General features: G+C 67.8%; 26 protein-coding genes (2 of these 26 cut by a window edge). 15 read left to right on the forward strand and 11 right to left on the reverse strand.

Going from position 1 to position 57671, the window contains the following annotated elements; all coding sequences use genetic code 11:
- Positions 1–313 carry the end of a 3-hydroxybutyrate dehydrogenase gene (locus tag OHQ90_RS00060; RefSeq protein ID WP_328406466.1) on the forward strand. It extends 434 nt beyond the left edge of the window, so the window shows 313 of its 747 coding nt (coding positions 435–747); its start codon lies off the left edge, out of view; the stop codon is at positions 311–313.
- Between the two features lie 4 nt (positions 314–317).
- Here OHQ90_RS00060 and OHQ90_RS00065 read toward each other — a convergent pair whose 3' ends face one another.
- Complete coding sequence (locus OHQ90_RS00065) at positions 318–911, reverse strand: SACE_7040 family transcriptional regulator (protein ID WP_328406468.1); 594 nt, start codon at positions 909–911, stop codon at positions 318–320.
- A 93-nt stretch (positions 912–1004) separates the two neighbouring features.
- Here OHQ90_RS00065 and OHQ90_RS00070 point away from each other — a divergent pair, with 93 nt between their 5' ends.
- From OHQ90_RS00070 to OHQ90_RS00105, 8 genes are all read left to right on the forward strand, one after another.
- Positions 1005–2603: a carboxyl transferase domain-containing protein gene (locus OHQ90_RS00070; RefSeq protein ID WP_328406470.1), complete on the forward strand. Its 1599-nt coding sequence runs from the start codon at positions 1005–1007 to the stop codon at positions 2601–2603.
- 5 nt (positions 2604–2608) lie between these two features.
- Positions 2609–4687 (forward strand): ATP-binding protein, encoded by a 2079-nt coding sequence (locus OHQ90_RS00075; RefSeq protein ID WP_328406472.1) that lies wholly within the window; start codon positions 2609–2611, stop codon positions 4685–4687.
- On the forward strand, positions 4684–5844 hold the full coding sequence (locus OHQ90_RS00080) for an acyl-CoA dehydrogenase family protein (RefSeq protein WP_328406474.1): 1161 nt from the start codon (positions 4684–4686) through the stop codon (positions 5842–5844). The genes OHQ90_RS00075 and OHQ90_RS00080 overlap by 4 nt, the downstream gene beginning before the upstream one ends.
- Entirely contained in the window at positions 5841–6335 is a 495-nt protein-coding gene (locus tag OHQ90_RS00085; protein WP_328406476.1) for a MaoC family dehydratase, read from the forward strand. Before OHQ90_RS00080 ends, OHQ90_RS00085 begins: the two co-directional genes overlap by 4 nt.
- Positions 6332–7147: an HpcH/HpaI aldolase/citrate lyase family protein gene (locus OHQ90_RS00090; RefSeq protein ID WP_328406478.1), complete on the forward strand. Its 816-nt coding sequence runs from the start codon at positions 6332–6334 to the stop codon at positions 7145–7147. The genes OHQ90_RS00085 and OHQ90_RS00090 overlap by 4 nt, the downstream gene beginning before the upstream one ends.
- A gap of 31 nt (positions 7148–7178) precedes the next feature.
- Positions 7179–9125 (forward strand): acetoacetate--CoA ligase, encoded by a 1947-nt coding sequence (locus OHQ90_RS00095; RefSeq protein ID WP_328406480.1) that lies wholly within the window; start codon positions 7179–7181, stop codon positions 9123–9125.
- A 413-nt stretch (positions 9126–9538) separates the two neighbouring features.
- Complete coding sequence (locus OHQ90_RS00100; protein ID WP_328406482.1) at positions 9539–10597, forward strand: fatty acid desaturase family protein; 1059 nt, start codon at positions 9539–9541, stop codon at positions 10595–10597.
- Positions 10594–10794: a hypothetical protein gene (locus OHQ90_RS00105; RefSeq protein ID WP_328406484.1), complete on the forward strand. Its 201-nt coding sequence runs from the start codon at positions 10594–10596 to the stop codon at positions 10792–10794. Before OHQ90_RS00100 ends, OHQ90_RS00105 begins: the two co-directional genes overlap by 4 nt.
- Here the strand turns inward: OHQ90_RS00105 and OHQ90_RS00110 are convergent.
- On the reverse strand, positions 10791–12050 hold the full coding sequence (locus OHQ90_RS00110) for a cytochrome P450 (RefSeq protein WP_328406486.1): 1260 nt from the start codon (positions 12048–12050) through the stop codon (positions 10791–10793). The genes OHQ90_RS00105 and OHQ90_RS00110 overlap by 4 nt on opposite strands.
- 213 nt (positions 12051–12263) lie before the next feature.
- Here OHQ90_RS00110 and OHQ90_RS00115 point away from each other — a divergent pair, with 213 nt between their 5' ends.
- Both OHQ90_RS00115 and OHQ90_RS00120 read left to right on the forward strand, forming a co-directional pair.
- A complete protein-coding gene (locus OHQ90_RS00115) occupies positions 12264–12479 on the forward strand; it encodes a hypothetical protein (protein WP_328406488.1) in 216 nt (71 codons plus the stop codon).
- Positions 12480–12668: 189 nt separating this feature from the next.
- Complete coding sequence (locus OHQ90_RS00120; RefSeq protein ID WP_328406490.1) at positions 12669–12923, forward strand: type II toxin-antitoxin system Phd/YefM family antitoxin; 255 nt, start codon at positions 12669–12671, stop codon at positions 12921–12923.
- A gap of 14 nt (positions 12924–12937) precedes the next feature.
- On the opposite strand, the gene OHQ90_RS00125 is transcribed toward OHQ90_RS00120, so the two are convergent.
- Entirely contained in the window at positions 12938–13672 is a 735-nt protein-coding gene (locus OHQ90_RS00125; RefSeq protein ID WP_328406492.1) for a DJ-1/PfpI family protein, read from the reverse strand.
- Positions 13673–13791: 119 nt separating this feature from the next.
- Between OHQ90_RS00125 and OHQ90_RS00130 the strand changes: the two genes are divergently transcribed.
- Both OHQ90_RS00130 and OHQ90_RS00135 read left to right on the forward strand, forming a co-directional pair.
- Positions 13792–15039 carry a TetR/AcrR family transcriptional regulator gene (locus OHQ90_RS00130; protein WP_328406494.1) on the forward strand — a complete coding sequence of 416 codons (1248 nt, stop codon included), beginning with the start codon at positions 13792–13794 and terminating at the stop codon, positions 15037–15039.
- 220 nt (positions 15040–15259) lie between these two features.
- Positions 15260–16513 (forward strand): TetR/AcrR family transcriptional regulator, encoded by a 1254-nt coding sequence (locus OHQ90_RS00135; RefSeq protein ID WP_328406495.1) that lies wholly within the window; start codon positions 15260–15262, stop codon positions 16511–16513.
- Here the strand turns inward: OHQ90_RS00135 and OHQ90_RS00140 are convergent, their stop codons facing one another.
- The 4 genes from OHQ90_RS00140 to OHQ90_RS00155 all read right to left on the reverse strand — a co-directional run bounded on the left by OHQ90_RS00140 (position 16514) and on the right by OHQ90_RS00155 (position 18895).
- Positions 16514–16636: a hypothetical protein gene (locus OHQ90_RS00140; protein ID WP_328406497.1), complete on the reverse strand. Its 123-nt coding sequence runs from the start codon at positions 16634–16636 to the stop codon at positions 16514–16516.
- Between the two features lie 60 nt (positions 16637–16696).
- Positions 16697–16999: a hypothetical protein gene (locus OHQ90_RS00145; protein WP_328406499.1), complete on the reverse strand. Its 303-nt coding sequence runs from the start codon at positions 16997–16999 to the stop codon at positions 16697–16699.
- Positions 16947–17573 carry a hypothetical protein gene (locus OHQ90_RS00150; protein WP_328406501.1) on the reverse strand — a complete coding sequence of 209 codons (627 nt, stop codon included), beginning with the start codon at positions 17571–17573 and terminating at the stop codon, positions 16947–16949. Before OHQ90_RS00150 ends, OHQ90_RS00145 begins: the two co-directional genes overlap by 53 nt.
- 194 nt (positions 17574–17767) lie before the next feature.
- A complete protein-coding gene (locus tag OHQ90_RS00155) occupies positions 17768–18895 on the reverse strand; it encodes a serine hydrolase domain-containing protein (protein WP_328406503.1) in 1128 nt (375 codons plus the stop codon).
- Positions 18896–19009: 114 nt separating this feature from the next.
- On the opposite strand from OHQ90_RS00155, the gene OHQ90_RS00160 reads away from it, so the two are divergent.
- Both OHQ90_RS00160 and OHQ90_RS00165 read left to right on the forward strand, forming a co-directional pair.
- A complete protein-coding gene (locus tag OHQ90_RS00160; RefSeq protein WP_328406505.1) occupies positions 19010–19831 on the forward strand; it encodes a carboxymuconolactone decarboxylase family protein in 822 nt (273 codons plus the stop codon).
- Between the two features lie 548 nt (positions 19832–20379).
- On the forward strand, positions 20380–21726 hold the full coding sequence (locus tag OHQ90_RS00165; RefSeq protein ID WP_328406507.1) for a helix-turn-helix domain-containing protein: 1347 nt from the start codon (positions 20380–20382) through the stop codon (positions 21724–21726).
- Between the two features lie 63 nt (positions 21727–21789).
- Here the strand turns inward: OHQ90_RS00165 and OHQ90_RS00170 are convergent, their stop codons facing one another.
- From OHQ90_RS00170 to OHQ90_RS00185, 4 genes are all read right to left on the reverse strand, one after another.
- Positions 21790–22035 carry a hypothetical protein gene (locus tag OHQ90_RS00170; RefSeq protein ID WP_328406509.1) on the reverse strand — a complete coding sequence of 82 codons (246 nt, stop codon included), beginning with the start codon at positions 22033–22035 and terminating at the stop codon, positions 21790–21792.
- Between the two features lie 108 nt (positions 22036–22143).
- Positions 22144–22365, reverse strand: coding sequence for an MbtH family protein (locus tag OHQ90_RS00175; RefSeq protein ID WP_328406511.1), 222 nt, complete (start codon positions 22363–22365; stop codon positions 22144–22146).
- Positions 22366–22399: 34 nt separating this feature from the next.
- On the reverse strand, positions 22400–47656 hold the full coding sequence (locus OHQ90_RS00180) for a non-ribosomal peptide synthase/polyketide synthase (protein ID WP_328406513.1): 25257 nt from the start codon (positions 47654–47656) through the stop codon (positions 22400–22402).
- Positions 47656–57671, reverse strand: the 3' portion of a protein-coding gene (locus tag OHQ90_RS00185; RefSeq protein WP_328406515.1) for a non-ribosomal peptide synthase/polyketide synthase. The gene runs 7852 nt beyond the window's last position; 10016 of the gene's 17868 nt are visible here — the last part of the coding sequence; the start codon falls outside the window, past its right edge; it ends in the stop codon at positions 47656–47658. The genes OHQ90_RS00180 and OHQ90_RS00185 overlap by 1 nt, the downstream gene beginning before the upstream one ends.

Raw genomic sequence — 57671 nt, forward strand, 5'->3', positions numbered from 1 at the left:
GGCCAAGCATGGGCTGGAGGGGCTGTCCAAGGTGACCGCTCTCGAGGGCGGCAGGCACGGGGTGACCAGCAACTGCGTCAATCCGGGTTACGTCAGAACACCCTTGGTGGACAAGCAGATCGCCGATCAGGCCAAGGCGCACGGAATCGCCGAACAGCAGGTGCTCGAGCAGGTGCTGCTGACCGAAAGCGCGATCAAACGTCTCGTCGAACCGGAGGAGGTCGCCGCACTGGTCGGCTGGCTCGCCTCGGCCGACGCGGGCATGGTGACCGGCGCTTCCTACACCATGGACGGCGGGTGGAGCGCGCGGTGAATCCTCACCCCAGGGCCGAGAGCGCCATCTGGCGCAGGACCGGGCGGGCGCGGGTCGCGGTGGCGGAGGTCGCGCTGTGCGGGGTGGAGTTGATCAGGCCGAAGGCCGCGTGAGCTTGTACGCGTGCGGTCTCCTCGGGCAGCTCCGGATGCAGCTCACGCAGGACCGCGACCCAGATCTCGACATACTGCCGCTGGGCGCGGCGGAGTTCGCGGCGGGCGGCGGCGGGCACGTTGTCGAGGTCGCGGTCCTGGATCCGAATGAGCTCGGGCTCGCCGAGGGCGAAATCCAGATGGAAGTCGACGAGGCCGGCCAGCGCCTCATCCGCCGATCCCGTCCGCGCCACCACCGCCTTCCCGCCGTCGAGCAGCCGCTGACTGACACCGACGAGCAGTTCGACCAGCAGCGCCTCTTTATTGGGGAAGTGGCGGTAGACCGCGGGACCACTGATGCCGACGGCCGCGCCGAGGTCGTCGAGGCGCATGCCGAGGAACCCGCGCTCGGCGATGAGCCGGGCGCCCGCCTCCTTCAGCTGCGTGCGGCGCTGCGCTTTCAGTTGTTCCCTGCGGGTGAGCGCGACAGGTTCGAGGCTGGTCACACGCGCTCCTTTCGGCCGACCTGGACATCTCGGTTAATAAAGATTAACCTGAATTCCAGTTATCGGCGACTAACTGGATGGCAGGACAGCGTGATGACGGCAGTAGAAACGGCGGTCGACAACCGCACGGCGCATCAGGCGCTGACCGACGACCTGCGCGCACGGCTGGCGAGCGCCGCGCTCGGCGGACCGGCGAAGGCCAGGGAACGTCATGTGGCCCGCGGCAAGCTGCTCCCCCGGCAACGGGTGGATCAGCTGCTCGATCCGGGCAGCCCGTTCCTGGAACTCTCTCCGCTGGCCGCCACCGGGATGTACGGCGACGACTCTCCCGGCGCCGGAATCATCACCGGCATCGGGCGGGTGTCCGGGCGCGAGTGCGTCATCGTGGCCAACGACGCCACCGTCAAGGGCGGCACCTACTACCCGATGACGGTGAAGAAGCATCTGCGCGCGCAGGAGATCGCGCTGCAGAACCAGCTGCCCTGCCTGTATCTGGTCGACTCCGGCGGCGCCTATCTGCCGCACCAGGACGAGGTGTTCCCCGATCGGGAGCATTTCGGCCGCATTTTCTTCAATCAGGCGACCATGAGCGCGAAGGCGATCCCGCAGATCGCCGCGGTGCTCGGGTCGTGCACCGCGGGCGGCGCGTATGTGCCCGCGATGAGTGACGAGGCGGTGATCGTGCGCAATCAGGGCACGATCTTCCTCGCCGGGCCGCCGCTGGTGAAGGCGGCGACCGGCGAGGTGGTGACCGCCGAGGAGCTCGGCGGCGGTGAATTGCACTCGCGCACTTCGGGAGTCACCGATCACCTGGCCGAGGACGACCAGGACGCGCTGCGCATCGTGCGCCGCATCGTGGCCACGCTCGGCCCACGTCCGGCCAGTCCGTGGCAAGTGCTGCCCACCGTCGCGCCCGCGGCGCCGGAATCCGAGCTCTACGACGTGGTGCCGGTCGATCTGCGCACGCCCTACGATGTCCGCGAGGTGATCAACCGGCTCGTCGACGGCGGATCGAACGGCGACAGCGGCTTTCATGAATTCAAGGCCGAATACGGCACAACGCTGGTGACGGGGTTCGCCCACATCCACGGGCATCCGGTGGGCATTGTCGCCAACAACGGCGTGCTGTTCAGCGAGTCCGCCATGAAGGGCGCGCACTTCATCGAGCTGTGCGACAAGCGCAAGATCCCGCTGCTGTTCCTGCAGAACATCACCGGTTTCATGGTCGGCCGTGACTACGAGGCGGGTGGTATCGCCAAGCACGGAGCCAAGATGGTCACCGCGGTGGCGTGCGCGCGGGTGCCGAAACTCACGGTGGTGATCGGCGGTTCCTATGGTGCGGGCAACTACTCGATGTGCGGGCGCGCGTATTCGCCCCGCTTCCTGTGGATGTGGCCGAACGCCAGGATCTCGGTGATGGGCGGCGAGCAGGCGGCCTCGGTGCTCTCGACCGTCCGCGGCGATCAACTCGACAGCAGTGGACAGCCGTGGTCGGCGGCGGACGAAGAGGCGTTCAAAGCGCCGATTCGCGATCAGTACGAGCACCAGGGCAATCCGTACTATTCGACAGCGCGGCTCTGGGACGACGGCGTCATCGACCCTGCTGATACGAGAACTGTGCTCGGACTTGCCCTTTCGGTGTGCGCGCAGGCGCCGCTCGAACCCGTTTCCTACGGCGTCTTCCGGATGTGATCGCGATGCTGAACAACTCTCATCCCATCGAATTCGACACCGTGCTCGTGGCCAATCGCGGCGAGATCGCGGTGCGGGTCATTCGTACCCTGCGCGCCTTGGGAATTCGCTCCGTCGCGGTGTACAGCGACGCCGACGCCGACGCCAGGCATGTCCACGAGGCCGATGTCGCGGTGCGACTCGGTCCGGCCCCGGCCAGGGCGAGTTATCTCGCCATCGACAAGGTGGTGGCGGCCGCCGTGCGCACCGGAGCGCAGGCCGTCCACCCCGGCTACGGGTTCCTCTCGGAGAATGCCGCCTTCGCCGCGGCACTGGCCGAGGCGGGCATCGTCTTCCTCGGACCGCCCGCCCGGGCCATCGAGATCATGGGCGACAAGATCGCGGCCAAGAACACCGTCGCGGCCTTCGACGTGCCGGTGGTGCCCGGTATCGCCCGGCCCGGCCTCACCGACGAGGAACTGATCGCCGCGGCCACGGATATCGGATATCCGGTGCTGGTCAAGCCGTCGGCCGGCGGCGGCGGCAAGGGCATGCGCCTGGTCGAAGCGCCGCAACAGCTTCCAGGCGCGCTGGCGAGCGCGCGCCGCGAGGCCGGTGCGGCATTCGGCGACGACACCCTGTTCCTGGAACGGTTCGTTACGCGACCACGGCACATCGAGGTGCAAATCCTCGCCGACCAGTTCGGCCACGTGATCCATCTCGGCGAACGGGAATGCAGCCTGCAGCGCCGCCATCAGAAAGTGGTCGAGGAGGCCCCCTCACCGCTGCTGGACGCGCAAACTCGCGCCCGGATCGGCGCCGCCGCCTGCAATACGGCGCGCAGCGTGAACTATGTCGGCGCGGGCACTGTCGAGTTCATCGTCTCCGCCGACCGGCCGGACGAATTCTTCTTCATGGAGATGAATACCCGGCTGCAGGTGGAGCATCCGGTCACCGAGCTGGTGACCGGCGTCGACCTGGTGGAATGCCAGGTGCGCATCGCGGCCGGGCAGAAGCTCATGGTCGAGCAGGACGAGATTCGGCTCGTCGGGCATGCGATCGAGGCCAGGGTGTACGCCGAGGACCCGGGCCGTGGATTCCTGCCGACCGGCGGCACCGTGCTCGACCTTTCGGAGCCGGAAGGCCATGGTGTGCGGGTGGATTCGGGGCTGCGGATCGGCACCGTGGTCGGCAGCGACTACGACCCGATGCTGTCGAAGGTCATCGCGCACGGCCACGACAGGGGCGCGGCGCTCGCGAAACTGGATCGGGCACTTGCCGATACGGTGCTGCTCGGTGTGACGAGCAATATCGAGTTCCTGCGCTTTCTGCTGGCCGACCCAGATGTGGTCGCGGGCAAGCTCGACACCGGATTGCTCGACCGTCGGGTCACCGACTTCCACCCCACGCCGGTCACCGATGACGACCTCATCGCGGCCGCGACCTATCACTGGCTGCGGCGCTGGCCCACCACTGCGGGCGACCCGTGGGCGGTGCCCTCCGGGTGGCGGATCGGGGCGGCCGCACCGACACCGATCCGGCTGGCCGGCGGCGATCGCGTCGAGCATGTGTACCTGAGCGGGACCCCGGATGCGGCGGTCGTGCGGGTCGGTGAGGAAGGCGAATCGGCCTCGCTGTCCGCTGCTTTCGTCGCACAGAGCTCGGCAACGGCCGGTGCTCTCACCCTCACACTGGCCGGTCTGCGACGCGAATACCACGTCGCCGAACACGACGAACAGCTCTGGGTGGCCGGACCCGGCGGCGTCACCGCGCTGCGAGAGTTGGCGGAGGTCAAGGTCCGCGGCGGCGATGAACATGTCGGCGACGCCGAGATCGTCAGCCCCATGCCGGGTTCGGTGATCGCGGCGCCGGTCCGCTCCGGCGCCGTGGTGGCCGCCGGAGCACCGGTGGTGGTCGTGGAGGCGATGAAGATGGAGCATTCGCTCACCGCGCCGATCGCGGGCACCGTTGAACTACTTGTCGAGCCGGGCACCCAGGTGCGGCTCGGCCAGCCCCTGGCACGCATTACGGCAGCGCCGATCGAGGCCGAGTCCGCCGCACCCGTCCAGACGAATACCGCTGAGCGCGAAGGAGACCCAGCATGACCGACTTCCTGTCCACGGGCACACTGCCCGACGACTACCGTGACCTCGCCATGACCGTGCGTGATTTCGCGCAGTCGGTGGTGGCGCCGGTGTCCGCCGAACACGATGCGAACCACACCTTCCCGTACAAGGTGGTCGCGGGCATGGCGGAGATGGGCCTGTTCGGCCTGCCGTTCCCCGAGGAGTTCGGCGGCATGGGCGGCGACTACTTCGCGTTGTGCCTGGCGCTGGAGGAACTCGGCAAGGTCGATCAGAGCGTGGCCATCACCCTCGAGGCCGGAGTGTCGCTCGGTGCGATACCCATCTACCGCTTCGGCAATGACGAGCAGAAGCGGGAATGGCTGCCGCAGCTGACCAGTGGCCGCGCCCTTGCCGCGTTCGGGCTGACCGAACCCGGCGCGGGCAGCGATGCGGGTGGCACCCGCACCACCGCCACGCTCGACAGCGGTGAGTGGATCATCAACGGCAGCAAGCAGTTCATCACCAACTCCGGCACCGACATCACCGAGCTGGTGACGGTCACCGCGGTGACCGGCCAGTCGGGCGGCAAGAAGGAGATCTCCACCATCCTGGTGCCGACCACCACCCCCGGTTTCGTCGCCGAGCCCGCCTACAACAAGGTGGGCTGGAATGCCTCCGACACCCACCCGCTGAGCTTCACCGACGTGCGGGTGCCTGCGGAGAACCTGCTCGGCGAACGCGGCCGCGGCTATGCGAACTTCCTGCGCATCCTGGACGAGGGCCGCATCGCCATCGCCGCGCTTTCGGTCGGCGCCGCGCAGGGCTGCGTCGACGAAAGCGTGCGCTACGCGAAGGACCGCGAGGCCTTCGGCAGGCCCATCGGCCGCAATCAGGCCATCGCCTTCAAGATCGCCCGCATGGAGGCGCGCGCGCACGCCGCACGCACCGCCTACTACGACGCGGCCGCGCTGATGCTCGCGGGCAAGCCGTTCAAGAAGGAGGCCGCGATCGCGAAGCTGGTGGCCAGCGAGGCGGCGATGGACAACGCCCGCGACGCCACCCAGATCTTCGGCGGCTACGGGTTCATGAACGAATACGCTGTGGCAAGGCACTATCGCGACAGCAAGATCCTCGAGATCGGCGAGGGCACAACGGAGGTGCAGTTGATGCTGATCGGGCGGGAGTTGGGGCTGTGAACGCTCCGGCGCAGCCGCGCAGGATTGTGCAGCGTGGCCTGTGGTTCGAGGAGTTGGAGACCGACGTGGTGTACGAGCACCGGCCGGGCCGCACCATCACCGAGGCCGACAATGTCCTGTTCACCACGCTCACGATGAACACCCAGGCGCTGCACCTGGATGCGGCGTTCAGCGAGCAGCTGCCGCCGTTCCACCAGCGCCTGGTGAATTCGATGTTCACCCTCTCCACCCTGGTCGGCCTTTCGGTCGCGCAACTGACGCAGGGCACCATCGTCGCCAACCTCGGCTTCTCCGAGATCGCCTTCCCGAAGCCGCTGTTCCACGGCGACACCATGTACGCCGAGACGGTGGTCACCGATAAGCGGGAGTCCAAGAGCCGCCCCGGCGAGGGCATCGCCACCTTCGCGCACACCGCACGCAATCAACATGGCGATATCGTCGCGACGGCGGTGCGCAAGACGCTGGTCCGCAAAGATCCGAGCCGGGCATGAGCTGGGAGATGGCGGGCCCCGCATGGCTGTTCTGCCCGGCCGATCGCCCCGAACGCTACGAAAAGGCCGCAGCCGCGGCCGATGTGGTGATCATCGACCTCGAGGACGGCGTGGCCGCCGGTGACAAGGCGGCGGCGCGCAAGGCATTGATCGATACCCCGCTCGATCCCGAGACCACCGTCGTGCGAATCAATGCCGTCGACACCGAGGACCACGACTCGGACCTCGCGGCTCTGCACCACACCGAGTATCGACGGATCATGCTGCCCAAATGCGAATCCGCCGAACAGCTCACTGCGCTCTCGGAGTACGAAGTGATCGCGTTGATCGAATCGCCGCTCGGTGCGCTCGCGGTCGGCAGGGCGGCGATGGCGCGCAATGCGATCGGCGTGATGTGGGGGGCCGAAGATCTCGTCGCCGGGCTCGGCGGGAACTCGAGCAGGCATGCCGACGGCAGTTATCGCGATGTAGCACGGCATGTTCGGTCTACCTCGCTGCTCGCGGCCAAGGCGTATGGAAAGTTCGCCCTCGACTCGGTGTTCCTGAATTTCCGCGATCTCGACGGACTGCGGGCGGAATCGCTGGATGCGGTCGCGATCGGTTTCGACGCGAAGGTGGCCATTCATCCGAGCCAGGTTCCGGTCATCAGAGCGGCATACGCGCCGTCCGAGGACGAAATCGACTGGGCCAGAAGGGTACTCGACGAGGTGCCGAAACACCGGGGGGTATTCGCCTTCGAGGGCCGGATGGTCGATGCGCCGGTGCTGCGCCATGCCGAGCAGATCGTGCGGCGTGCGGCCCCCCACAGCTGATTCAACAAGAGCCGAGCCAGGAGGTAGTGCGGTGCAACCACAATGGGTGCCGACCGAGCGCGATATCGCCGATGCCAGAATCACCGACTTCGCGAATTTCGTGGCGGCTCGCACGGGTGTGTCCGCGCCGGACTACCGGGCACTGTGGCAATGGTCGGTCGACGACCTGCCCGGTTTCTGGCACGCGGTGTGGGACTACTTCGAGCTCGGCGCGATCGGCGGCGAGGTGCTCGCGAGCACTGAAATGCCTGGTGCACAGTGGTTTCCCGGGACTCGACTGAACTATGTCGACCAGGTTATTCGTCAGTTCCGCACCGACCGCCCCGCCATCGTGCAGATCACCGAGGACAGCCCGCCGCGTGCGGTGTCCTGGACCGAATTGATCGACGGCACCGCGGCCTTCGCACGCACTTTGCGCTCGCTCGGCGTGCAGCCGGGCGATCGAGTGGCGGGATATCTGCCGAATATCCCGGAGGCGGTGATCGCGTTCCTGGCGACCGCGAGCATCGGTGCGGTGTGGAGCGCCTGCGGGCAGGACTATTCCCCCAAGGCCGCGCTCGACCGGCTCGGCCAGCTGGAACCGACGGTGCTCGTCACGGCCGACGGCTACCGCTTCGGCGGCAAGGCCCACGACAAGCGCGACGACATCGCGGCACTGCAAGCCGGACTCGGCACGCTGAAGGCCACCGTCGCCGTCTCCCAGCTGGGCCTGGAAGTCCCGAAGACGCTGTCGTGGCGCGAGGCCACCGCCAATGCCGAGACCGAAGCCGCCGTCATCGAGACCGCGGCCGTCGACTTCGACCACCCGCTGTGGATCGTGTTCTCCTCCGGCACCACGGGCTTGCCGAAGGGCATCGTGCACGGCCACGGTGGCGTCGTGCTCGAGCACCTCAAAGCCGTTGCCCTGCAGGCAGATATCGGGCCAGACGACACCTTCTTCTGGTACACCAGCCCCAGCTGGATGATGTGGAACTTCCAGATCGCCGGTCTGCTCGTCGGCGCGACCATCGTCTGCTACGACGGCAGCCCCACCTATCCCACCCCGGATGCCCTGTGGCACCACGCCGCTCAGGTCGGCGCGACTGTGCTCGGCACCAGCCCCGGCTACGTGCTCGCCTGCATCAAGGCGGGTGCGGTGCCGCGCACCGATCACGACCTTTCCGCGCTGCGCCAGGTCGGCATCACCGGTTCGTCGCTGCCGCCGGCCTCTGCGGTGTGGCTCGGCGACAACGTCGGCGAGCACGTGCAGGTCGCCTCGATCAGCGGCGGCACCGACGTGGTCTCCGCCTTCATCGGCGGCGCGCGCACAGTGCCCACCTGGCCCGGCGAACTGTCCGCGCCCTACCTGGGCGTCGCACTCGAGGCTTTCGACCCCGATGGCCATCCGGTCCGTGACGAGGTCGGTGAGCTGGTCATCACCGCGCCCATGCCCTCCATGCCGGTGCGCTTCTGGCACGATCCCGACGGAACCCGTTACCACGACGCCTATTTCGACATGTTCCCCGGCGTCTGGCGGCACGGTGACTGGATCACCATCACCGACCGCGGCAGCGTGGTCGTGCACGGCCGCTCCGACTCCACCCTCAACCGGCACGGCATCCGGATGGGCAGCGCCGACATCTACCAATCCGTCGAGCGCCTGCCCGAGATCTCGGAGGCGCTTGTCATCGGGGCCGAACAGCCCGACGGCGGCTACTGGATGCCGCTGTTCGTCGTCCTCGCCCCCGGTGCCGAGCTCACCGACGAGCTGAAGACACGCATCAACACCGCCATCCGCACCGAGGTCTCCCCGCGCCATGTACCGGACGAAATCCTTGTGGCCCCTGGCATTCCGCATACCAGAACCGGTAAGAAACTCGAGGTCCCGATCAAGAAGCTCTTCCAGGGCGCGGACCCGGCCCGCGTCGTCGAGCGCAGCGCCGTCGACAACCCGGACCTGCTCGATTGGTATGGCTCTATCCGCCCACGGCTCGCATAGTGACGAATCCATAAATATGGCCACCACGGAGTCGTTCATGGACGTCGATATTCGAAGATTGCGTGACAGCCTCCACCGCCATCGGCGCGGATGCGTCTGATTGCGCTGCGCCACAGAGCTTTCCATGCCGGATTGCCTCTGGGCGATCCATACGCGATGCTCAAAGCAATGGACGACCTCCAGGTCCGCCGTCCGTCGGCAAAAGAGGTCGCCCGCGCAGTGCGTACACTCGGGTGGGACCGGTTGCGGCCGATCGCCCCGCCGCCACCAGGGGCGCCGTCACGGCGGAAGAGGCTCACCGGTCGGACTCGGCCCGCACGGAGATGCCGCACTTCCCTGCACCCATGGTGGGAATCCTGAAAGTGAACCACATGATGGCAGGCGGACCACGAACGGAAAGATCTCCTGGACTGGTGGCATCGCGATCCGCCGCCACGACAAGTGTCGTATCGGCGCGTGGCAGCGAGTACGCGGTTTTGTTGCGTCGGGTGCGCCAGGCTGGACTACTGGAGCGGCAGCTGGGGTATTACCTCCGCAAAATTGCGGTCATCGCGGCGGCATTGGTGGCCGGGTGGACGGCGTTCTTCCTTGTCGGCGATTCGTGGTGGCAACTGAGCATCGCCGCCTTCCTGGCGGTTCTGTTCGCCCAGATCGCGTTCCTGGGCCATGATGCTGGGCACCGCCAGATCTTCGGAACCCGGCGGGCCAACTACCTGTTCGGTGTGATCGCCGGCAATCTCGGTATCGGGCTGAGTATCGGCTGGTGGACCAGCAATCACAACCGGCACCACGCCCACCCCAACACCGAAGGAGCGGATCCCGATGTTTCGGGGATCTTGGCTCACTCCGAGGATCGAGCACAGACCAGCACTGGCATTCGGCGGCTGATATTCCGCCACCAAGCCTGGCTATTCTTTCCGATGTTGTTCCTCGAGGCCGCCAGTCTGCACTACTCGAGCGTCCGAGCGGTGCTGCGGTGGGCGATCCCCAACCGGGTCTGGGAGGGCGTGCTACTCGCGGCGCACGCCGCCGGATACCTGGCAGCGACGTTCCTGGTCCTCTCCCCGGCCAAAGCGGTCGCCTTCATCGTTGTCCAGCAGGGGCTGTTCGGGTTCTATATGGGCTGCACCTTCGCGCCCAACCACAAGGGCATGGAAGTCCTGGAAGAAGGCGACGCCACCGACTTCCTACGCCGCCAAGTGCTCACATCCCGCAACGTTCGCGGCAGCCGACTTGTCGACGCGGCACTAGGCGGCCTGAACTACCAGATCGAGCACCATCTGTTCCCATCGATGCCGCGGCCCAATCTGTGCCGAGCCCAGCCACTGGTCGTGGAGTTCTGTACCGAGATCGGTCTGCCGTATTGCCAGACCAGCCTCCTCGACTCCTACGCCCAGGCGCTGGTCCACCTCCACGCCGTCGGCAAATTCACCCGGCCATTACCACTGGTTGCGCCGGGTGAATCAGGTTGAGGTACAACCGCAGGCCAAGTTCCCCCTGCCAGCTGAACGCCGGCCGCATATCCCCGATCAGCTGTTTTGCAACGACGGCGAAGGATTTCGAGGTCCCGATCCAGAAGCTCTTCCAGGGCGCGGACCCGGCCCACGTCGTCGAGCGCAGCGCCGTGGACGACCCCGACCTGCTCGATTGGTACGCCGCGCTGCGCTAGAGCGTGGTCGATGCCGACGACGGGGGAAACGTGACCGGCAGCGCGGCCAGGGCGCGGTGGAACGGGCCTGGCCGCCACACCAACTCGTCAGCGGGGATGGCCAGTTTCAGCTCCGGCAATGCGTCGAGCAGCTGGTCGATAGCGTCCTCGGCGATCTGGTAGCCCACCGACTGGGCCGGACAGGCGTGCGGTCCGATGCTCCAGGCCAGATGCGAGCGGTTGCCCACCCGGTCGCCGGTATTCACCGCGGGGTCGTTATTACAGGCGGCAATGCCGATGATGACCGGCTGATGGGCGGGCAGCCAGACCCCGTCGATCAGAATCGGCTGCCGTGGATAGGTGAAGCACATATTCGCCAACGGCGGGTCGTTGAACAAGACCTCGTCCAGGGCATCACGAGTCGACAATCTGCCATCCAGGACATCACCCGCGAACCGTTCGTCGACCAGGATCAGCAGCATCGTTTTGACGATCAGATTCTGTAGCGGTTCACTCCCCGCGCCGTAGAGGGCGGCAAGCTGATGCAGCGCCTCCATGTCATCGAGTGCGGCCGGATGCTGCAACACCCGCGAAGCGACATCGTCACCCGGCTGTTCGCGTTTGAGCACGACCAGCTCCATCAATGCCTCGGCGAGCATCGCGTTGCCCTCCGTGGAGTCGACGCTCTCGATGACAGCCGAGATGCCCGCCGCGATCCGGCGGCCGATTTCCGGCGGACAGCCGAGCAAAGCATTGACGGAGTCGAAAACGAGCGGAAAGGCGTATTGGCTGATCAGATCGGCCGTACCGGTTTCACAGAAGCTGTCGATCAGCGGCACGGCGATCTGCTCGACGGTGGCATGCATGGCGTGCCGATCGACCGCGTCGAGGCTGGCCGTATTGACCTGCCGGTAGCGGTGGTGTTCGAGGCCGGCACTGTGCTGCGCGTTCGGACGCCACCCCATCACCGGCAGTACCGGGCAGTCGCTGGGGAGGTCGCGCTCCCAGGTGCGCGGATCGGCCGGGAAGCGTTCCGGATCGTGCAGGATCCGCACCGCGGTGCGGTATCCGATCACCAAAGTGGCAGGCACGCCCGGGGCGACGTCCACCGGCACCATCGAGCCGTAGCGGTCACGCAATGCTCGATAGGCGTTATGCGGATCGGTGGCGAACTCCGGGGCATACAGCGGGACACGTTCACTATCGGGTGTCACCGGTGAGTCGAGATGCGGAACCGGACAGGTCGCGGCCTGGGCGTTCGATTGCGATGCACTCACCGGTTTGGCTCCTCGTCACGCTCGAGACCCGGACTGGCCGCAGCGTATCAGTCGACCGCCCCTACGCGGCGATCATTGCAGAGCCGTGAGATATTGCGCGCCAACCTTTTTGCCACCTTTGGGAAGGCGGACGCAGGGGGGTTCCCGTGGCTCGACGAGGACTACACCTTTGTGGGATTCGTCTACACCGATCCCGACATCTGACGAATCCATGTGCGGCTGAGTGGATCCGGTGCCACCTATGGCACCGAACTGCCGCTCACCTACCCCGACGGCCGCCCCTTCATCGGATACGCCAACCTGGCACAAGAACTCGCACCACTCATCCGCGACGGCGACCTCACCACCCAACGGGTCATCGATGACGCCGACGACTACTGCGCCGCTGTGGTAGACCTGCGCGCTTGGCTCGGACCTGCGGTTCTCTGAACGCGGGGATACGCGGACCGACAAGGCGGTGGCTTAGTAGAACACGACTCCGACAGTCCTTGAAGATGACAGCGAACCAAACAGTCACGCCGCCACCCGCATTTATCGCGACACCTCAGCTACGTGTCCACAACCTGGCATTTGTGGCGACAAATATCTCGCATAAATATGGCCACCAAGGAGTTGTTCATGGACGTCGATATTCGGGAACTGTGTGACAGCCTCAGCCGCCATCTAGCCGAGGTTCGCTCTGGACATACGGTGACCATCACCGACCATGGACGACCTATCGCCCGTATCGTTCCGGTCGAGCGGCTGACGAGGCTGGAGCAGTTGCGCGAGGAAGGTCGTATACAACCTGCGCGTACGAGGAAGCAGCCGGCACCGGAACCGGTCCACGCGAAAGGCATCGTCAGCGGGCTCATCGATGAGCACCGCCGGTGATCTACGATGAGGCGTCAGCTACGGATGCGTCGAATAGTGCTGCGCCACAGAGCTTTTTGAGCTCCGGTGATGGTCAGGACAAAGGATTCGCTGCGCCGCAGGGCCGGGGCCATCCTGGCCTGGTCGGCCAACGCCTTGCGGCACACCACTGCCGAGGCCTTGCTCGGGTGGCCCGCGTCGAAAGGCGGCTGTGGGTCGTATTCGATGTCGAGCTGGATGATTTCGGCGCGTTCCCGGCCGTGGGTTTCACCGACCAACCACAGGGCGAGGTCGAGTCCTGCCGCGACGCCCGCGGCGGTGACAATGCGGTCCGCGCACACGACTCGCTGGTCGCGCTGGGGTTTGGCGCCCATCAGGCCGAGTGCGCCCTGTGCGGCCCAGTGGGTGGTGGCGGGTTTTCCGTCGAGCAGGCCCGCGGCGGCGAGAACCAGCGCACCGGTGCACACCGATGTGGTCCACGTGGTGGTTTCGTGTGCCGACTCCAACCAGCCGAGGACACGCTTATCGCCGGCGATGGCGGTGGCGGCGGGACCGCCGGGAATGACGATGATCTGCGGTGCGGGAGTTTCCTCGAAGGTATGCGTCACACCGAGGGCGAGGACTCCGCTGTCGGTGATCACCGGTCCCGGCTCATGTCCGACGAACCTGATCTCGGTGCCGGGCACGAACCGCAGCACTTCGTACGGCCCGATCGCATCCAGCGCGGTCATCCCCGGATAGAGGACGATCGCGATTTGTTGAGCACTCATTGCTCAGCCTCCCACATCAAGCAGAAATCAAACGTTAAACCATTTGCCTTCACTGGGCCTGATGCCGGACCGCGACCTGGGCAAATCATGGGGGCCGCCAGGTCGTTACCATTGTCGGCATGAGTGTCGACAATCGCCGTACGGCGCGCAAGGCGGTCAGCGGCGACCCGGCACCACGGGAGATCCGGCGTCGACCGAAGAATCGGCGCGCCCAGATCGCCGCGGCGTCGGCGTCGGCGTTCGGCGCGCTGGGGTATCACGGCGTGAGCATGGAGGACATCGCCTCCGGGCTCGGCATCAGCTCGGCGGCGCTGTACCGGCACTATCCGAGCAAGTACGCGCTGTTCCGGGAGGAACTGCTGCGGGTGGGCGCCGCAATGACCCAGTCGGTCGAGCTGCCGGAGACGGCCGCGGACTCCGCGCCGGAGCAGCGGTTGCGCGAGGTGCTCGATTCGCTGATCGCCGTGACGATCGAGAATCGCGCCACGGTCACCCTGGTCCGCTGGGAAGGGCGCTACCTCGAGCCGGAGGACCTCGAGGTGCTCACCGAACAGCAGCTGACCGTCGTCGGCGCGCTGGGCGATCAGCTCGCGGCGGTGCGGCCCGCGCTCAGCGACAACGATGTCAGGGTGCTGCGCGCCGCCATGTTGAGCGCGATCACCAGCATTGCCGACCATCACGCGACATTGCCCGCGAAACCTCTTGCCCGCCTATTGAATTCGGCCAGTCTGGCGATCAGCTCGGCGGAGCTGCCGCCGGAGCAGGCGGTGGCGGACCCGGTGCCCGCGGTGGAGATCCCGGATTCGTTCAAACACGAACTGCTGCTGCGCAAGGCGGTCGAGCTCTTCCACGATCGCGGCTACCCGAATGTCAGCGTCGAGGAAATCGCCACTGCCGCAGGACTTTCGGCGGCTTCCGCGGTGTATCGCTTCTATCGGGGCAAGAGCGATCTGCTGGCCGCCGCGTTTCGGCGGGCCGCCGACCGGGTTTCGGGTGCGATCGGGCCCGCAGTGGCCGCCGCACCCGACGCCGAGGCAGCCATCACCGCGCTGATCGAGCAGTATGTGGCAGGCTCGTTCGCCGAGCGTGCGCTGACGTTCGTGTACTACACGGAATTCCAGCATGTTCCCGCGGAGGAACGAGCGGTGCTGCGAAATATTCAGCGGCTCAGCGTGGAGGAGTGGGCTCGACTGGTGCGCGAGGTGCGCGGCGAGCTATCGCCTGCGGAGGCCCGCTTCCTTGTTCATGGCGCGTTCGCGTTGGTGGTCGATCTCGGCCGCTCCTTCGGCACCGAGCCGATCGCATCGCCCGCCCGGATGGCCCTGCTCATGCAGCTCGTCCTCTTCGGACGTCCCGCGCGGACGTAGTCGGGTCGGCCCGCGCCGCCGACGGTCCCGCACCCTCCCCAAACGTGGGCAGAATGCGATACCGACCGGTCAATGAAGTTGCCAATGATTCTGATACCGAGCGCAACAGATACTCCATGTAAAAGCTGACATCTATCAGAATTTGTGATCTCAGATTCAATTCGATCACGAGCCAGGGAAGCCGCGGATTCCCAGCATCCGATTGGGCTACCATCGCGGCATGGACGCCCAGGATCGCCGCATTGCGCGGAAAGCGACCGCAGGCGCGGGCGGCTCCGCACGCGCGGTGCGGCGGCGTCCGCGCGACCGGCGAGCCCAGATCGCGGCGGCGTCCGCGGAGGCCTTCGGATCCTTCGGATACCACGGCGTGAGCATGGAGGACATCGCCTCTCGGCTCGACATCACCTCCACCGCGCTCTACCGGCACTACCCGAGCAAGTACGCGCTGTTCCGGGAGGAGGCGCTGCGCCTGGGCGGACTCAGCGAAGAAGCCGTGACGTTGCCCGCGGAGCTGTGCGAGCGGCCCGCCGAGGAACGCCTCGGCCATATCCTCGACGCCCTGATCGCGGCATCCATCGCGAATCGCCGCAGCGCCGCGCTGTTGCGCTGGCAGAACCGCTACCTCGAGGACGTCGATCGCCAGATCCTGATCGACCAACTCACGGCCACCGATACGGTGGTTCGCGCACTGCTCGCCGAGACACGTCCGGAACTGGACAGCGCGGACCGAGCGGTGCTCGCGGCCGCCGCCATGAGCGTGATCGGCAGCATTTCCGATCACCATGTCTCGGTGCCGGTGCGTCCGCTGACCACGCTGTTGCGTGCCGCTTGCCGTTCGGTCACCACCTGCGAGCTGCCACCGCTGAACAGCACGGACACCGAAGCTGTTGGGGCGAGCGAGATTCCGCTGACGTTCAAGCACGAGCTACTGCTGAAACGCGCGGTCGAGCTGTTCCATGAGCGTGGTTATCCGAATGTCAGTGTGGAGGACATCGCCACAGCGGCCGGGCTGCCCGCATCGTCGGCGGTGTACCGCTTCTACCGCAGTAAAGGCGATATTCTCGCCGCTGCGTTCCGCCGTGCGGCAGACCGGGTTTCGGCCGCGATCGGGCCCGCGATCGCCGCATCCGACAGCCCCGAACAGGCGCTGACAACGCTGATCGAGCTGTATGTGACGGGCTCGTTCGCCGAGCGCGATTTGACCTTTGTCTACTACGCCGAGATCAGCAATGTGCCGGCGGCGGCTCGCACGGTGCTGCGAAACATCCAGCGGCTCAACGTCGAGGAGTGGGCGAAGCTGCTCGCCGCTGTTCGTCCCGAGCTCACCGCGGCCGAGGCGCGACTGCTCGTGCACGCCGCGCTCGCTTTGGTCGTCGATCTCGGTCAATGGCTCGGCCCCGACAATCCCGTCTGCTCGCGGCGGCGGGTGATCCACCTGATGCAGATCATTCTGTTCGGCCGTCCCACAGACTGATTACGGCATCTTGGGTGGAGCGAGCGGCGAGTTGACCTTGTTGACCAGCCACTTGGCGTCGACCTTCGCCAAACGCATCACCATCGACAGCTGGCCCGGCGCGGGCTTGCCCTGGGTGCCCATGCTGGTGCATCGACGGTAGTCGAATGGTGGCTCGAACTCCTGACTCGAGCCACCATCCGACTACGCTCGACACATCGCCTGCCGGATGGGTTCGGTGAAGTGGCCTGGGTGGTGGTAGACGTCGGGGGCGGCGGCGTAGTAGATGGTCCAGCCATCTGTGGTGAGCCAGTTGTGGCGGGGGTTGTCCCGCAGTGCGGCGGTGGGGCCGGAATGCCAGGTGGCGCTGTTGTATTCCAGACCGATCCGCCAGTGTCGCCAGCCCAGATCTATTCGGCGGAGGCCATCACGTGTCCGAACCTCTACCTGGGGCTCAGGGTGCGGCAGGCCTGCGTCGATGCATTGCAGTCTGGTGCGCGACTCCATGGGATTCGGCTCGGCGGTCGGCCAGTTCGATCAATTCAACAGCTTGTCTGCGGCCGCGCCTTCCAGCATGCTTTGCCACCTCGACGGCCAGCTCCGCACGCGAAAGGCCCAGGCGAAGTGCAAGATCCAGGGTTGCCAGTGCATCCATTCGGTTCGCGGTGCGCGCCACATCTACCGCGGTTCGGGCGGCGTTCGTGGCCACCGAGCCCTGGATCAACTCCAGTTCCGCGGGGTCGATCCGATCGCGGTGCACGATCAGCCGCCGCGATCGCGACACTTGACCACCCAGCACGTGCGTGAGCTGATCGTCGAGTACCGAAAACCCGTGCAACTCGGCTGCGGTGTCGTAAGAGGCCGCGAGGAACGGCGGCCCCATCGAAAGCCGTGCCGCCTCGACGCGCAGCGCGGGCGTCGACGGAGTAGTCGCCTCGCGATACACACCCTGGAAGACCCGCACCCATTCCTGTCGGTCCAGCCGGGCGCGCAATTCGGCGCGGGTGTACTCCAGCCGCACCTGCTCTGCGGTAAACACGCCGAACTGCTTGTCCCGGAACTGCTCCAATTCAGACCGCATCTGCCCAGCATCGACGCCTCCGCCCGCCACCCATCCCACCCCACCAGCGCACTCACCAGCCCTGTGGACAAGCATCTCCCTGCGGATAGTTCGGCGAGGGTAGTCGAATGGCGGCTCGAACAGAGGCCCTCAGCAACCATTCGACTACGTTCGATCTGCTATCGCGCGGGGTAGCGGGTGGGGGGACCTGGAGGTCACGGGCACAGGGCATGGCTCAACATGTCGGGGATGTCGGGTTTCGACTCCGGCTCCTGGGTGAAGGCGTAGGTGATCGCGCGCCCTTCCGGCGTCGCGCCGGAGACCGTGAGGAACCCGTAGATCCCGCCTATGTGGCCGACATACTCCGCGCCACAAGGCAAGTGCATCGACCCGATGCCGAGTCCGTAGTTCATGCCTGCCAGCTTGGGCCCCATGGATACGCCCGCACGCATCTCGGCCAGCTGGACCGCGGGTACCACCCGGCCCGCAAGCAGCTCCGAGTAGAAATGATTCAGATCCACGCCGGTGGACACCATCGCGCCCGCGGCCCACGGCACCGAGGGCTCGATCCGGGTCACATCGGTCATCACCCCGTCGACGGAGGCGTAACCCTTCGGGTGCGGCCCGCGGATGTCCAGCTCGCCGGTGCCGGGGAGATAGGTGTTTTCGAGCGCGAGCGGCCGCAGGATGCGCCGGTTCAGCTCCTCGATGTACGGCGCGCCCGCGGCCCGCTCGACCAGCATGCCCGCCACGATGTAGTTGGTGTTGCTGTACTCCCACTGCGCGCCGGGCGCGAACACCGCCGGCCGCGCCAGCGCGCTGGCGACCTCCTGTTCGGGCGTCATCGTGCGGCCGTCGAGCGCCGCTCGGTACTCGTCGATCTGCGGGTCGTCGGTCAATTCGGGTAATCCGCTCTGATGACGCAGAATGTGGCGCACGGTGATGGCGCGGCCATCGATGCCGTCGCCCACCAGCAAGCCGGGCAGGTAGGTGTCGACCGGTTCGTCGAGCCGAATCTTGCCCTCCGCCACCAACTGCAGTACCACCGACGCGATGAACGACTTGCTGATGGAGCCGATTCGTGTCTGCTGCGGTGGATCGGCGAGGATCGGTGCGCGCGTGTCTCGATCGGCGACACCGCTGGTCAAGATGACCGTCGCGCCGTTCTCGGTGACCGTGGCGATCGCCCCGGCCACCCCGGACTCCACCATCCGATCGATATCGGCCTGCACGGCCTGCTTTCGACTGTCGGATACCCCCGGCGCGGCCGGTTTCGGGTCCGATGAGCATCCGACGAGCAGAGCAACCGCGAACGTAACCACAACGATCGGAAGAAAGCGCACACCTCGACGCTAGGCTTTGCGGCGCAACGCCACATCCGGGCCGACCCCGAGATTCGACGTCGGCCTCGAGGAAGAGCTTGCGTTGGAGTGCACTCCAGCTTTTACAGTTCTGACATGACCAACACAAAGTCCACAACAGCAGCTTCTACCAGCGAAAATGACCGTTTCGAACGTGGCTCGGCAGTATTGCGGGCGGTCAGTGGCAGCCCGAATCCCGCGGCGCTCGACAGCCTTGCCGACATTGCACCGGACCTCGGCAGGCTGACCGTCGAGTTCGGCTACGGCGATATCCTGTCCCGCCCCGGCCTGACACTGCCGCAACGTCAGCTCGCCACCGTGTCCGCGCTCGCGGCCATGGGCAATGCGGCACCACAGTTGCGCTTCCACATCGACGGCGCGCTGAATGTGGGCTGCACGCGCGAGGAGATCGTGGAGACCCTCATTCACGTCAGCGTGTATGCGGGCTTCCCGGCCGCGCTCAACGGACTGATCGCGGCCCGTGCGATTTTCGAAGCCCGCACCGACATTCCAGCGCAGACCCGAACCGCCCCCGCCCCGACCGGTGACCGGTTCGAGCGTGGCAGCGCCCGGCTTTCGGAGATCGACGGCCACGCCGGCGAGCAGGTCATCGCCTCGCTCCAGGACATCGCCCCCGACCTCGCCCGCTACCTCCTCGAATTCGTTTTCGGCGACATCTACTCCCGCCCTGGCCTCGACCTGAAGACACGCGAGCTGACCACCGTCGCCATGCTGACCGCTCTCGGCACCGCCGCACCCCAACTGGCGGTGCACATCCACGCCCTGCTCAATGTCGGTGGCACCACCACCGAGGCGGTCGAAGTCATCACCCAGATGGCGTCCTACGCAGGCTTCCCCGCCGCTCTCAACGCAATCGGCGTGGCACGTCAAGTTTTCGCCGACCGCGCGGCGAGCTGATCGGCATCATCACCCTCGACCGATGTCGGTGCCGCCACCGCTGACCCTCACACGTCGCGCGCTCGACGAGGGCGGCACCGCCTTCGATGCCGTGCGGACGCCTACATATCGGCGGCTCGACGGAAGCAATATGCCGATGAGGCCAGGTACTGGCGGCAGCGCGCGCCGTGGCCTGCGTGGACGGCGAGGATGAAGCGGGCTCTGTCGTAAGTGAGTCCAATCGGTTCCTGTGCACAGTCGCGGCTCTGCACGAGCCACAATTCCCTGATATCCGAGCGCAATGCGTCCATCGTTCACCTCCAAGAAAAGTAAATGCACCCGACACCGAGGGGCGCCGCCGGAACCGCGCTCGACTCGGCTGGATCGGACCGAGTCGGGACCGTGCGTCGAGCTTCCGGAAAGCAGGCGCCCCGAAAGGGTTTGGGCATAACCCCCGGTGCCGGGTACCGACTAAGCGTGCACGTTGCGATTCGGCGTATAACAGTCCCGAAACCGGTAAATCCGAGTAATTTCCGATTGAATCAACCTGGTGCGAGGGAGTAGGACCTATGGTTGAAGTCGACTGGACGGGTGACGACGTACGCGCCCTCCGTGCGGCGATGAAGCGAAGTCGCTACGAGTTCGCGCGCTTGGTGGGCGTCACCCCGCGCACCGTGGTCTTGTGGGAAAACGGCCGGACAACCCGGATGCACGACGCAAGCAGGCGCCTACTCGACGGGGTCCTGTCGCAGGCCGATTCAGTGGTCGTCGCGCGGTTCGAGCGCGCGATCCTCGCGGACCGTTCGGCGGCAGGCGAGATCGAAGATACGAGCGCCGTGCTCGTTCGGAATACCAAGCTCGGTAGGGAAACTGGGCTCGACAAGGAAGTCGAGGACAACGACGTGAGACGGCGTGAACTATTAGCCTGCGTGGGCGCGGGCTTGGCGGGCCGAGCGGCGGATCTGGTGGCGAACGAGCCCGAGAAGATGCTTGCCACACTTGATGCCGGATCGATCAGCGAGCGCAGACTCGGCCTGCTGGAGGAGTCGGCGCAGACGCTCGGCACGCGCGTGGTACAGGTGCCACCCTACGAGTTGCTACACGCCACGCTCGACCAATTCCGCACTGTGCGAGGATGTCTCGCCGAACGACAGGCCACCCATCATCAGATCCGGCTGGTCCGTACGGCGGGCAGACTGGCCAACGTCGTCGGTGAAATCCTTTTCAACGAAGGGCATTTCGGCCAGGCCAAGCTGTGGTATACGACCGCGATTCATGCCGCGCAGGACATCGGCGACCGCTACTCGGAAGACATCGCATTGGCCGGCCTCACATATCTGCCCACCTATAGCGATAAACCGAAGGAAGTTTTACACCTACTCGCCCCACGTCTCGCAGAAAATCCGGGACACGGCCCCGCCGTCGCCTGGTTATGGGGAATGGCGGCGCGCGCACACGCCAGCCTCGGTGACGCCGACCAATTCGCCTATTGCATAAACAAATCTTCCGCCGCACTCGATGACTTCGCCCCCGCAGACCTGCCGGTCGGAATTTTTTCCTTCCGCCCGGAAAAACTCGCTTTCTATCAGGCCATCGGATATTCCCGACTCGGCCGCGCCGAGGAGACCGCGAGCGCCGCGGCACGGGCGATTTCGCTGTACGACCCGCAGGAGACAATGGAGCCCGCCCTCGTCCAATTCGAGCACGCAACGGCACTGCTCAGCTCCGGCGAGGTCGACGAGGCATGTGCAATTGCCACCCGGGCGATCACGAACGGCCACACCTACGTCGGCCTGACGGTCACCAAGCGTGCCAAACAGTTCGACTCGGCCCTGACCGGGCAGCGCGGCCGCGCGGTGTCCGACTGGCGCGAACAGGCCCGGCTGATCTGTGATTCCGCGCGGACGCGGGCATAACGGGTCCACGCGTCACACGACGCTGCAAAATCCAGCGTCATAGGACGCTGAGTTCACAGACCGTCACACAACGCTGCTGCGGGCCGCACGGTGCCGCTTACCCCGCATGACGCCTGCCAACCAGACGCCGACCGGCTTGGTGGCGCTGGTGTTCGGCATGAGGTCGGCGAAAGGCGCATGCGCCCGGCCGACTTCGGCGGCATCGGCGATGTAGGCGGACACCGAACTGGCATGGCCCGCCGCCACGGCATGTTCGGCGGTGACGACCAGTTCCTCGGGGAGTGTCAAGGTGATTCGGCGGGTTGTCATGTCTTCCATCATCCTCGCCTGGGCAAACTCTGTATGCATGACGTGCCGATCGGCGTGAAGTGTCGGCGGGGCGCACCGGCCGGCAGGGGGATGTGGGCGGGCGCCCCGCTATTCAGTTGGTTTCGGGTGCATCGCCGTGATCAGCGAGTTGGGACGCATGTCGAGCCAGTGGGATTCGACGTATTCCAGGCAGGCGGCGCGGGACGCGGCGCCGTAGGCGATGGTCCAGCCGCCGGGGACGGCCGCGAAGATCGGCCACATCGAATGTTCGCCCTCCTCGTTGATCAGGACGTAGAACTGGGCGTCATCGTCGTCGAACGGGTTGTTCATCGGGGACCTTCCTGGTGGGAACGGAGAATAGGGATCACGCACGGTCCACATCGGCCAAGACCGTGGTCAGCACATGGCCGATACGGGCAAGGGCGGACCCGGAAGTCATGCGCCAGTGCGAGGACTGGACGGCATGGTTGTGCACGGTGCCGTCGATGGCGTCCGACCAGCTCGCGGCGCCGGTGGCGCCGGTCGGGTCATCGAGTGCCGCGGTGAAATAGACGAGATTGCCCTTGTAGGGGCGCGGGCGGTAACGGGTGATGAGCTGCAGTGAGCGGGTGCCCGCGTCCAGTACCCGGCCGAGCCGCTCGGCGCCGAAGGAGGCGAACGGTTCCGGCAACTCGGCGATGCGCTGTGCGAGCCGGGTGCGGTCGAGTTCGGTGTCGGCGTCGTCGGCCTGTTCGCCGAGCAGGCCACCGAGCAGATCGGCCAGCGGCACCGTCGCCGACTCGTCCACCGCGATGTTCAGCGAGCTGTCCATCATGGCGAGCAAGGCGACATGCTGGCCCTGATCCTGCAAGTGGATCGCCACCGCGTGCGCGAGCACACCGCCGAGCGACCAGCCGAGCAGGTGGTAAGGGCCTTCCGGTTGGACGGCCCGGATTTCTCGTGCGTAGCGCAGCGCCCAGTCCTCGATCGAATCCGGCAGGGCAGCATCCGAACTCAGCACCGGCGACTGGATGCCGTAGATGCCACGCTCGGGATCGATATACGCGGCGAGCCCCGCGAAAGACCATGCGACGCCACCGACCGGATGCAGGCAGAACAGCGGCTCGCGGGCACCGTCCGGCCGCAGCGGCAGCAGCACGTCGAACGCCGCGTGTGCCTCGACTCGGCCGCGGCCGGACCGGTGCGCGACAAGCTGCGCGACCACACCCGCCGGTGTCGGGGCGGCGAACAGCCAGACCACCGGGATCTCTTCGACGATCGCGGCACTGAGCTGGGCGGCGAGCCTGGTGGCGAGCAGCGAGTTGCCGCCGTGTTCGAAGAAGTTGTCATCGAGCCCGATTCGCCCGGCATCGAGCACCTCGGCGAAGACCGCGCAGACGGTCTGCTCCAGTTCGGTGGTCGGCGCCCGGAATTCGCGGGTACTCGTCTCCGGTCGCGGCAGAGCCGCGCGGTCGACCTTGCCGTTCGCGTTCAGCGGCAAGGCGTCGAGCTGCCGCAGCATCGCCGGGACCATATAGCTGGGCAGCACATCGGTCAGCGCCGAGCGCAGCGCGTCCTGCTCGAGCTGCTCGGTCGCGGTGAAATACCCGATCAGCATCGCGTTCGCGCCGCCGGTGCGCTCGGCGACGACGACGGCCTCGGACACCGTGCGTTGCGAGCGCAGCGCGTGTTCGATCTCGGCGAGCTCGATGCGGTAGCCGCGGACCTTCACCTGGAAGTCGCGGCGTTCGACGTACTCGAGGTTGCCGTCCGCGCCCCAGCACACGATGTCGCCGGTGCGGTACAGGCGCGTCCCTGATGTGCCGAACGGGTTGGCAACGAACCGTTCCGCGGTCAGCTCCGGCCGGCCGTGATACCCCCTGGCCAGCTGCGCCCCGCCGAGGTACAGCTCGCCGGTGACGCCGGCCGGAACCGGATGCATCCGGTCGTCGAGGACATAGACCTGGTTACCCGACTCCGGGGTGCCGATCGGCGCCACCGCGTGCCTGGTGCAGGCACCGGCCCGGAATCGAGTGACCGAGACCGCCGCTTCGGTGGGGCCGTACAGGTTGTCGATCCGGGCACTGGTGAGCGCACCGACGCGATCGACGGTCGCGGTCGGCAATGCCTCGCCGATGACGAGCAGCCTGCGCAGGGCGCGCGGCAGGCGGCGGACACCGGACGCCTCGGCCACCATGGCGAGCAGCGAAGGTACCAGCGTCACCGTGGTCACCGATGCGCGTCGAATCAGATCCACCAGCGCGACCGGATCACGCTGGACACCCTGCGGCGCGAGCACTACCCGGGCTCCGGTGCGCGGGGCCCACCAGAATTCCCACACCGAGAGGTCGAACGCCGCCGAGGTCATCAGCAAGCTCACGTCGTCGGTGTCCAGGCGGTACTCCGACTGCATCCAGTCCAGTTGGTGTGCGACGGCCGCGTGCGGCACCGCAACACCCTTGGGGGTACCGGTCGAGCCGGAGGTGAAGATGACATAGGCGGTGTTCGATGGCGTGAGTGCCGCCACCCGCTCCTCGGCGCGCACCGGGCCCGCATCCGCCACCGCGTCGGCGATCGAGATATCCAGCACCACATCGTGTTGCGCCACCGCTTCCGGCAACATCGGCGCTCCGGTGGCGGTCAGCACCAACGCGGGGTTGGCGGCGGCCAGCACGCCCACGGTGCGTTCCAGCGGATGCGCGGGGTCGAGCGGCACGTATGCGCCGCCCGCGGCCACCACCGCATACATCGCGACCATCAGGTCGACGCTGCGCGGGATGGCGAGAGCCACCAGCGCTTCCGGGCCGATACCGCGTGCGATGAGGACGCGCGCCAGCCGGTGCACCCGAGCGCTGAACTCCGCGTAGGTCAGGGTGGTGTCGTCGTCGATGACAGCCACCGCGTCCGGCGTCCGTGCCACCTGCGTGTCGAACGCGGTGACCAGAGTGGCCGGTGCGAATGTCCGGTCGGCCCGGTTCCAGGTCACGATCATGCGCTCGTGTTCGGTGGTGTCGAGCAGCGCGAGATCACCGACCGGCACGTGCGGCGCGGCGCACACCGCGGTCAGCAGCCGTTGCAGACGTCCGGCGAAGCCCGCGACCGTGGACTCCTCGAACAGCGCCGTCACGTAGGTGATCGAGGCGGACATGCCCGCTGGATCGCCGTCCGTGTCGTATCGATCGGTCACCACCAGGTGCAGGTCGAACTGTGAGACCTCGTAGTCGAAATCGGCCGCGGTGGCGGTCGATCCGTCCAGTGCGAAGTCCGCCTCGGTCTGGTTGTGGAAGGAGAAGCCGACTTGGAACAGCGGATGCCGCGCGGTCGAGCGCTCCGGATTCAGCACCTCGACCAGACGCTCGAACGGCACGTCCGCGTGGGAGAAGGCCGCCACATCCCCGGTGCGAACCTGATCGAGCAGCTCGGTGAATCCCGCGGCTGCACCCACCTGGGTGCGCAGCACCAGGGTGTTCACGAACATGCCGACCACATCGTCGAGCGCGGCCTCGCCGCGGCCCGCGATCGGGGTGCCCAGCGCGATGTCCTGCGTTCCCGACAGGCGTGCGAGCAGGACCGCGAACGCGGCGTGCACCACCATGAACAGCGTCGCGCCGGACGCGCGGCCCAGCTCCGTCAGGCGGGCGTGCGCCTGCGCGTCGATCGCGAAATCCACATGCCTGCCGCGGGTGGAGGCGATGGCCGGTCGCGGCCGGTCGGTCGGCAGGGCAAGCTGGGCGGGCAGTTCGGCGAGTGTTTCGGTCCAAAACCGGAGTTGCCGGGAGACCAGCGAGTCGGGATCGTCCTCGGAGCCGAGCAGGCGCCGTTGCCACACGCTGTAATCCGCGTACTGCACCGGAAGCGGCGCCCACGCGGGAACGCTGCCCTGCTTGCGCGCGGCGTAGGCGATCATGACGTCGCGGGCCAGCGGCACCAGTGACGAACCGTCGGCGGCAATGTGATGCACAACCACTACGAGCACGTGCTCGTCGGCCGTTGCCGCCTCGGCAGCGACGGGAACGAACAGTCGGGCCCGCACCGGCACCGACTCGGTGACGTCGAAGCTGTCGCCGATGAAATCGGTTACCGCGGCGACGAGGTCGTCGAGGGAAATCCGGATCGGTGCGAGCGTGGGCACGCCCGCCTGCTCGATCGGCAGCACCACCTGCACCGGGCCGGAATCGCGCTGCGGGTAGACGGTGCGCAGCACCTCGTGGCGTGCCACCACATCGGTGATCGCCGCGTTCAAGGCGGTGACATCGAGAGCGCCGGTCAGCCGCACCGCCAACGGAATGTTGTAGGCGGTGGATTGGCGGTCCAGGCGGTTGAGGAACCACATGCGCTGCTGCGCGAGCGACAGCGGGACCGGATCCGTTCCGGTGCGCCTGGTCAGTGCCGGACGTGCCGGTGCTGCGGCCGGATCGGTGGCGGCAAGGGCGGCGGCCATGGCGTGCACCGTTGGGTGCTCGAAGACCATCCTGACCCCGACCGTCAGATCCAGGCGGTTGCCGAGCCGAGCGGCCAGTTGTGTGGCGATCAGCGAATTGCCGCCGAGCGCGAAGAAGTCGTCGTCGGCACCGACCGCATGCGCCCGGTCGAGGCCGAGCACATCCGCGATGGTCTCGGCGACTGCGTGCTCGAAGGCGGTCTCCGGTGCGCGGTAGGCGGCGGTGTTCGCCTGCACGGTCCGGAAATCGGGTTCCGGCAATGCTTTTCGATCCAGCTTGCCGGTGGGGGTCAGCGGCATGTGGTCGAGCACCATGATGGCGGCGGGCACCATGTAGGCCGTCAGTGCGCGTCCGGCGAAGGTGGCGAGCTCCGCGGTGTCGATCGTGGCGTGCGCGGCGGCGACCACGTAGGCGACCAGCGACACGTTTCCCGCGTGGTCGGTGTGGCCGATGGTCACCGCGTATTCGACGGTGTCGTGCGCGGCGAGCACGGTGTCGATCTCACCGAGCTCGATGCGCAGGCCGCGCACCTTGACCTGGTGATCGGCGCGTCCCACGTAGTCGATCGCACCCCCGGTGGTCCAGCGAACCAGATCGCCGGTTCGGTACAACCGTCCGCCTGCGGGGCCGTAGGGGTCGGCGATGAAGCGGTCTGCCGACAGTGCGGGCCGCACATGGTAGCCACGGGCGAGGCCTGGTCCGCGCAGGTACAGCTCACCGGTGACCCCGACCGGGACCGGTTGCAGTCCGGTGTCGAGCACCACCGCCGACATGCCGTGAATCGGCGTGCCGATGTCGAACGGATCGCCGGGACGGATCCGTTCGCTGATATTAGTGATGACCGTGGTTTCGGTCGGGCCGTAGGTGTTGAAGAAGGCACGCGTGGTTCCCCAGCGCTGCACCACATCCGGGCTGTAGGACTCGCCACCGACGGTCATATGCGTGAGCTCGGGCAGCCGCGCCGCGTCGAGGGTTTGCAACACGGCCGGCGTGATGAACGCATGGGTCACGTGTTGGTCGCGGATGAGCGCGGTCAGTTCGGCGCCACCGTAGACACCGGACGGTGCGACCACCATCGCCGCGCCGGCGGGCAGCGCGAGCAACAGTTCGAGCATCGAGGCGTCGAAGCTCGGCGAGGTGACGTGCAGTGTCCTGGATGCCGAGGTGATCGCGTACCGATCATGCTGGGCACGTGCGATACCGGCGAGGCCCGCGTGCGTGGCCAGCACACCCTTGGGGACGCCGGTCGAGCCGGAGGTGTAGATCATCCACGCGGGGTTGTCGATCCGCACCGGGCGGACCAGTTCGTCCGCACCGATCGGCCCGGCGCTCGTGTGCCGGATCCGCGCCGCGACAGCGGGCGCGTCCAGCATCAGCCATTCGGCGCCGCCGGGCAGCCCCGGCCGGCTCGCGGTGGTCGTCAGTCCGACCGCCGCACCGGAATCCGACAGCATGTGCGCGATCCGATCGGCCGGGTAGGTCGGATCGACCGGAACGAAGGCGGCGCCGGTCTTGGCCACTGCCCATACCGCGAGCACCGACTCGGCCGAACGCGCAATGGCCACGGCGACGAAGTCTTCTGCGCCGATGCCGTGACCGATGAGCATTCTGGCCAACCGCGACGACTGCTCGTCCAAGGCTCGATAGGTCAGCTCCCTGTCGGTCGCGATCAGTGCGGTGGCATCGGGATTCATGGCGACGGCCGCGACCATCAGCTCGGCGAGGGTCTGCGCCCGCACCGGGTCGGCGCCCCGCCTGCCGAGCAGTTCGGCGCGTTCGGCAGGAGCGAGCAGGTCGGCCGCACTGATCGCGGTATCGGGATTCGCGGTGAGCGCGCCGAGGAGGCGGCCGAATCGGCGCAGCAGCGTGGCGGCGGTGTCCGCGTCGAACAGGTCCGTGGCGTAATTCAGCTCGACCGCGAGGTGACCGTCGGCATCCGGCTCGGCGGCGACGGTGAACTGCAGATCGAATCGCGCCACCGACTCGTCGAATTCGACCGGCGTCAGGTCGAGGCCGGGCACCGAGACGGTGCCGGTCCCGGTGTCGGCGTAGCTGAGCGCGACGGTGAAAAGCGGATGGCGCGCCTGCGAGCGCTCGACGCCGAGTTCGTCGACGACTCGCTCGAACGGAACCGTCGCGTGGGCGAAGGCCGCCAGATCGACCGTCCGCGTCTGCGTGAGCAGTTCGGTGAACGACAGATTGTGGTCCGGGCGGGTGCGCAGCACCAGGGTGTTGACGAACATGCCGACCAGATCGTCGAGCGCGGCCGCACCGCGCCCGGCAACCGGTGTGCCGATGGCGATATCGGTGGATCCGGACAGTCGAGCGAGCAGCACCGCGAGGGCGGCGTGCACGACCATGAACGAGGTCGCATTGTGCTGTCTCGCCAGCTCGTGCACGCGAGCGCCGATACCGCCACCGATCCGTGCGCGCATGTTCGCGCCACGCTTGGCGGCGACGGCAGGCCGCGGCCGGTCGGTGGGCAGCGCGAGCTCTTCGGGCAATTCGCGCAGGGTTTCACGCCAGTACGCGAGCTGCGGTGCGGCCACCGAATCCAGCGACTGCGTCTGCCACAGCGCGTAGTCGGCGTACTGCGCGACGAGTGCGGGCCAGGTCGGTGCGGTGTCGAGCAGTCGGGACAGGTAGGCCGACACCAAGTCCCGCAGCAGGGGATTCATCGAATAGCCGTCTGCGGCAATGTGGTGCAGCACGGCGACGAGCACGTGACTGGATTCGTGCTCGCGCAGCAGCACCGCGCGCACCGGCACCTCGGTGCTGACATCGAAGCCGGTACCGATGAATTCGGCGATGCGCTCCTCGACCGACCGCAGCTCGCCGGTGTCGATGACCAGCCGTACCGGTGCCGGATCGGCGGGCAGGATCACCTGGTGGCCGGTGCCGGTGGCATCCACCGGATACATCGTGCGCAGCACCTCGTGCCGCGTGACCACATCGGCGAACGCGGCGCACAGGGCGACTTCGTCGAGTTCGCCCCGGATGCGCACGGCGACCGGAATGTTGTGCACGGCCGACGCCGGGTCGAGGCGGTTGAGGAACCACATGCCACGCTGCACCGGCGCGAGAGGAACGAGCTCGGGGCGCGGTCCGGCGATCAGCGGCACTACCTGTTCGGCCGCGGCCGCTTCGGCGGCGAGTCCGGCGGCCAGCGCCCGCACGGTCGGCGTCTCGAACAGCAGCCGCACCGGAACCCGCCGACCGAGCCGCTCGCCGAGCCGAGCGAGTACTCGGGTGGCGATCAGCGAATTGCCACCGAGGTCGAAGAAGCTGTCGTCGGCACCGACGGGCGAGGACCCGAGCACCGCCTCGAATGCCGCGGCGACCAGACGCTCGGCCGGGGTGACCGGCGCGCGATAGGCGGTCCGGTCGAACACCGGTTCCGGCAGGGCGTTTCGATCGAGTTTGCCGGAAGTATTGAGCGGGAAGGCATCCAGCACCACGACCGCCGAGGGCACCATGTAGGACGGCAACGCGTCGGACGCGGCGCGCAATACTCGGCTCTCGACATCGCCTGCTCCGATTTCACCCAGCGCGATCACGTACACAACCAGGCGATCGCCGACGACCCCGGCGGCGGCCTGGCCGACACCCGGCACAGCGGCCACGACGGATTCGATCTCGCCCAGTTCGATGCGCTGCCCGCGGAACTTCACCTGGAAGTCGGTGCGGCCCAAGTACACCAATTCGGCGGTGGTCGCGCCGGTTTCCCAGCGAACCAGATCGCCGGTGCGGTACATGCGCTCGCCGGGCACGCCGAAGGGGTTGGCGACGAACCGGTCCGAGGTCAGCTCGGGCCTGCCGTGGTAGCCGCGGGCGAGCTGGGTGCCCGCCAGGTAGAGCTCTCCCGCGACACCGGGCAGCGCCGGGCGCAGGCGCGAATCCAGCACGTAGACCCGGCTGTTCCATTCCGGATTGCCGATCGGCATGACGGTGCGATCGATTTCGCCGGTGACGTCGCGGTGGGTGATGCTCACCGCCGCCTCGGTGGGACCGTACAGATTGTGCAGCCGGGCCCTGCTGACCGCGCCGAAGGCACGGACGGTTTCGGCGGGCAATGCCTCACCGATGACGAACACCGTGCGCAGCGTCGCGAGCGCGGCGGCGTCGGTGTGCCCCGCGAAAACGCTCAGCATCGACGGAACGAAATCGGTGACGGTGACGCCGCGCTCGGCAATGACCTCGGTCAGATAACCCGGATCGCGGTGGCCCTCCGGGGTGGCCAGGACCAGGGTCGCCCCGATCCGTAGCGGCAGGAAGTACCCCCACAGCGAGACGTCGAAGGTGGTCGCCGTCTTCTGGAGGTACACATCCTGTGCGGTCAGCTCGTACTCCGACTGCATCCAGGTCATCTGGTTGACGATCGCGGCATGCGAGACGCTGACGCCCTTGGGCTTACCGGTCGACCCGGAGGTGAAGAGAACATAAGCGGGGTGGTGCGGGTGGAGGGCGGCGGTCCGCTCGTCGGCCGCGATCGGGTCGTCGGCGTAGCCGTTCAGGTCCACCGAGTCGACGCAGATCGTCGGACCCCAGTAGCCGAAGTCGGATCGATCGGCTTCGGTGGTGAGCAGTGCGGCAGGCTGTGCGGTATCGAGAATGTGCGCAATGCGTCGGCTCGGATGATCCGGATCGATCGGGACGTAGGCGCCGCCGGCCTCGAGCACCGCATACATCGCGACCACCAGGTCGATCGAGCGCCGAATAGCCAGCGCCACCAGCGATTCCGGGCCGACTCCCCCGGCGATCAAGCACCGGGCGAGCTGGTTGGTCCGACGGTCCAATTCGCCGTAGGTGATAGTCGCACCGGCGCTGCCGTTCTCGGCCGCGAATACCAGCGCCGTGGCGTCCGGGGTGGCCGAGGCCTGCGCCTCGAACTCGTCGAGCAGTAGTTCCGCAATGAACGCGGTGTGCGACGAGTCGTTCCACCGGTGCACCACCCGGTCCCATTCGCCGGACTCGAACAGGTCGATATCGCCGACCACCTGCTCGGGGTCGGCGACCACCGCCGCCAGCAGGCGGGTGAATCTGGCGCCGAAGGTGACGATCGTCGACTCGTCGAAAAGATCTGTCGCATAAGTGAATCGGAACGCGTCGTCGGCGACGGTCAGCTGCAGGTCGAATCGGGTCGTCGTGTACTCGACGTCGTGCTCGGCGAGGGTCACCCCGGCCGGCTCGACCGCGACCGGCGCGAGGTTCTGGAAGAATAACGCGACCTGGAACAACGGATGGCGCGCTTCGGAGCGGGGTGGGTCGAGCACCTCGACCAGTCGCTCGAACGGCACCTCGGCGTGCGCGAAGGCATCCAGGTCGCCCTCCCGCACCCGCCGCAGCACGGCGGCGAAGGTGTCCGAACCGGGCACCTCGGCGCGCAGCACCAGGGTATTGACGAACATGCCCACCAGATCGTCGAGTGCGGCAGCGCCGCGGCCCGCGATCGGTGCACCGATGGCGATGTCTTCCCCGCCCGACAACCTGGCGAGCAGCGTGGCGAGCGCGGCATGCACCACCATGAACGGGCTGACATCGTATCGCCGTGCGATGGCGGCGATCCCGTCTCGAAGCGCCGCGTCGAGAGCGAGGGTGGCGGCCGCCGCGGCATGGGTGGCGATCGCCGGACGCGGCCGGTCGGCAGGTAGATCGAGCTGTGCGGGCAGCCCACGCAGGGTCTGCTGCCAGTACCGCAATTGTGCCGCGGCCAGCGATTCCGGGTCGTCCTCGGCTCCGAGCAGCTCGCGCTGCCAGAGCGCGTAATCGGCGTACTGCACGTCGAGTTCGGTCCAGGCCGGCGCGCCGCCGGTGGCGCGCGCCGCATAGGCGGTGGCGATATCGCGAGCCAGCGGGCCCATCGAAAAGCCGTCGGCCGCGATGTGATGCACCACGAGCGCGAGCATGTGTTCGCGCTCGGACAGTCGGGCCAGGCCGACACGCAGCGGCACCGCCGCGGTGACGTCGAACGGTGCTGCCACCAGATCCACCAGCGCGGCAGCCACATTCGCCGGATCGAGCGCCACGATCGGCGGTGTGTGCGTGCGGTCCAGGATCTGCTGGAACCCGGTGCCGTCGTTATCCGGGTAGACGGTGCGCAGCGTTTCGTGCCTGCCGACCACGTCGGCGAGCGCGGCGGCCAGTGCGCCGGTGTCGAGGTCACCGGTCAGCCGGATGGCGACCGGGATGTTGTTGACCGTCTCGTCCGGGTCGAAACGGTTGAGGAACCACATGCGCTGCTGCGCGAGCGACAGCGGCACCAGCTCGGGCCGTGGCCGCGCAGCGAGCTTCGGACGGCGGCTGGTGCCTGCCAGCCGGGCCGCCCGGGCGGCGAGCCCCGCCACGGTCGGTGTCTCGAACAACAGCCGGACCGGGATGTCCGCGTCCACCGCGGCGCCGAGCCGCGCGGCCACCTGGGTGGCGATCAGCGAGTTGCCGCCGAGTGCGAAGAAATCGTCTTCCGCGCCGAGCTTTTCGATGCCGAGCAGCTCGCCGATGATGCCCGCGACCGTGTGCTCGGCATCGGTCTCCGGTGCGCGATAGGCCGCCGTCCGAAACTCCGGCGCGGGCAGCGCCGCGCGGTCGAGTTTGCCGGAAGCGTTGAGCGGGAGAGTATCCAGCACGACGAACGCCGACGGCACCATGTAGGCGGGCAGCACGGCGTTCAGCTCGGCTCGCACGCCGTCGGTGTCGACTGCCGCCTGCGTCGCGATCAGATACGCGACCAGCTGGTCGCCGAGCCGGTCGTCGGTACGCACCACTACGACGGCTTGTCCGATGGCAGCCATGGCGGTCAGCGCGGCCTCGATCTCGCCGAGTTCGATGCGCAGGCCACGCAGCTTCACCTGGAAGTCGGTGCGGCCCAGGTATTCCAGTTCGCCTGCTGCGGTCCACTGCGCCAGGTCACCGGTGCGGTACATCCGCTCGCCTGCGCCGAACGGACTGGCCACGAACCGATCCGCGGTCAGCTCCGCGCGGGCCACATACCCCTGTGCCAGTTGCGTGCCCGCCAGGTAAAGCTCGCCCACGACGCCGACGGGCACCGGGCGCAGCCGCGAATCCAGCACGTACACCCGGGTGTTGGACACCGGTCGCCCGATCGGCACCGACACCACGTCGGCGTCGGTGACCTCGTGGTAGGTCACATCGACGGCGGCTTCGGTCGGACCGTAGAGATTGTGCAGGCGGGCTCCGGTCAGTGCACGCAACCGTTGCGCCGTCCCCGCGGGCAACGCTTCCCCGGAAGCGAACACCTGGCGCAGCGAAACACACTGCGCGGCAAGTTCATCCGTGACGAATACCGCAAGCATCGAGGGCACGAAATGCACGACGGTGACCCGCTCGGCAGACATCAGGCGGGCCAGATAGACCGGGTCGCGATGCCCCTCCGGGTGCGCGACGATCAACCGGGCGCCGACCTGCAACGGCCAGAAGAACTCCCACACCGACACGTCGAAGGTCGCAGGCGTCTTCTGCAAGACGACATCGTCAGCGGAGAGCCGGTATTCGGCCTGCATCCAGCGCAGCCGGTTGACGATCGCCGCGTGCGATACCGTGACGCCCTTCGGTCGACCGGTCGAGCCCGACGTGAAGATCACATAGGCGGGATGGCCAGGGGCCAATATCCCCACCCGATCCGCGTCGGTCAGCGACTCCGCCGAATAGGCAGCCAGGTCGAGACTGTCGATCCTGATCTGCCGCGCTCCCCCGATTTCCAGATCGACCCCTGCGGTCAGCACACAGACGGGTCGCGCGGTCGCGAGCACGTATTCGGTGCGCTCGGCCGGGTGATCCGGGTCGAGCGGAACGTAGGCACCGCCCGCGACCGTCACCGCGTACATGCCGATGACCAGGTCGATCGAACGCCGCATCCCCAGCGCCACCAGCGAATCCGGGCCGACCCCCTGCGCGACGAGGAACCGCGCCAATCGGTGCACGCTCGCCGCGAAGTCGGAGTAGGACAGACTCGTGCCCGCCTGGGTCACCGCGGGCGCGAACGGTGTCCGCACTACCTGAGCCTCGAACAGCGACACCAGCGTCGCCGTCGGGTCGAACTCGGTGGTCGTCGCGTTCCAGGATTCCAGGATGCGCACCCGCTCGCCGTCATCCAGCAGTTCGATGTCGCCGACCCGCACCGTCGAATCCCGAACTACGGTCTCCAGCACCCGCACGAAACGTGCAGCGAACGACCGGACCGTCACCTCATCGAACAGGTCCGTCGCATAACGCAATTCGGCACGCAGTGCCGTGCCGCCCGACGCCGCGACCTCTGTCAGCGCCAGCGACAACTCGAACTGGGCGATCGGATTGTCCAACTCGAACGCGGATACCTCCAGCCCCGGCAGCCGCAGCATCGTGTCGTCGCGGTGCTCGAAGGTGAGCAGTGTTTGGATGATCGGCGAATGCGCCCGCGAGCGCATCGGATTCAACTCCTCGACCAGACGCTCGAAGGGCAGATCGGCATTCGCGAAGGCACGGACATCGGTGTCGCGCACCTGCGCGAGCAACGCACCGAACGACGCGCCGGGAGACACCGCGGTGCGCAGCACCAGGGTGTTGACGAACATGCCGACCAGATCGTCGAGGGCTTCCTCGGCCCGGCCCGCGATGGGCGTGCCGATCGCGACATCATCGGTTGCTGCCAACCGCGCGAGCACGGTGGCGAAGGCGGCATGCACGACCATGAAGGTCGACACCCCGTGCCTGCGTGCGAGATCGGCAATCGCCGCGGTCATCTCGGCGGCGACCTCGAAGCCGACCGCAGCGCCGCGGCCGGAGGCGACCGGTGGCCGTGGCCTGTCGGTCGGCAGCTCGAGAACCGGTGCGAGCCCGTCGAGTTCGGTGCGCCAGTGCGCGATCTGGCGCGCCAGCGACGATTCCGGATCGGTGACCGAGCCCAATGCTTCGTGCTGCCACAGGGTGAAGTCCGCGTACTGAACAGGTAGCGGACGCCATTGCGGTTGCCCGCCCGCCGTGCGTGCGACGTAGGCGGCCATCAGGTCCCGGGCCAGCGGGCCGGTGGAGACACCGTCCGCGGCGATGTGGTGCACAACGACGACCAGCACGTGATCGTGCGGCCCGACCCGCAACAGCGTGGCCCGCACCGGCAGGCTGGTGCGCAGCTCGAATCCGAGCCCGACGGCCGCGACGACCGCGCTCGGCAGCTCGTCGGCGGTGACATCCATCTGGCGCAGCCGCAGACCGACCTCCGCCATGGGCGTGACCACCTGCGCAGGTCCTGCGCCGTCGTCCGGGAAGACCGTCCGCAGCGACTCGTGCCTGCCGATGACATCGAGCAGCGCGGCGCGCAGGGCGGCTACGTCCAGTGCGCCCGCGAGCCGGATGGTGATCGGGATGTTGTAGACCGCCGACTCCGGATCGAGCCGGTTGAGCAACCACATTCGGGTCTGGGCCTGCGACAGCGGGATTCGCGCCGGGCGCGCCGCGGCAACGAGCGGCGGCAGCGTCCGTTGCGGCGTCCGGGTCACCTGCACGGCCAGTTCCGCGACGGTCGGCGACTCGAATACCGCACGCACGTTCAGATCACAGCCCAGTGCGGCATTCGCGCGAGCGACGAGGCGCATGGCGAGCAGGGAATTGCCGCCGCGCGCGAAGAAGTCGTCGTCGGCGCCGATCGGCGCGTCATCGGCGACCCCGAGCAGGTCACCGATCAGCGCGGCAAGCACCGATTCGCACCCCTCGCGTGGCGCACGGAATACCGTGGCCGGACCGGTGAACTCGACGAGCGGCAGTGCCGCGCGGTCGAGCTTGCCCACCGTGGTCAGCGGCATCTCGTCCAGCACAACCAGGTGGGCGGGAACCATGTAGCCGGGCAGCCGGTCGCGCACAGCGGCGTGCACCGCGGCGGCCGGCAGCCCGGTGCCGGACACATAGCCCACCAGGCATTCGGTGCCCGCGGTGTCGGGGGCCAACAGCACCGCGGCGTTCGTGACACCCGCGGCCGCCAGCAACGCCGATTCGATCTCGCCGAGCTCGATTCGCTGACCGCGCAGCTTGACCTGGAAATCGTTGCGGCCCAGGTAGACCAGATCACCGTTCCGGTTCCAGCGCACCAGGTCGCCGGTGCGGTACATGCGAGCCCCTGGTACACCGAACGGGTCGGCGAGAAACCGCTCTGCGGTAGGTCCGGTGCGGCCTTCGTAGCCACGAGCCAACTGATCACCCGCCAGATACAGCTCACCTGTCACACCTGTCGACACCGGACGCAGCCGGGTGTCGAGCACGTAGGCGCGGGTGTTCCAGTTCGGTCGGCCGATGGCCAGATCGGGACCGCGGTCGGCGTCGGTGAATTCGTGGTAGATCGTCGAGATCGCGGCCTCGGTCGGACCGTAGGCGTTGTGCACGGCCCCGCCGACGTGCTCACGCAACGCGCTGAGCAGCTCCGACGGCAATGCCTCACCGCCGCAGTGCAAATGGCGGAACGAGCGCAGTGCGTCGCCGTGGCCTTCTGCGATCAGCGCGGCAAGCACCGAGGGCACGTGCTCGGCGATCGTGACGGCGTGTTCGCGCATCAGTCCGGCCAGATATTCCAGGTCGAGATGACCGTCGGGACGTGGAATCACCAGTGGCGCACCGACGGCGGTGGGCAGGAAGCATTCCCACACCGAAACGTCGAAGGTCAGCGGCGCCCGCTGCATGATCCGATCGGCGGCGGTGACCTCGTATCGGCTTTCCAGCCAGCGCAATTGGTTCATGATGGCGCGATGGCTGGTGGTCACGCCCTTGGGCAGACCGGTCGAGCCCGACGTGAACAGCACATAGGCGGCGTTGTCCGGTCGCAGCGGTGCGATGCGGTCGCTGCCGAGGATCGGGCCTGCGGCCAGGCTCGTGAGTTCCAGCTGATCGACCGCGGTCACCCGGACGCCGGGCAGCACGGGCAGCGTCGCTCCGCCCGCCGCAAGCACCAGCCGCGCACCTGCCGTAGCGAGGATGTGTGCGATCCGTTCGGCAGGATGATCGGGATCGACGGGTAGATACGCGCCGCCCGCCTGCACGATCGCGAACATCGCCACCACCATGTCGACGGACTTCCGCGCGGCGAGCCCGACGATCGTGTCCGGGCCGATCCCTTCCGAGATCAGCCGGCGGGCCAGCCGGTTCGACCTGGCAGCGAGTTCGCCGTAGGTCACGCAGACGCCCTCGAACAGCAGCGCGGCCGCATCGGGGCTCGCCGCGGCGCGGCGGTCGAGCAGGTCACCGAGCGTCTCGCGGGGCAGCCGGTGCACCGTGGCATTGCGGTCGGCGAGCAGCAGTCCGCGCTCGGCCACCGACATCAGCTCGACATCGCCGACCATCGTGCGAGCGTCGCGCACGACGGCGCGCAGCACCCGCTCGAAACCGGCCAGGAAACCGGCGGCAGTGTGTTCGTCGAACAAGTCGAGTGCGTAGTGCAGGTGCACGTCGATACCGTCGGCCGAGCCGTCGGTGTCGTAACGGTCGGTGAGCGTCCAGTCCAAGTCCACCTGGATCGGACCCGGACCCGCATCGATGGCGGCGATAGCGAGCCGGTTGAGCCGGAAGTCCGGCTTGGTCTGGTTCTGCAACGTCAGCGACACCTGGTACAGCGGCGCATGTGCCTGGGAGCGAACCGGATTCAGCACCTCGACCAACTGCTCGAACGGCACCGCCGCGTGATCGAATGCGGCGAGATCGGTGTCGCGGACGTGGGCGAGCAGCTCGGCGAGGCGCGCGTCGGGTCGAACGTCGGTGCGCAGCAGCAGCGTATTGACGAACATGCCGACGAGTTCGTCGAGCGCCTCGTCGCCGCGGCCTGCGACCGGCGCGCCGATCACCACCTCGGCGGTGCCTGCGAGGCGGGCGAGCAGCAGCGCGAGCGCGGCGTGCAGGACCATGAACGGCGAAACCCGGTGCGTCGTCGCCACATCCTGGATCGACTGGTGCAGTGCACGATCCAGTCGGCCGGTGATCGCGGCCCCTCGGTTGGTGGACACTGCCGGGCGCGGCCGATCCGACGGAAGGGTCAGCACCTCGGGCAGACCATCCAAACGCCGTGTCCAATAACGCAATTGGCGAGCCAGCACCGACGTCTCGTCGGCGCTACCGCCCAGCGCGGCACGCTGCCAGATCGCGAAATCCGCGTACTGCACCGGTAGTACACCCCAAGCGGGCGCGAGACCCGCACAGCGGGCCACATAGGCGGCGGCCAGGTCGCGGGTCAGCGGCGCGGCCGACCAGCCGTCGGTGGCGATGTGGTGCACCACGAACAGCAGGATGTGCACCTGCTGGTCGGCACGAACCGGCGTCTCGCCCGGCTCCTCGCCCAGGCGCAGCAACCGCACCCGCAGCGGCACCTCGGTGGTGACGTCGAAGCCGGTCTGCGCCACGGCTGTGACGATCCGTTCCAGCTCGGCAGGGGCAACCGGCTCCGGAGCCAGGTCGACCAGGCGGGTTCCGGCGGGCAGGATCAGCTGCGTGGCCGCGCCGTCGCGCTCCGGGTACAGGGTGCGCAGCGTTTCGTGCCTGCCGATCACGTCGGCGATCGCGGCTTGTAGCGCGGGCACGTTCAGCATGCCGGTCAGTCGCAGCGCGAACGGGATGTTGTAGCCGCCGCAACGGGTGTCGAATCGGTTGAGGAACCACATGCGCTGCTGGGCAATCGACAGCGGAATCGCTTCGTCGCGATCCTGCGCGACCAGCGGCGGCAGCGGCCGTTGTTCGACCTCTGCCGCCGCGATCCTGCGGGCGAGATCGCGCACGGTCGGCGCGTCGAAGACCGCGCGCACCGGGACCTGCGTAGCGAGTGCTTTGGTCAGCCGCGCGGCCAGTTGCGTGGCGATGAGCGAGTTTCCGCCGAGCGCGAAGAAGTCGTCGTCCGCACCCACCCGATCGGCACCGAGCAGTGCGGCGAACGTCGCTGCCACGATGGATTCGGTGTCGCCGGTGGGCGCGCGGAACTCGACCGCGGCCGGCACCGGTTCGGGCAATGCCTTGCGGTCCAGCTTGCCGACGGGAGTCAGCGGAAGCTGCGCGAGCACCACGATGGCCGCGGGCACCATGTGCGACGGCAGCGTGCGTGCGGCGAAAGCGGTGAGTTCGGCCGGATCCGGCGAGCGGCCCTGCGCGGGCAGCACATAGGAGACGAGAATCGTTGCGCCGGAGGCATGCTCGCGCCCCATCGTGGTCGCGAACTCGATATCCGGGTGTCCGGTGAGCACCGCGTCGATCTCACCGAGCTCGATGCGGAACCCGCGGATCTTCACCTGGAAATCCGAGCGTCCGACGTAATCGAGCTCCCCGTCCAACCAGCGCACCACATCACCGGTGCGGTACATCCGGGCGCCGGGCGCGCCCCAGGGATTGGCCACGAACCGATCCGCGGACAGCCCGGCGCGATGGCGATAGCCGCGCGCCAAAGCGCCACCAGCCAAATACAATTCACCTGTCACACCCGGTGGCACCGGGTTGAGGCGGCCGTCGAGCACCAGCGCCGCCATGCCGTGCACCGGTGTGCCGATGGTGATGTGCCGCCCCGCCGTCAGCTGCGCGTAGGAGGAGATGATCGTGGTCTCGGTCGGGCCGTAGCCGTTGAGATACCGCCGGCCCGGCTGCCATTTGGCCAGCAGTTCCGGTGTCGTCACATCGCCGCCGACCGAGGCCGTCAACAGCTGCTGCTGACTGGCGGGGTCGACGGTGCCGAGCACCGCAGGCGTGATGATCGTGTGGGTCACGCCCTCCGCACGCAGCAACGCGCCGAGCTCCGCGCCGCCGATGATGCTCGACGGCACAATCACCAGCGTCGCGCCAACGGAGAAGGCGCACACCCATTCCAGCACCGACGGATCGAAACTGGGCGAGCAGATGTGCAGGAACCGGTGCTCGGATCCCAGCTGGTAGAGCCGGGTCGCGTGGTCGGTGAGACCACCGAGACCGGAATGCGTCACCGTGACGCCCTTGGGCATACCGGTCGAACCCGACGTGTAGATCACATACGCCGGGTGCTGCGTCCGCAGCGGCGTCACGCGATCGGCATCGGTCACGGGCGCGGCGGACTTCGCCGCGCACAGCGCAATCGTCGAGGGCGCGTCGAGGACGAGCCAGGCCACGTCGTCGGGCAGGGCGTCGACGTGGCCGGAACCGGTGATGCCGAGCACCGCGGCGGAGTCGGTCACCATGTACCGCACCCGATCCACCGGATAGGTCGGATCGACCGGCACGTGCGCGCCACCGGCCTTGGCGACGGCGAGCACCGCCGCCACCATCTCATACGATCGCGGGAATGACACCGCGACAAGGCTTTCCGGGCCGACACCACGATCGATGAGGACGCGGGCCAGCCGCGAGGAATAATCGTCGAGCTCGCCGTAGGTGATCGATCTGCCCTGGTATCGCACCGCGATCCGGCTCCTGCCGAATCGCACGCCTCGGGTGAGCAGATCGGGCAGCAGCGCGGTCGCCATCACCTCGTCGCCGGGCACCCGGGTCAGCGCGGCGTACTCGGACTCGGCCAGCAGCGGCAGATCACCGACGGCGGCATCGGGCCGGGCGACGATCTCGGTGAGCAGCCGGGTGAACCTTTGCGCGAATACCCGAACAGTGGCTTCGTCGAACAGATCCCGCGCATAGGAGAACTCGGCCAGCAACCCGGCTTCGGCATCGCGGATGGCCAGCGACAGATCGAACTTCGCGGCGTCGAATTCGATATCGACGGCCTCGACGAGCAACCCGGGCAGCTCGAACCGGCTCTCCGGCAGGTCCTCCGAGATCAACGCCACCTGGAACAGCGGGTGCCGTGCCGTCGAACGCTCCGGATTCAGCAGCTCGACCAGCCGCTCGAACGGCAGATCGGCGTGTGCGAACGCCTGCAGGTCGGCGTCTCGGGTTCGCTCCAGCAACGCCGTGAACGTCGCCTGTCCCGGCACCTGAGTGCGCAGCACGAGGGTGTTGACGAACATGCCGATCAGGTCGTCGAGTTCGGTGTCGCCGCGGCCGGCGATCGGGGTGCCGATCGCGATGTCTTCGGTGCCCGACATGCGTGCCAGGAAGACTGCGAGTGCGGTGTGCACGACCATGAAGAGGGTCGCCTGCTGCGCGCGGGCGATCCGCTGCAGACCCTGTCGCAACTCCTCGTCGATCGGAAACGCCAGCCGCCCACCGGCATACGACGGCATCGAGGGCCGCGGCCGGTCCGAGGGCAGATTCAGCTCCGCGGGCAGGCCGTCGAGGGTGCGGCGCCAGTATGCGGCCTGTGCCGAGATCAGACTGTCCGGATCGGATTCCGCGCCGAGCGCCTCGCGCTGCCAGATGCTGTAGTCCGCGTACTGCACCGGCAGCGGCGCCCACGCCGGCGCGACCCGTGCGGCACGCGCCGCGTAGGCCGCCATCACGTCTCGCGTGAGCGGCCCCATGGACCACCCATCCGCGCTGATGTGGTGCGCGACGAGCACCAGGACGTACTCCGGATCGGCGTCGAGGCCGGGGCCGAGGATCCGGAACAGTTCGGCCCGTAGTGGGACCTCGCTGGTCACATCGAACCCGCCGGACACCTCCGCGGCGATGCGCGCAGCGAGCGATTCGGCCTCCACCGGAATGGGGGTCAGGTCGACAACCATCTCGTCGAGGGTCAGCACCAGCTGGTAGGCGACGCCATCCTGCTCCGGATACACCGTGCGCAGTGCCTCGTGCCTGCCGATCACATCGGTGACGGCCTGCTGCAACGCGGCGATATCCAGATCGCCGGTCAACCGGACCGCGACCGGGATGTTGTGCACCGCCGAGGTGGTGTCGAAGCGGTTGAGAAACCACATTCGCTGCTGCGCCGGCGACAACGGAATCAACTCGGGACGCTGCCCGGGCACCAGTTGACGACGCGGCGCACCGGTCGTGCTCAGTTCGCTCACCGTAGCCGCGAAGCCCGCCACGGTGGACGCTTCGAAGAGCGCGCGAACCGGTATCCGGGTACCGACGGCTTTCCCTGCCCGTGCGGTGACCTGGGTGGCGTCCAGCGAGCTGCCGCCGAGTGCGAAGAAGTCGTCGTCCAACCCCACCCGCTCGACCCGAAGCACTTCGGCGAACACCGCGGCCACCAGGCGCTGCGTGGTATTACTCGGCGCTCGAAAACGGGTGGGCTGCAAGACCGGAAGCGGTAGCGCACCGCGGTTCAGCTTGCCGCTGGTGTTGAGCGGGAACTCGGCCAGCTCGACGAGTGCGGTGGGCACCATGTATCCGGGCAGCTTCCGTGCCAGCGCCGCCTGCACCACGCCGAGGTCGAGCTCGCTGCCCGACGTGCGAACCACATACCCCGCGAGGTAGTCACCGGTGTCGGCACTGATCAAACGCGCCGCGGCCCGACTCACCCCGGGCACCGCGAGCAAGGCGGTCTCGATGTCGGCGAGCTCGATGCGCTGACCGCGGAATTTCACCTGGAAGTCGACGCGACCGAGGTAGACGAGCTCGCCATCCCGGCTCCACCGCACCAGGTCGCCGGTGCGATACATCCGCTCACCACAGCGGCCGAATGGATTCGCGACAAAGCGATCGGCGGTCAGATCCACCCGCCCGTGATAGCCGCGCGCCAGCTGGTCGCCCGCCAGATACAGCTCACCGGGCACCCCGATCGGCACCGGGTGCAGTCGCGAATCCAGCACGTAGACCTGGGAATTCCACTCCGGTTCACCGATCGGCACCAGCGGGGCGTCGTCGGTGGTCACCTCGCGGGCGGTGATCGATACGGCGGCCTCGGTCGGACCGTACAGGTTGTGCAAAGCGGCGGCGCACACCGCGTGGAAGGCGGCGATGGTCTCGGCCGCCAGCGCCTCGCCGATGACGAAAACCTCACGCAGCGAGGCGAGTTCACCGGGCTCGGCGTGGCCCGCGAATACCGAAAGCATGGACGGCACGAAGTCGGTCAGCGTAACCCGTTGGTGGGCAATAGTTTCCGCGATGTAACGCGGATCGCGATGCCCGTCCACGGTGGCGAGCAGCAGGGTCGCGCCCGCGCGCAGCGGCAGGAAGTAGCCCCACAGCGATACATCGAAGGTGGTCGCGGTCTTCTGCAGGTACACATCGCCGGTGCGGATGCGGTATTCGTCGTGCATCCAGGCCAGCTGGTTCGCGATGGCACTGTGCTCGATGGCCACGCCTTTCGGCCTGCCGGTCGAGCCGGAGGTGAAGATGACGTAGGCCGGGTGCTCGGGACGCAGCGTAGCGAGCCGTTCCCGGTCGCCGATCTTGGCGACCGAGTAGCCGGACAGCTCGAGCTCATCGAGGTGGATCAGATCAACGGCGGCCGCATCGGGCAGCGCGAAGCCGGTCGAGCGCATGGTGAGCACGACGTGTGGCCGTGCGGTGTCGAGAATGTGCCGAATTCGTTCGGCAGGGTGATCGGGGTCCACCGGTACGTAGGCCCCGCCCGCCCGCAGCACCGCGTACATGGCCACGACGAGCTCGATCGAGCGTGGCAGCGCGAGCACCACCAGCGTCTCCGGACCGACGCCGGTCTCGATCAGCAGCCGGGCCAGTCCGTTGGCGCGCTCGGAGAGCTCGGTGTAGGTCAGCTCCGTCGTAGCACTCACCAGCGCAACCGCATTCGGGGTACGCCGAACCTGGTTGTCGAACCCCTCGTGCAGGAACCGGTCGGCCACCTTGTGCCCGCTGGCATTCCAGCTCGCGGTGACATAGTCGAGTTCGCCCGCGTCCAGGAGTTCGATATCGCCGACCGGAATATCCGGCGTCGCGACGACAGCACGCAACAACCGCAGGAACTTCACACCGAACTCGCGGACGGTGGCGGGGTCGAACAGGTCGGTGGCGTAGGTGAATTCGGCGCGGTACCCAGCGTCGGCCGCACCGGTGTCGGAGATGGTCAACTGCAGATCGAACTTGGCGAACCCGGGATCGAAGTCGACGATGTCCGCGGCCAGGCCCGGCACGGTCAGTGCGATCGGACCGATGTTCTGCATGAACAGCGCGACCTGGAACAGCGGGTGCCTGGCCTGGGATCGGGCCGGATCGACCACCTCGACCAGGCGCTCGAAGGGGATGTCGCTGTGCGCGAAGGCACGCAGGTCGCGGTCACGGGCGTGGGTGACGAGGTCGGCGAAGGACGCCGCACCGCGCACCTCGGTGCGCAGCACCAGAGTGTTGACGAACATGCCGACGAGGTCGTCGAGTGCGCGGTCACCACGACCGGCGACCGGGGTTCCAACCGCTATGTCGGAGGTGCCGGAGAGCCTGGCGAGCAGCGCGGCCAGCGCGGCGTGCAGCACCATGAACGGCGTGGCACGGCACCGTGCGGCGATCGCGTCGACCTCAGCCCGCAGTGCGGCATCGATGGCGATCTCGTGCGTCGCGCCGCGGTAGGAGGCGGTCGCGGGGCGGGGACGATCGGCTGGTAGATCCAGTTGGGCCGGTAGTTCGGCTAGTTCGGCGGCCCAGAAGTCGAGCTGGCGTGCGGCCGTGGATTCGGGGTCCGCTTCATCCCCGAGCACCTGCTGCTGCCACAGCGCGTAGTCCGCGTACTGCACCGTCAGCGGAGCCCAGTCCGGCCCGCGTCCGCTGCTACGGGCGGAATATGCGGTGATCAGGTCACGCGTCAACGGCCCCATCGAGACACCGTCGGCGGCGATGTGGTGCACCACAAGTACCAGCGTGTGGTCCTGTGCGCCGCTGCGCAGCAACCGCACCCGGACCGGGATCTCCTCGGTGACATCGAATCCCTGACCGGCGATCGCCATAACCGCGCCCGCGAGGTCCGCCGCAGGCACCTCCGAGAGCGACAGATCGAACACGGCATGCACCGAACGCACCTGCTGTACCGGTCCGGCTTCGGTCTGCGGGTAGACGGTGCGCAGGATCTCGTGCCGCGCGACGATATCGGTGATCGCCACCGACAACGCCTGGACATCGAGTGCACCACGCAGTCGCAAGGCGACCGGAATGTTGTCCACCGCCGCGGTGTCGAAGACGTACGCGGACTCGGTGTCGGTGCCCAACCGGTTGAGGAACCACATCCGCCGCTGCGCGGGCGACAGCGGAATGCGCTCCGGCCGCGACCCGGCCACCAGAGCCGGACGTGCCGGTGCGTCGGCGACGGACAAAGCGGCGAGCGCCGCCACGGTCGGACGGTCGAAGAAGTCACGGACGTCGACGCAGACACCGAGCGCGGCCGCGACCCGGGCAATGGCCCGCGTCGCCATGAGCGAATTGCCGCCGAGGGCGAAGAAATCGTCGTCGGCTCCGACCCGGTCCGCCTCGAGCAGCTCACCGAAGATCGCCGCGACAGCCCGCTCGGCCGCGGTGGCCGGCTCGCGGTATGCCACAGCGCCGGAACCGAATACCGGCTCCGGCAGCGCGCGACGATCCAGCTTGCCATTGGCGTTCACCGGCATCTCGTCGAGCACCACGACCAGCGACGGCACCATGTACTCCGGCAGCTGCGCTCGCGTGGCCGCCAGCACCGCGGCGGCATCGAGCACGGCAGTACCGTCCGCAACGACGTAGCCGACCAGATGGTCGCCGCCCGCATGCTTATGCAGCACCACCACGGCCTGCGCGACCCGTTGGTTGCGCAGCAGCGCCGCCTCCACCTCGCCCAACTCGATGCGCAGGCCACGCAACTTCACCTGGAAATCGGTGCGGCCCAGGTACTCGAGCTCGGCCGGGCCGCCGTCGACGGCAGGTAGCCAGCGGGCCAGGTCTCCGGTGCGGTACATGCGCTCGCCGGGCGGGCCTTCGGGATTGGCCACGAACCGGTCGGCAGTCAGTCCGGGCCGCGCCACATAGCCGCGGGCCAATTGCACACCGGCCAGGTACAGCTCCCCGACAACTCCGCTCGGCACCGGCCCCAGATTGTCGTCCAGCACAAGCAGTTCGGAGTCGTCGGCGGGTGCGCCGATCGCCACGGTCGTGACATCCGCGGCGGTCACCTCGTGCGAGGTGATATCCACCGCGGCCTCGGTCGGACCGTAGGTGTTGTACAGGCACGCGCCACTGATCGCACGGAACGCGGCGCCGGTGGCCGCGGGCAGCGCCTCACCCGAAGCGATCACCAGCCGCAGCGTTTCCACTGCCGCCGCGTTCGCCGGATCCAGCGCGGCGACGAACACCGCGAGCATCGACGGCACGAAATGCGCCACGGTGATACCGCATTCGGCGATCGTGCGAACCAGATAGGCCGGATCGCGATGACCATCGGGCTCGGCGATCACCAGACGCGCACCGACCTGCAACGGCCAGAAGAACTCCCACACCGAGACATCGAAGGTGAACGGTGTCTTCTGCAGCACGACATCGGTCGAGTTCAGCCGGTGCAGCCGCGCGCGCCACCGCAGATTGGCAACAATCGACCGGTGCGAAACCGCAACGCCCTTGGGCCGGCCGGTCGAGCCCGAGGTGAAAATGACGTAGGCGATGTTGTCGCCCAGTGGCCGGGGCCAGGCGTCGAACGATTCCGGCGCGACCGCGTCGAACCGATCGATCCGCAGCACGTCGACACCCGCAGGCAGCTCCGGCTCGTCACGGGTGGTGGTGAGCACCAGCACCGGTGCGGCGACCTCCAGCACATAGGCAATGCGCTCGGCGGGGTGTTCCGGGTCGATCGGCACATATGCGCCGCCGGCCTTGAGGATCGCGTACATGCCGATGAGCAGTTCGAACGATCGTTGCACCGCGAGTCCGACCAGCGCGTCCGGGCCGACGCCCCGCTCGACCAGGTGGTAGGCAAGTGCATCGACCCTGGTGCCGAACTCGGCGTAGGTGAGAGTCGCGCCCGCGTACTCCAACGCGACCGCATCGGGTGTCCGCCGAACCTGGGCCTCGAACTCGCTGATCAGCGTCTCGGTCGGCGCGAAGTTCGTCGGCAGCACCCCCACCGCCGCGTCGAGTGCGTCATCGAGCAGCTGCTCGAGAATCGCGCCGAGCGCACCGTCGGCCGAATCCATCAGTTCCGGCAACTGACCTGACACCACCACCGGCACCAGCGCGTCCGGGCCGAGCGCGCCCCCCATGGCCTCGTCGAGCACCCCGAGTTCGGTGGCCAGCGCACCGTAGCTGATCACGGTGTCGGCGTGCCGCAACGCGATTCGATCCGGATCCAGCTCGGCGACCGTCCCGATCAATCCTGGTAGGTCATCGATTCCGTAGGCGCGACGCAGCGCCGCATGGGGATGCGCGGCACCAGGGTTGCCGAGCTCGCTGGATGCGACCGATTCTGCGTGGGACATCAGCTATTTCCTTCCGAATCGATTTCCAACCCGGAGTTGGAGATGACGGCCTGCGCGTCGGTGAGCAGCGTCCGCAGCACTGCGGCCAGACCACTGCCGCCGAGCGCGGCCAAGACGCCGGGCACCAGCCCGGCGAGGGAGACATTGATCAGCGCTTCCGGTTTCGCCGCCGCGCCCATCGCCTTGGCGACCGCCGCGATCTTGGCGGCGAGCTGGTCGTAGGTCACCGTGTGCGCGCCGTGTTCGAAGGCCACGATGTCGGGCGCGATGTCCGCCGCGGCCGCGATGAGTGCGGGCAGCTCGGCCACTGTCACCGGCTCGATGGCCGTGCTGGGTGCGCGCCGCACCTGTTCTGCGCCGGTGCGGATGTCGATGGCCCGGATCGCGATCGACGGCGCTGCCACGACAGTCGAGAACACTCGCAGCAGCCGATCGGCGAACAGCTGGACCGTGGCGGCATCGAAAATGTCCGTCGCGTAACCGAACCTCAGCTGCAGTCCGGCCGGTTCGCCTGCCGCGTCGAACTTTTCGATGCCGGTGAGCTGTAGATCGAACTTCGCGTCGGCCAGTTCCAGATCGAGCGTCTCGACCGCGAGCCCGGGCAGCCTCACCCGGCCTGCGGGCATGTTCTGGAAGGTGAACAGGACCTGGAACAGCGGGGTGTAGGTGCTCGAGCGGGTGCACTCCAGCGCGTCGACCACGCGCTCGAACGGCACATCGGCGTGCGAGAGTGCAGCCACATCCCGGTCCCTGGCCTGCCGGAGCAGATCGGCGAAGCCGGTGCGCGGGTCGATCTCGGTGCGCAGCACCACCGTGTTGACGAACATGCCGATCAGGTCGTCGAGCTCGCGTTCCCCGCGACCTGCGACCGGAGCGCCGATGGCAATGTCACTGGTGCCGGACAGTTTGGCGAGCAGCACCGCGAATGCGCTGTGGATCAGTGTGAACAACGTAGTGCCGTGCTCACGGGCGACGCTGTTCAATCGGCGGGTCAGCTCGGCATCGACCGCGAAAGCAATGGTAGCGCCGCGCATTTCCCGGCGCGCCGGCCTCGGTCGATCGGTCGGCAGTGCGAGAACCTCGGGTAGTCCGGCCAATTCGGTGGTCCAGTACGCGAGTTGCCGAGACAGCAGGCTCGCCGGATCGCGATCGGAACCCAGGATTTCGCGCTGCCATTCGCTGTAATCGGAGTACTGGATATCGAGTGGGGCCCAGTCCGGTCGCTGCCCGGCGGCTCGGCCGAGATAGGCGCGCACCAGATCGCGCGTCATCGGTGCGACCGAGTAGCCGTCGGCACTGATGTGGTGCGCGACCACCACGAGAACGTGCTCGTGCCTGCCGGTTTCGAACAGCGCGATCCGGACCGGTGGTGCGGTGGTGACATCGAAACCGGTGGCGACGAACTCGTCGAGTTGCGCGCCGAGGCCCGAAACCCGCATCGGAATCGGAGTCAGATCGATGCTGACGGCGGTGCTGTCGAGGACCTCCTGCACCGGGCCGCGCTCGGTGTCGGGATACCTGGTGCGCAGAGCTTCGTGCCTGCTCAGCACATCCAGGACCGCGGCAGTGAGCGCGTCGAGGTCCAGCACGCCGGTCAGCCGCAGGGCGGCGGGGATGTGGTAGGCGGAGGAGTCCGGAGCCAGCCGGTTGACCACCCACATCCGCTGCTGTGCGAGCGAGAGCGCAGCGGGCGCGGGGTCGCAACGACGGCTGAGCGCGGGCCGCCCTTCGGTGCCGTCCAACTCGGCGATATGCGCCGCGAGGGCGGCCACCGTGGGCGACTCGAATACCGAGGAGACCGGCACCCGGACACCGAGGGCAGCGCCGAGCTGCGCGGCCAGCCGGGTCGCCATCAGCGAGTTGCCACCCATGGCGAAGAAGTGATCGTCCAGACCTGCTGTCGCCGCGCCGATCACGTCGGCAAAGGCGGTGGCTACGAGCTGCTCGTGCTCGGTGCTCGGCACCCGGTAGGCAACTTCGGTGAACACCGGCTCGGGCAATTGCGCTCGATCGACCTTTCCATTCACGTTGAGGGGCAACGACTCCAGCACGACGATCGCGGCCGGCACCATATATGCGGGCAGCTCGACGGCCACCGCCGCGCGTAGTTCGACGGCCAGGTCCGCGCGGGCGGCCGAATCCGATTCCGGTACCGCGACGTAGGCGATGAGCCGAGTGCCTGCCCGCTCGTCATCGCGCGCCACCGCCACTGCCGCACGCACCACGGACAGTCGCCGCAGCGCGGACTCCACGTCACCGAGCTCGATGCGGAAGCCGCCGATCTTGACCTGGAAATCCGATCGCTCGAGGTACTCCAGGGCGCCGTCCGGACGCCGGCGAACTATGTCGCCGGTGCGATACATCGGCTCGGCTGCGGCCGCGAAGGGATCGGCGACGAAGCGATCCGCGGTCAATGCGGGTCTGCGGTGATAGCCGCGGGCCAATTGCGCACCGGCCAAATACAACTCGCCCGGTACGCCGACGGGCACCGGCTGGAGTCTGGCATCGAGGACGTAGACCCGGCTGTTCCAGGCGGGCGCACCGATCGGCACCACCTGCGACGGGTCCGCACGCACTTCGAACGCCGTGATCGACACCGCGGCCTCGGTGGGGCCGTACAGGTTGAACAGTCTGGTGCGAGCCGCGCGCCGCCGGAACTCGACCGCAGTGGCAGGCGGCAATGTCTCACCGATGGCGAGCACCTGGCGTAGTGAGAGCGGCATCGGCGCATCCGGCACGGCGGCGAGCAGCATGCCCACGAGTGACGGCACCGCGTGCAGCACCGTGACGCCGTGCCGCTCGATCAGCGCACGCACTCGGTCGGGATCGCGCTCGGTGCCCGCCGTGGTCACCACGAGGCGACCGCCGGTCACCAGTGGAGACCAGAACTCCCAGACCGAGAGGTCGAAGGTCGCCGGGGTCTTCAGCAGCACGCAGTCTTGTCGGCCGAGTGCGAAACTGTCACGCAGCCACGCCAACTGGTTGACGATCGCCGAGTGCGCGACGGTGACCCCCTTGGGCACGCCGGTCGATCCGGACGTGAATATCACGTAGGCCGGGTGCGCCTGCCGCAATGGGCGGATCCGGTCGGTGTCCCGGATCGGTGTCGCCGCGAAGCCCGCCAGCTCGATCCTGTCGACTTCCATTGCCGCCGCGCGGGTTTCGATCGGCATGCCGTCGGCGGACGTGGTGAGAATGCAGGCGGGCGCCGCGATGTCGATGATGTGGGCGATCCGGTCGGCCGGCTGGTCCGGATCGATGGGAACGTAGGCCCCGCCCGCCCGCACCACCGCGTACATGGCGGCGATCAGGTCCACGGACCGGCGCATCGCCAGCACGACGGTCGACTCGGGGCCCACCCCTTCGGCGATCAGCCTGCGCGCGAGCCGGTTCACCCGAGCATCGAATTCTGCGTAGGTGAGCGTGGTTTCGGGTGCGACTGTCGCATCGATCAGCGCCACCGCATGCGGCGTCGCCGCCGCCTGGGCGTCGATCAGATCCGCGAGCGTGACCGGCTCGACGTGGTGCGCGGTGCGATCCCACTCGTCGAGCAGCTGTGCCCGATCGACCTCGCCGAGCAGGTCGAGGTCGCCGACGAGGATGTCCGGCCGGGTGGCCACCGATTCGAGCACCCGATGCAGTGCGGCCGCGAATCGCTGTGCGCTCGTGGTCTCGAACAGGTCCGTCGCGTAGCCGATGGCCAGATCGATGCCGTCGGGCGCACCGTCGGTGGTATAGCTGTCCACCGCGAACAGGTGCAGATCGAATTGCGCGACATTGCTGTCGAATTCGACTTCTCGCACCTCGAGGCCCGGCAAACGGAGCGTGCCTCGATCGTGGTTCTGGAAGGAGTAACCGACCTGGAAGAGCGGGTGCCGTGCGGTCGAGCGCTGCGGGTTCAGCACCTCGACCAGTCGCTCGAACGGCACATCGGCGTGCGAGAAGGCCGCGATGTCCGCCGCCCGCACGCGGCCGAGCAGTTGTTCGAAGGTCGCGCCGCCATCGACCTGGGTCCGCAGCACCAGCGTATTGACGAACATGCCTATGACGTCGTCGAGTTCGGCCGCGCCACGGCCGGCGATCGGGGTGCCGACGGCAATATCCGAGGTCCCCGACAACCGCGCGAGCAGTGCGGCGAAGGCGGCGTGCACCACCATGAACAAGGTCGTGCCGGCACGCCTGCCGAGTGCGACGAGTGCCGCGTGCAGTTGCGCGTCGATGCCGATCTCGACTTTGCCGCCGCGCAGGCTCTGGCGAGCGGGCCGCGGGTGGTCGGCGGGCAGGGTGAGTTGGTCGGGCAGCCCGGTCAGAGTCTCGGTCCAGTAGGCGATCTGTTGCGCGGACAGCCCGGCGAAATCGTCTTCCGCGCCGAGCAATTCGCGCTGCCACAGCGCGTAGTCCGCGTACTGCACGGCCAGCGGCGCCCAGCCGGGCGCGTTGCCTGCGCAGCGTGCGGTGTAGGCGACCATCAGGTCCCGAATGAACGGCGCGATCGACGAGCCGTCCGCGGCAATGTGGTGCACAACGGCGGCGAGCACGTAGTCCGGACCGATCGCGAACAGTCGCATCCGAATCGGGACGTCCACGGTGACATCGAAGGTGGTCGCGGCCAGTTCCCTGATCCGGTCCGGCAGCTCGGTTTCGGTCACCTCGATCGGATACAACGACGGAATCGCCTGGGCGGCAGGCATGATCAGCTGCGTCGGTGCACCGTCGAGCTCGGGGTAGCGGGTACGCAGCGATTCGTGCCTGCCGATGACATCGCCGACAGCGGACTGCAGCACCGCGACGTCGAGGACGCCGGAGAGCCGAAGGGCGAGCGGGATGTTGTAGGCGATCGACGATCGGTCGAAGCGGTTCAGGAACCACATCCGCTGCTGGGCGGGCGAGAGCGGGAGCCGATCGGGACGCGCGCCCGCCACCAGCGCGGGCCGGGCGGCCGCCCCGTCACCGGTGGTCACCAAGGCCGCGAAGTCGGCCACCCGCGACGCCTCGAACAGCGCACGGACCGTCACGGTGCGCCCGAGTGCGGCCCCGATCCTGGCGACCGCCTTGGCGGCGAGCAGGGAGCTGCCGCCGAGGTCGAAGAAGTCGTCGTCGGCGCCGACCAGACGCGGCTCGGCCGTACCCGCGCCGAAGCCGAGCACCTCCGCGAAAACCCCGGCGACGATCTCCTCCGCGAACGTCGCGGGCTTGCGGTAGGTCTTCGCCTCGAAGACCGGCGCGGGCAGCGCGGCGCGGTCGAGCTTCCCGTTCACCGTCAACGGAATGCGATCGACCATCACGATCGCGGCGGGCACCATGTGCTCGGGCAGCCTGCGCGCGAGCGCCTGTCGCAACGCCGCGGTGTCGGACAGGCCCGCACCGACCACGTAGGCCACGATGCGCGGCTCGTCGACGAGGTCGGCGCGCACCACGACCGCGACCTCGCTGACCGTCAGCGCGGCCTCGTCAAGCAGCGCGGCCTCGATCTCGCCGAGCTCGATACGGAACCCGCGCAGGTTCACCTGCTGGTCGACCCGGCCCAGATACTCCAGATCGCCGTCCGCCGTCCACCGGGCGAGGTCGCCGGACCGATAGGCCAGCGCGCCGCCACCGGCATACGGGTCGGCCACGAACCGACTCGCGGTCAGCGCGGGGCAGCCGAGGTATGCGCGCGCCAATTGCCCGCCCGAGACATAGATTTCGCCGGGTACTCCGACCGGCACCGGGCGCAGCCGAGCATCGAGCACCCGCACGGCCAAGCCGGGTATCGCGCTGCCGATCACACTCGCCGATCCGATGCCTGCCTCGATCGAGCGATGGGAGACATGCACCGTTGTCTCGGTGATGCCGTACATATTCACCAGTCGCGGCCCGTTCGGACGCCGCTCGAACCACCCGTTCAGGCGCTGCGGTTCCAGTGCCTCGCCCCCGAAAATCACATAACGCAAAGGCAACTCGTGCCGAGACCGGTCGGCGTTGTCGGCCGCGATCAACTGATAGAAGGCCGAGGGCGTCTGGTTGAGAACCGTGACACCTTCCGCGGCGAGCAGTTCCAGGAATTGCTGCGGCGACCGCGAGGTGTAGTAATCGACGACAACCAGCCTGCCGCCATAGAGCAGCGCGCCCCACAGCTCCCATACCGAGAAATCGAAGGCATAGGAGTGGAACAGCGTCCAGACATCCGACGGCCCGAACTCGAACCGGCCCGTCGTGTTGTCCAGCAGCCGCAGCACATTGCGATGCGGGATGACGACGCCCTTGGGTCGACCGGTGGAGCCGGAGGTGTAGATGACGTAGGCGGTATGCGCCGGGTCCAACGGTCGACGGCGATCGCCGTCGGTCACCGGCGCACCGTCGAAGGATTCCAGATCTGCGGCATCGATCTCGATGACCGGGCCACCGAACCAGCCGCGCGCCAATCCGGTTGCCGCGCTGGTGATCGCGCAGATCGGCCGGGCATCGTCGAGGACGTACTCGATCCGGTCGGCCGGATAGTTGGGATCGATCGGCAGATAGCCACCACCGGCCTTCACCACCGCCAGCAGTGCGACGATCAGGTCCACCGAACGCGGAAGCGCCACCGCGACCAGCGCTTCCGGCCCGACGCCCGCGGCGATGAGCCGTCGTGCGAGCCGGTTGGATCGATCGTCGAGTGCGGCATAGGACAGCGACCGATCGCCTGCCCGTACCGCGACGGCGGCCGGGTCGATCGCCGCGGCCAGGGCGAACCGATCGGCCAGGGTGCCGGTCACGGCAGTCCGCTGCCCCGGCGTGCCCGCCCACTCGTACAGCGCCCGATGTTGCTCCTCCGCGCTGAGCAGTTGGATGTCACCGACGACCACCGTCGCGTCCGCGGCGATCGCGGCCAGCACCTGCGTGTAGCGCCGAGCCAGTACCTCGATCGTCGCAGCATCGAAAAGGTCCGTGGCATAGGTGATTTCGATATCCATGCCGTCCGCGCGACCACCCGCGTCGTTCGACTCGAGCACCGTGAACTGCAGATCGAACTTGGCGGCGACCGCGTCGAACTCGACCGGACGCACCAGCAGACCGTCCATTTCCAGCTGCGGCAGCGCGAAGTTCTGGAAGGTCATGGCCACCTGGAACAGCGGATGGCGGTTCTGCGCCCGCGTGGGGGCGACCAGCTCCACCAGCCGTTCGAAGGGAATGTCCGCATGCGAGAGTGCCTCGATGTCCTGAGCGCGCACCGTGTCGAGCACGGTCTCGAAGCGCGCCCTGGTGTCGATGCGGGTGCGCAGCACCAGCGTGTTGACGAACATGCCGACGAGGCCGTCCAGCGCGGCCGCGCCGCGACCGGCAACCGGTGTGCCGATCGCGATGTCCTCGGCGCTCGACAACCGGGCGAGTAGTACCGCGAGCGCCGCGTGCATGGTGGCGAACAAGGTGGCGTCCCGTTTACGCGCCAGCTCGCTCAGTTCGCTGTGCAGGTCGGAATCGATGCGCAGCCGGTGGGTGTCGCCGCGATAGGACGACACGATGGGGCGCGGGCGGTCGGTGGGCAGTTCGAGCTGCTCGGGCAGGCCGGTGAGGGTCTGACGCCAGTACGCGAGCTGACGATGGGTCCGTGACGCGGGATCCGTGGCGGCACCGAGGTTTTCGGCCTGCCACAGTGTGTAGTCGGCGTACTGGACGGGCAGTGCGGGCCACGCGGGCGCTGTGCCCGCGCTACGCGCGGCGTAGGCGGTCATCAGATCACCCGCCAGCGGCCCGAGCGAGAACCCGTCGGCCGAGATGTGGTGCAGCACCAGCGCCAGGACATGGTCGACGGAGTTCGGCCCGTCGATCGTGAACAGCGCGGCACGCAACGGCATGTCGCTCGTCACGTCGAATGTCGTCGCGGCGAAAGCGGCGAGCTGTTGCGCGAGTTCGGATTCGGTGACCGGGTCCGACCGCAGCACGGAAACGGCCGATCCCCTCGGAAGGACCACTTGTTCGGCACCGTCGGGTCCGTCCGGATAGACCGTGCGCAACGTTTCGTGGCGGTCGATGACATCGATCAGCGCGGTGGTCAGCGCGGCGACATCCAGCTCTCCGGTGAGGCGAAGCGCGACCGGAATGTTGTCGACGGCGGTACCGGGACCGGTCTCGGCATTCGACAGGAACCTGTTGCGGAACCACATCCGTTGTTGGGCAGGCGACAGCGGAACCCGCTCCGGACGCGGGCGCACTGCCAACTCGGTACGGCCGCCCGCCCCCTCGTGCGCTTCGGCCCGCGCGGCCAGCGCCGCGACCGACGACGCCTCGAACAGCATCCGCACCGGAAGCTCGGCATCCAACGCCGCACCGAGCCGGGCGAGGACCTGAGTGGCGTTCAGGGAGTTTCCGCCGAGCGCGAAGAAGTCGTCGTCGAGCCCGACCCTCTCGACGCCGAGTACCGCACCGAAGACACGCGCGACAATCTCTTGCACCGCAGTCGCGGGCGCGCGAAAAGCCTTGGCCTCGACCACGGGTGCGGGCAATGCCTTTCGATCCAGCTTGCCGGAGGCGTCGAGCGGAAACTCGTCGAGCACCACGAAGGCCGACGGCACCAGGTAGCCCGGTAGCCGCCTGCCCAGCGCGGACCGCACGTCGTCGAGGCCGATCGTCGCACCGGGCTCCGCGACGAGGTACCCGACCAATTGCGTGCCCGCGTGCACCACGACGACGGCCTGCGCGACCGAATCCATACCGATGAGCACGGATTCGATCTCCCCCGGCTCGATCCGCACACCACGCACCTTCACCTGGAAGTCGGTGCGGCCGAGGTAGCGAAGTGCGCCACCACTGGTCCAGGCCACCAGATCACCGGTCCGGTACATCCGCGCCCCGGACAGATCGAACGGATTGGCCACGAACCGATCGCTCGTCAGCTCGGGCCGCGCCACATATCCGCGCGCCAGCTGCGCCCCCGCCAGATACAGCTCGCCCGGCACACCGGGTGGCACCGGACGCAGTCGGCCATCCAGCACGTACACCCGGGTGTTGGCCACCGGCACACCGATCGGCACGGTGTCGATATCGGCGTCGGTCACCTCGTGGGCGGTGACGTCGACGGCCGCCTCGGTCGGACCGTAGAGATTGTGCAGTCGGGCGCCGGTCAGTTCGCGCAGTCGATGTGCGGGCCTGGGCGGCAGTGCCTCACCCGAGCAGAACACCAGGCGCAGCGAATCACACCGCGCCGCTGCCGCATCGGCGACGAAGGCGATCAGCATCGAGGGCACGAAATGCGCGACGGTCACGCGCTCGTGCCGGATGACCTGCGCGAGATAGCGGGGATCCCGGTGTCCGTCCGGCTCGGCGACCACCAGCCGTGCACCGATCTGCAAGGGCCAGAAGAACTCCCACACCGACACGTCGAAGGTGGCGGGCGTCTTCTGCAATACGGCGTCCGCGCGGTTCAGCCCGTACGCGTCCTGCATCCACACCAGCCGGTTCGCGATCGCGGCGTGCGAAACCGCGACCCCCTTCGGCCGCCCGGTCGAACCCGACGTGAAGATCACGTACGCGTCGTTGTCCGGTGTGAGTGCACCGAGCCGATCGGCGTCGGTCAGCGGCGCATCGGAATAGTCGGTGTCGTCGAAGAGGTCGACATCGAGCACCGCCCACGCCCGCGGCCGGTCCGCGGCGGTGAGATCCAGTCCGTCGCCCGAGCGACTCAGCACGCACACCGGACGCACGGTGCGCAGCACGTGCTCGATCCGCTCGGCCGGATGGTCCGGATCCACCGGGACGTACGCACCGCCCGCCGTGAGCACGGCATACATCGCGACGACGAGTTCCGTCGAGCGGGCCATGCCCAAGGCCACGGCCGTGCCGGGGCGGACACCGATGGACACCAGCAGGCGGGCCAGCCGATTCACTCGGCTCGCGAACTCCGCATACGACAGCGAGGCACCGTCGAACGAGAGGGAGATTGCGTCCGGGGTGCGTGCCACCTGCGCCTCGAACAGCGACACCAGCGTTGCGGTGGCGTCCATGTCGCGTGCGGTCGCGTTCCAGGTGTCCAGCACCAGGACGCGCTCCGGGCCGG

It is taken from the genome of Nocardia sp. NBC_00403, from assembly GCF_036046055.1.
Lineage (GTDB): Bacteria > Actinomycetota > Actinomycetes > Mycobacteriales > Mycobacteriaceae > Nocardia.

Coding starts and splice junctions, on each gene's coding strand:
- OHQ90_RS00070 (WP_328406470.1), top strand. CDS start 1,005: ATGACGGCAGTAGAAACGGCGGTCGACAACCGCACGGCGCATCAGGCG.
- OHQ90_RS00075 (WP_328406472.1), top strand. CDS start 2,609: ATGCTGAACAACTCTCATCCCATCGAATTCGACACCGTGCTCGTGGCC.
- OHQ90_RS00080 (WP_328406474.1), top strand. CDS start 4,684: ATGACCGACTTCCTGTCCACGGGCACACTGCCCGACGACTACCGTGAC.
- OHQ90_RS00090 (WP_328406478.1), top strand. CDS start 6,332: ATGAGCTGGGAGATGGCGGGCCCCGCATGGCTGTTCTGCCCGGCCGAT.
- OHQ90_RS00120 (WP_328406490.1), top strand. CDS start 12,669: ATGGACGTCGATATTCGGGAACTGTGTGACAGCCTCAGCCGCCATCTA.
- OHQ90_RS00125 (WP_328406492.1), bottom strand. CDS start 13,672: ATGAGTGCTCAACAAATCGCGATCGTCCTCTATCCGGGGATGACCGCG.
- OHQ90_RS00130 (WP_328406494.1), top strand. CDS start 13,792: ATGAGTGTCGACAATCGCCGTACGGCGCGCAAGGCGGTCAGCGGCGAC.
- OHQ90_RS00135 (WP_328406495.1), top strand. CDS start 15,260: ATGGACGCCCAGGATCGCCGCATTGCGCGGAAAGCGACCGCAGGCGCG.
- OHQ90_RS00140 (WP_328406497.1), bottom strand. CDS start 16,636: ATGGGCACCCAGGGCAAGCCCGCGCCGGGCCAGCTGTCGATGGTGATG.
- OHQ90_RS00145 (WP_328406499.1), bottom strand. CDS start 16,999: ATGGAGTCGCGCACCAGACTGCAATGCATCGACGCAGGCCTGCCGCAC.
- OHQ90_RS00150 (WP_328406501.1), bottom strand. CDS start 17,573: ATGCGGTCTGAATTGGAGCAGTTCCGGGACAAGCAGTTCGGCGTGTTT.
- OHQ90_RS00160 (WP_328406505.1), top strand. CDS start 19,010: ATGACCAACACAAAGTCCACAACAGCAGCTTCTACCAGCGAAAATGAC.
- OHQ90_RS00165 (WP_328406507.1), top strand. CDS start 20,380: ATGGTTGAAGTCGACTGGACGGGTGACGACGTACGCGCCCTCCGTGCG.
- OHQ90_RS00170 (WP_328406509.1), bottom strand. CDS start 22,035: ATGACAACCCGCCGAATCACCTTGACACTCCCCGAGGAACTGGTCGTC.
- OHQ90_RS00175 (WP_328406511.1), bottom strand. CDS start 22,365: ATGAACAACCCGTTCGACGACGATGACGCCCAGTTCTACGTCCTGATC.
- OHQ90_RS00180 (WP_328406513.1), bottom strand. CDS start 47,656: ATGTCCCACGCAGAATCGGTCGCATCCAGCGAGCTCGGCAACCCTGGT.